The sequence below is a fragment of the Paenibacillus amylolyticus genome (assembly GCF_003719335.1).
In the GTDB taxonomy this organism is placed as follows: Bacteria; Bacillota; Bacilli; order Paenibacillales; family Paenibacillaceae; genus Paenibacillus; species Paenibacillus amylolyticus_D.
This window is the reverse complement of the sequence record NZ_RIAS01000008.1, coordinates 1-57,671: the sequence shown is the minus strand read 5'-3', so window position 1 is coordinate 57,671 and position 57,671 is coordinate 1. Positions and strand designations below refer to the sequence as shown.

The 57,671-nt window shown below is 45.6% G+C and carries 48 protein-coding genes (1 of these 48 running past the window's edge); 38 read left to right on the top strand and 10 right to left on the bottom strand.

Going from position 1 to position 57,671, the window contains the following annotated elements:
- The 3 genes from EC604_RS15410 to EC604_RS15400 form a co-directional block, all read left to right on the top strand.
- Positions 1 to 185, top strand: the end of a protein-coding gene (locus EC604_RS15410) for a LacI family DNA-binding transcriptional regulator (RefSeq protein ID WP_123065016.1). It extends 847 nt beyond the left edge of the window; the window shows 185 of its 1,032 coding nt (coding positions 848-1,032); its start codon lies off the left edge, out of view; it ends in the stop codon at positions 183 to 185.
- Positions 186 to 554: 369 nt separating this feature from the next.
- Positions 555 to 3,815, top strand: a complete 3,261-nt coding sequence (locus EC604_RS15405; protein ID WP_123065015.1) for an endo-1,4-beta-xylanase — start codon at positions 555 to 557, stop codon at positions 3,813 to 3,815.
- Positions 3,816 to 4,107: 292 nt separating this feature from the next.
- The gene (locus tag EC604_RS15400) at positions 4,108 to 6,591 is read left to right on the top strand and encodes a bifunctional diguanylate cyclase/phosphodiesterase (RefSeq protein WP_123065014.1); all 2,484 of its coding nucleotides are present in this window, start codon (positions 4,108 to 4,110) and stop codon (positions 6,589 to 6,591) included.
- 87 nt (positions 6,592 to 6,678) lie between these two features.
- Here the strand turns inward: EC604_RS15400 and EC604_RS15395 are convergent, their stop codons facing one another.
- Positions 6,679 to 8,115, bottom strand: a complete 1,437-nt coding sequence (locus EC604_RS15395; RefSeq protein ID WP_123065013.1) for a SpoVR family protein — start codon at positions 8,113 to 8,115, stop codon at positions 6,679 to 6,681.
- Complete coding sequence (gene yhbH / locus EC604_RS15390) at positions 8,112 to 9,278, bottom strand: sporulation protein YhbH (RefSeq protein ID WP_123065012.1); 1,167 nt, start codon at positions 9,276 to 9,278, stop codon at positions 8,112 to 8,114. Before yhbH ends, EC604_RS15395 begins: the two co-directional genes overlap by 4 nt.
- Positions 9,279 to 9,534: 256 nt before the next feature.
- On the opposite strand from yhbH, the gene EC604_RS15385 reads away from it, so the two are divergent.
- The 9 genes from EC604_RS15385 to EC604_RS15345 all read left to right on the top strand — a co-directional run bounded on the left by EC604_RS15385 (position 9,535) and on the right by EC604_RS15345 (position 19,492).
- Positions 9,535 to 10,875 (top strand): MFS transporter, encoded by a 1,341-nt coding sequence (locus EC604_RS15385; RefSeq protein WP_123065011.1) that lies wholly within the window; start codon positions 9,535 to 9,537, stop codon positions 10,873 to 10,875.
- Positions 10,876 to 11,233: 358 nt separating this feature from the next.
- Positions 11,234 to 12,502 carry a sulfotransferase family protein gene (locus EC604_RS15380; protein ID WP_123065010.1) on the top strand — a complete coding sequence of 423 codons (1,269 nt, stop codon included), beginning with the start codon at positions 11,234 to 11,236 and terminating at the stop codon, positions 12,500 to 12,502.
- Positions 12,499 to 14,430, top strand: a complete 1,932-nt coding sequence (locus tag EC604_RS15375; RefSeq protein WP_123065009.1) for an asparagine synthase-related protein — start codon at positions 12,499 to 12,501, stop codon at positions 14,428 to 14,430. Before EC604_RS15380 ends, EC604_RS15375 begins: the two co-directional genes overlap by 4 nt.
- A 41-nt stretch (positions 14,431 to 14,471) precedes the next feature.
- Entirely contained in the window at positions 14,472 to 14,609 is a 138-nt protein-coding gene (locus EC604_RS15370) for a paeninodin family lasso peptide (protein ID WP_123065008.1), read from the top strand.
- 141 nt (positions 14,610 to 14,750) lie between these two features.
- Positions 14,751 to 15,725, top strand: coding sequence for an aldolase (locus EC604_RS15365; protein ID WP_123065007.1), 975 nt, complete (start codon positions 14,751 to 14,753; stop codon positions 15,723 to 15,725).
- Positions 15,694 to 15,993 carry a lasso peptide biosynthesis PqqD family chaperone gene (locus EC604_RS15360; RefSeq protein ID WP_123065006.1) on the top strand — a complete coding sequence of 100 codons (300 nt, stop codon included), beginning with the start codon at positions 15,694 to 15,696 and terminating at the stop codon, positions 15,991 to 15,993. Before EC604_RS15365 ends, EC604_RS15360 begins: the two co-directional genes overlap by 32 nt.
- A 4-nt stretch (positions 15,994 to 15,997) precedes the next feature.
- Positions 15,998 to 16,480, top strand: coding sequence for a lasso peptide biosynthesis B2 protein (locus tag EC604_RS15355; RefSeq protein WP_123065005.1), 483 nt, complete (start codon positions 15,998 to 16,000; stop codon positions 16,478 to 16,480).
- Entirely contained in the window at positions 16,470 to 17,666 is a 1,197-nt protein-coding gene (locus EC604_RS15350) for a nucleotidyltransferase domain-containing protein (protein WP_123065004.1), read from the top strand. The genes EC604_RS15355 and EC604_RS15350 overlap by 11 nt, the downstream gene beginning before the upstream one ends.
- Positions 17,667 to 17,686: 20 nt before the next feature.
- Positions 17,687 to 19,492 carry an ABC transporter ATP-binding protein gene (locus EC604_RS15345; protein WP_240036915.1) on the top strand — a complete coding sequence of 602 codons (1,806 nt, stop codon included), beginning with the start codon at positions 17,687 to 17,689 and terminating at the stop codon, positions 19,490 to 19,492.
- Between the two features lie 111 nt (positions 19,493 to 19,603).
- On the opposite strand, the gene cysC is transcribed toward EC604_RS15345, so the two are convergent.
- Positions 19,604 to 20,242 (bottom strand): adenylyl-sulfate kinase, encoded by a 639-nt coding sequence (cysC, locus tag EC604_RS15340; RefSeq protein ID WP_123065002.1) that lies wholly within the window; start codon positions 20,240 to 20,242, stop codon positions 19,604 to 19,606.
- Positions 20,243 to 20,390: 148 nt separating this feature from the next.
- On the opposite strand from cysC, the gene EC604_RS15335 reads away from it, so the two are divergent.
- On the top strand, positions 20,391 to 20,798 hold the full coding sequence (locus EC604_RS15335; RefSeq protein ID WP_123065001.1) for a hypothetical protein: 408 nt from the start codon (positions 20,391 to 20,393) through the stop codon (positions 20,796 to 20,798).
- A gap of 100 nt (positions 20,799 to 20,898) precedes the next feature.
- Positions 20,899 to 21,678 carry a delta-lactam-biosynthetic de-N-acetylase gene (pdaA, locus tag EC604_RS15330; protein WP_123065000.1) on the top strand — a complete coding sequence of 260 codons (780 nt, stop codon included), beginning with the start codon at positions 20,899 to 20,901 and terminating at the stop codon, positions 21,676 to 21,678.
- 142 nt (positions 21,679 to 21,820) lie between these two features.
- On the opposite strand, the gene EC604_RS15325 is transcribed toward pdaA, so the two are convergent.
- Positions 21,821 to 22,669 carry a DegV family protein gene (locus tag EC604_RS15325; protein ID WP_123064999.1) on the bottom strand — a complete coding sequence of 283 codons (849 nt, stop codon included), beginning with the start codon at positions 22,667 to 22,669 and terminating at the stop codon, positions 21,821 to 21,823.
- A gap of 111 nt (positions 22,670 to 22,780) precedes the next feature.
- On the bottom strand, positions 22,781 to 23,257 hold the full coding sequence (locus EC604_RS15320) for a hypothetical protein (RefSeq protein ID WP_123064998.1): 477 nt from the start codon (positions 23,255 to 23,257) through the stop codon (positions 22,781 to 22,783).
- A gap of 184 nt (positions 23,258 to 23,441) precedes the next feature.
- Between EC604_RS15320 and EC604_RS15315 the strand changes: the two genes are divergently transcribed.
- Positions 23,442 to 23,828, top strand: a complete 387-nt coding sequence (locus EC604_RS15315; RefSeq protein ID WP_123064997.1) for a DUF423 domain-containing protein — start codon at positions 23,442 to 23,444, stop codon at positions 23,826 to 23,828.
- 153 nt (positions 23,829 to 23,981) lie between these two features.
- Here the strand turns inward: EC604_RS15315 and EC604_RS15310 are convergent, their stop codons facing one another.
- The gene (locus tag EC604_RS15310) at positions 23,982 to 24,581 is read right to left on the bottom strand and encodes a hypothetical protein (RefSeq protein ID WP_123064996.1); all 600 of its coding nucleotides are present in this window, start codon (positions 24,579 to 24,581) and stop codon (positions 23,982 to 23,984) included.
- A gap of 276 nt (positions 24,582 to 24,857) precedes the next feature.
- Between EC604_RS15310 and EC604_RS15305 the strand changes: the two genes are divergently transcribed.
- A complete protein-coding gene (locus EC604_RS15305) occupies positions 24,858 to 25,160 on the top strand; it encodes a YunC family protein (protein ID WP_123064995.1) in 303 nt (100 codons plus the stop codon).
- A gap of 228 nt (positions 25,161 to 25,388) precedes the next feature.
- Here EC604_RS15305 and mtnA read toward each other — a convergent pair whose 3' ends face one another.
- Together mtnA and mtnK are read right to left on the bottom strand one after the other, a co-directional pair.
- On the bottom strand, positions 25,389 to 26,453 hold the full coding sequence (gene mtnA / locus EC604_RS15300; protein ID WP_123064994.1) for an S-methyl-5-thioribose-1-phosphate isomerase: 1,065 nt from the start codon (positions 26,451 to 26,453) through the stop codon (positions 25,389 to 25,391).
- A 23-nt stretch (positions 26,454 to 26,476) separates the two neighbouring features.
- Positions 26,477 to 27,694: an S-methyl-5-thioribose kinase gene (gene mtnK / locus EC604_RS15295; RefSeq protein WP_123064993.1), complete on the bottom strand. Its 1,218-nt coding sequence runs from the start codon at positions 27,692 to 27,694 to the stop codon at positions 26,477 to 26,479.
- 298 nt (positions 27,695 to 27,992) lie between these two features.
- Here mtnK and EC604_RS15290 point away from each other — a divergent pair, with 298 nt between their 5' ends.
- The 10 genes from EC604_RS15290 (at position 27,993) to EC604_RS30170 (ending at position 37,555) form a co-directional block, all read left to right on the top strand.
- The gene (locus tag EC604_RS15290; RefSeq protein WP_090920097.1) at positions 27,993 to 28,454 is read left to right on the top strand and encodes a Dps family protein; all 462 of its coding nucleotides are present in this window, start codon (positions 27,993 to 27,995) and stop codon (positions 28,452 to 28,454) included.
- Positions 28,455 to 28,610: 156 nt separating this feature from the next.
- Positions 28,611 to 29,189 (top strand): DUF1802 family protein, encoded by a 579-nt coding sequence (locus tag EC604_RS15285; protein ID WP_123064992.1) that lies wholly within the window; start codon positions 28,611 to 28,613, stop codon positions 29,187 to 29,189.
- A 444-nt stretch (positions 29,190 to 29,633) separates the two neighbouring features.
- Complete coding sequence (gene sufC, locus EC604_RS15280) at positions 29,634 to 30,416, top strand: Fe-S cluster assembly ATPase SufC (protein WP_090920103.1); 783 nt, start codon at positions 29,634 to 29,636, stop codon at positions 30,414 to 30,416.
- Between the two features lie 24 nt (positions 30,417 to 30,440).
- Positions 30,441 to 31,745 carry a Fe-S cluster assembly protein SufD gene (gene sufD, locus EC604_RS15275; RefSeq protein ID WP_123064991.1) on the top strand — a complete coding sequence of 435 codons (1,305 nt, stop codon included), beginning with the start codon at positions 30,441 to 30,443 and terminating at the stop codon, positions 31,743 to 31,745.
- Positions 31,742 to 32,962, top strand: coding sequence for a cysteine desulfurase (locus tag EC604_RS15270; RefSeq protein ID WP_123064990.1), 1,221 nt, complete (start codon positions 31,742 to 31,744; stop codon positions 32,960 to 32,962). The genes sufD and EC604_RS15270 overlap by 4 nt, the downstream gene beginning before the upstream one ends.
- A complete protein-coding gene (gene sufU / locus EC604_RS15265; protein ID WP_090920111.1) occupies positions 32,952 to 33,383 on the top strand; it encodes a Fe-S cluster assembly sulfur transfer protein SufU in 432 nt (143 codons plus the stop codon). The genes EC604_RS15270 and sufU overlap by 11 nt, the downstream gene beginning before the upstream one ends.
- A 20-nt stretch (positions 33,384 to 33,403) precedes the next feature.
- Positions 33,404 to 34,801: a Fe-S cluster assembly protein SufB gene (gene sufB, locus EC604_RS15260; protein WP_090920114.1), complete on the top strand. Its 1,398-nt coding sequence runs from the start codon at positions 33,404 to 33,406 to the stop codon at positions 34,799 to 34,801.
- Between the two features lie 185 nt (positions 34,802 to 34,986).
- Positions 34,987 to 36,342: a jacalin-like lectin gene (locus EC604_RS15255; RefSeq protein ID WP_192895115.1), complete on the top strand. Its 1,356-nt coding sequence runs from the start codon at positions 34,987 to 34,989 to the stop codon at positions 36,340 to 36,342.
- A gap of 211 nt (positions 36,343 to 36,553) precedes the next feature.
- Positions 36,554 to 37,267, top strand: coding sequence for a M23 family metallopeptidase (locus tag EC604_RS15250; RefSeq protein ID WP_161556952.1), 714 nt, complete (start codon positions 36,554 to 36,556; stop codon positions 37,265 to 37,267).
- Positions 37,268 to 37,414: 147 nt separating this feature from the next.
- Positions 37,415 to 37,555 (top strand): hypothetical protein, encoded by a 141-nt coding sequence (locus tag EC604_RS30170; protein WP_167375722.1) that lies wholly within the window; start codon positions 37,415 to 37,417, stop codon positions 37,553 to 37,555.
- 86 nt (positions 37,556 to 37,641) lie between these two features.
- Here EC604_RS30170 and EC604_RS15245 read toward each other — a convergent pair whose 3' ends face one another.
- Complete coding sequence (locus EC604_RS15245) at positions 37,642 to 38,688, bottom strand: HD-GYP domain-containing protein (RefSeq protein WP_123064988.1); 1,047 nt, start codon at positions 38,686 to 38,688, stop codon at positions 37,642 to 37,644.
- Between the two features lie 126 nt (positions 38,689 to 38,814).
- A complete protein-coding gene (locus EC604_RS15240; RefSeq protein WP_123064987.1) occupies positions 38,815 to 39,555 on the bottom strand; it encodes a molybdenum cofactor biosynthesis protein in 741 nt (246 codons plus the stop codon).
- A 118-nt stretch (positions 39,556 to 39,673) separates the two neighbouring features.
- Here EC604_RS15240 and EC604_RS15235 point away from each other — a divergent pair, with 118 nt between their 5' ends.
- From EC604_RS15235 to EC604_RS15180, 12 genes are all read left to right on the top strand, one after another.
- Positions 39,674 to 41,104 carry a bifunctional metallophosphatase/5'-nucleotidase gene (locus EC604_RS15235; RefSeq protein ID WP_123064986.1) on the top strand — a complete coding sequence of 477 codons (1,431 nt, stop codon included), beginning with the start codon at positions 39,674 to 39,676 and terminating at the stop codon, positions 41,102 to 41,104.
- 76 nt (positions 41,105 to 41,180) lie between these two features.
- On the top strand, positions 41,181 to 42,302 hold the full coding sequence (locus tag EC604_RS15230) for an HD-GYP domain-containing protein (protein ID WP_123064985.1): 1,122 nt from the start codon (positions 41,181 to 41,183) through the stop codon (positions 42,300 to 42,302).
- Positions 42,303 to 42,530: 228 nt separating this feature from the next.
- A complete protein-coding gene (gene yfkAB, locus EC604_RS15225; protein ID WP_123064984.1) occupies positions 42,531 to 43,667 on the top strand; it encodes a radical SAM/CxCxxxxC motif protein YfkAB in 1,137 nt (378 codons plus the stop codon).
- Between the two features lie 46 nt (positions 43,668 to 43,713).
- On the top strand, positions 43,714 to 45,060 hold the full coding sequence (locus EC604_RS15220; protein WP_123064983.1) for a hemolysin family protein: 1,347 nt from the start codon (positions 43,714 to 43,716) through the stop codon (positions 45,058 to 45,060).
- Positions 45,061 to 45,330: 270 nt separating this feature from the next.
- The gene (locus EC604_RS15215) at positions 45,331 to 45,621 is read left to right on the top strand and encodes a spore coat associated protein CotJA (protein WP_090920510.1); all 291 of its coding nucleotides are present in this window, start codon (positions 45,331 to 45,333) and stop codon (positions 45,619 to 45,621) included.
- A complete protein-coding gene (locus EC604_RS15210; protein ID WP_123064982.1) occupies positions 45,593 to 45,868 on the top strand; it encodes a spore coat protein CotJB in 276 nt (91 codons plus the stop codon). Before EC604_RS15215 ends, EC604_RS15210 begins: the two co-directional genes overlap by 29 nt.
- 22 nt (positions 45,869 to 45,890) lie before the next feature.
- A complete protein-coding gene (locus EC604_RS15205; protein ID WP_123064981.1) occupies positions 45,891 to 46,460 on the top strand; it encodes a manganese catalase family protein in 570 nt (189 codons plus the stop codon).
- A gap of 314 nt (positions 46,461 to 46,774) precedes the next feature.
- A complete protein-coding gene (locus EC604_RS15200; RefSeq protein ID WP_123064980.1) occupies positions 46,775 to 48,946 on the top strand; it encodes a type I secretion system permease/ATPase in 2,172 nt (723 codons plus the stop codon).
- A gap of 2 nt (positions 48,947 to 48,948) precedes the next feature.
- Entirely contained in the window at positions 48,949 to 50,286 is a 1,338-nt protein-coding gene (locus EC604_RS15195) for an HlyD family type I secretion periplasmic adaptor subunit (RefSeq protein WP_123064979.1), read from the top strand.
- 18 nt (positions 50,287 to 50,304) lie between these two features.
- A complete protein-coding gene (locus EC604_RS15190; protein ID WP_123064978.1) occupies positions 50,305 to 53,160 on the top strand; it encodes a hypothetical protein in 2,856 nt (951 codons plus the stop codon).
- A 27-nt stretch (positions 53,161 to 53,187) separates the two neighbouring features.
- Positions 53,188 to 53,925, top strand: a complete 738-nt coding sequence (locus EC604_RS15185; protein ID WP_123064977.1) for a hypothetical protein — start codon at positions 53,188 to 53,190, stop codon at positions 53,923 to 53,925.
- A gap of 22 nt (positions 53,926 to 53,947) precedes the next feature.
- A partial coding sequence (locus EC604_RS15180; protein ID WP_275670040.1) for a calcium-binding protein occupies positions 53,948 to 57,671 on the top strand: 3,724 nt, incomplete at its 3' end.

The window sequence follows — 57,671 nt, the reverse complement described above, 5'->3', positions numbered from 1 at the left end:
CAGGATTAACAACGGTGAATCAGAATATCTACACCATAGGGATTCGAGCCATTGAATATCTGATTGCGATGATTGAAAATCCTTCCTATACACCTCCTGTCGTGACGGAACCATCAAATTTAATTGTTCGCCAGACGACAGCGCCAGTAAATGAAGTATATCCGGAATTCCCCGCACAGCCATAGGCTGTGCTTTTTTTGTTATTGAATAATACGTTAATATTGCAGTACGAAAGGCATGGACGGTGATCATAAGTATAAAAAGAGGGGGGTGGACACTAAATTTCCATATTTACAGTAAAAGGCACCATGACATAAATTTGATAATGTAACCGCTTACTTAGAAAGTAAAGCAGGTTCCCAAGGGCGTAATCAGGCTCACTTGAGGAGGTTAAGAACCGTGCATTGAAGTTCCTGATTCCATCCGTGCGACGTAATATGTTGCCAGTTGACAGACCAGCAGAGGAAGTCCATGCATGCAGAAGTGTGTTGTGAAATGCCCGATGTTTGACCGCGTTACAGGATGGATGACGAAATTCACAAGGAGGAATTGACGTGCGGGGAAAATGGTTGAGGTTATGCTTGGCAGCAACTCTGATCTTTAGTTTGTTGCCAGGGATCGGAGCAGGAGAACAGAAGGCAAGCGCAGCAAATGCAGGCGACATTTTGTTGTCGCATTCGTTCGAGGATGGCACGACTCAAGGCTGGACAGCACGGGGTGGAGTGACGGTTGACGTGACTGGAGATCAGGCTTACCAAGGTACACGTTCCCTGAAAACAACGGGACGTACGGAAGCCTGGAATGGACCTTCACTTTCATTGTCGGATGTGGTGAACAAGAATGCTGTCGTTGAAATATCTGGTTATGTGAAACTGGTTGCAGGTTCAGCACCGGCTAATCTGAAATTCACCGTGGAGCGCCGTGATGGCAACGGGGATGCACAATATGATCAGGTTAACGCAGCCGAGCAAGTAACCGATCAGAAATGGGTGAAGCTGCAAGGGCAATATAGTTATGAACAAGGCAGTGGCCCGCAACTGTATTTGGAGAGCACGGATGCAACAGCTGCTTATTTGTTAGACGAGTTCCAGATCCGGCTTGTTAAACCTGCTCCAGAGAATCCAGGTGAACCGGGAGAACCGGGCAAAGCTTTGTTTAACGCTGATTTTGAAGATGGGAATATCGGAAAATGGAAGCCTCGCGGTACTGAAAAGCTGGAGGTAGTCAGCGGCTTCGGACACAATAGTAACCGCAGTTTGAAAACCTCATCCCGAACGGAAACCTATCATGGACCGCTGGTAGAGGTGCTGCCTTACTTGCAAAAGGGAAGTACAGTTCATGTCTCCTTCTGGGCGATGTATGATGAAGGGCCTGCAACACAGGTGATCAACGGCTCATTGGAGAAGGAATTTAATGGTGACGCAACCAAGCTGGAATATGCGACATTTGCTTCCACCACGCTGAATAAAGGCCAGTGGAAGAAGATCGAAGCGGATATCATCGTGCCAGCAGAAAGCACGGGTGTAAGCGGATTGCGGATATACGCCGAGACACCGTGGAAGCAGTCTTCTGAAGTGACAGAGACAGACACGATTCCGTTCTACATTGATGATGTTCAGATTACAGCGACGGAAGCGATCGCAATTGAGAAGGATATCCCGGATTTGGCAAAAACGCTGGGTACATCTTATGCTCTTGGCGCAGCGATTGACCAAACGGCTTTAGATCCACAAGATCCGCACTCGGATCTGCTTAAGAAACATTTTAAAAGTATTACTGCGGGCAACTTCATGAAAATGGATGCCATGCAGCCGACGGAGGGCAATTTCGTCTGGTCTGAAGCAGACCGGCTCGTTAACTTTGCTGCAGCGAACAATATGGAGGTCAGAGGTCATACATTGCTCTGGCACAGTCAAGTGCCGGATTGGTTCTTTACCGATCCAAATGATCCATCAAAGCCGGCTACGCGTGAGCAACTTCTGAAACGTATGAAAACACATATTCAAACGATTGTGAGCCGTTACAAGGGCAAAGTGCATACGTGGGATGTTGTCAATGAAGTCATCTCGGATGGCGGTGGTCTGCGTGATCAGGCGAGCAATTCGAAATGGCGGGATATCATTGGCGATGTAGACGGCGACGGAGATGACAGTGATTATATTGAACTGGCTTTCCGTTATGCACGCGAGGCTGATCCTGACGCGGTACTGGTGATCAATGATTACGGTATTGAAGGCAGTGTCAGCAAAATGAACGACATGGTTAAACTTGTGGAGAAATTGCTTGCTAAAGGTACACCGATTGATGCCATCGGTTTTCAAATGCATGTGTCGATGTACGGACCGGATGTAAAACAAATTCGCGAAGCGTTCAACCGGGCGGTTGCTCTGGGGGTTCACATTCAAGTAACAGAGCTGGATATGTCGATCTATTCAGGGAACTCGGAGCAGGAGAAACCTGTAACGGATGAGATGATGCTGGAGCAGGCTTATCGTTACCGTGCGTTGTTTGATCTGTTCAAGGAGTTTGATGATCGTGGTGTTATGGACAGTGTGACGTTATGGGGACTTGCTGATGACGGCACATGGCTGGATGATTTCCCAGTCAAAGGCAGAAAGGATGCACCGCTGCTGTTTGACCGTAAATTGAAAGCCAAACCTGCTTACTGGGCGCTAGTTGACCCGGCCTCCTTGCCTGTATATCGAAATGAATGGACGGCCGCACAATCCAAAGTATCTTTGCCAGATGGTAAAGGGCAGGAAGATATTATCTGGGGAGCTGTTCAGGCCAAACCGGTTTCACATGTAATCGAAGGCACAGCAGGGACTACAGGTCAAGTGAAAACATTATGGGATGGGAAAAAACTGAACCTGCGCATTGAAGTCAAAGACGCCACACGTCTGAAAGGCGACCAGGTAGAGGTGTTTGTCAGCCCGGAAGATTTGGCAACGAGCAAGAAAAACCCGACACCGGAAGATGGACAATATGTCTTTCATCGGGATGGCGGCAAAGGCAAAGATCAGAAGCTGTACCAAGTGAAGGAGAATAAATCGGGATATGTTGTCTATGCATCACTGCCGTTCTCCGCAGCTGATCTAGCGGAAGGCAAGGTGTTATCTCTGGATTTCCGCATTACGGATAAACAGCCTAACCATAAAACTTCCGTTATTGTCTGGAACGATACGAATAATCAGCAACCGCAGAAAAAGGAAAGTCGGGGCAAACTTAAGTTAGGTCCTGCATTAAAACAAGTCAAAGTTTCATATGGAACTCCTGTTGTAGATGGTAAGGAAGATAAGCTATGGAAAAAAGCAGTGACCATCACAACGGATGTTAAGGTTGCAGGAGATGCCGGTGCTAAGGCCAAGGCGAAGTTGCTGTGGGATGAAAAGTATCTTTACGTACTTGCTGATGTCAAAGATCCTTTGCTCAGTAAAAAAAGTGCTAATGCACATGAACAAGATTCCATTGAGCTATTCATTGATCTGAATAAAAATCAAACGAGTAGTTATGAGGACGATGATGCCCAGTATCGAGTTAATTTCGATAATGAAACTTCGTTCGGGGGTAATGCCCGTAAAGAGTTGTTCAAATCAAGTGCACGTAAGACGAAGGATGGATATGTGGTGGAGGCAGCTATTCCGCTGGAGAATGTTAACGCTAAGCAAAATAAATGGATTGGATTCGATCTACAGGTGAATGATGACGGTGCTGGGGATGGGAAACGTAGCAGTGTCTTCATGTGGAGTGATCCTTCAGGCAATTCGTACCGCGATACGTCCGGATTCGGTAGTCTGCTACTGATGAAGAAGTAGAATTACTGATCAAGCTTTAGATCAGGATGTTTAATGAAGTGTAACAAATAAGTGACCAGGGTGAAATGCGCTGTGCTTCTGGAAATAAGTGTTGATTTTCAGAGCTGGGACGTTTAGACTATAAACATTCATCATTAGCGGGTTTCATTGTATGCCAATCGGTTTATGACTAAGTCGCTAGTCGCAAAGTCAAATGCTAAGGAGGGAGTGCCTGTCATCCAGGCAGCGCACTCGCTTCTTTTTTTACATTCAACATACATATGAGCATTACCCGGCTGAAAGGACAGAGTGAGTGGAGCACATACATGGCACGTACAATCTACAACTTGTTATTTTATCCTATTTCATTGCGTCGTTAGCCTCTTATGCAGCACTTGATCTTGCAGGCCGTGTATCTTTGACGAGCGGAAGGGCACGTCACTGGTGGGTTGCTTGTGGGGCGATCTCTATGGGACTGGGTATCTGGTCGATGCACTTTGTTGGCATGATCGCTTTTGTGCTGCCTATGCACGTTTCCTATTCCATGGATAAGGTGATCTTGTCCGTTTTGTTAGCTATTTCCGCGTCGGGGGTAGCATTGGAATTCGCAGGTCGCCCGTCCAACCGAATTAGCAAACTTGTTTTTGCCGGATTACTGATGACTGCAGGTATCACCTCTATGCATTATGTGGGGATGGCGGCAATGTCGGTTCCGATTACCTACGAGCCGACTCTTGTAGTGTTATCCGTTCTGATTGCGGCTCTTGCTTCCTATGCGGCGCTGTGGCTAATGTTTTATTTCAATCGTCCGGAATCTAAATATCACTGGATCTACAAAATAGGCAGCGGACTGATCATGGGATTGGCGATTGCAGGTATGCATTACACCGGAATGGCAGCAGCCCATTTTTATCAAGCTCAAGTAATACCTGAGAGTTTAAACAGGCAGGTGGAGTCAGAGGTTCTTGCTTACCTCATTGCAGCGGGAACGTTTGTGACAATTGGTCTCACATTATTCGGTAATTTCATCAATCAACGGATGATCCAGAAAGATCAACGTATTCGTGAAAATGAACAGTGGTATCATGCCCTGTATCATAATCATTCGGATGCCATCGTTTCCGTGGATCGCGAAGGTATCATTAAAGGCATTAACGCTGTAGTCACTACAATTACTGGATATCCTGAGAAAAGGGTGATTGACCGCCCAATTAATCAGATTATTGAGCAGATCAATGTACAGTGTTCGAGTAAGGATAACGCTCACACATGGGACAACCAGGAATTGCAACAGCGGCATTACATGGCGAAAATGAGAAATACACAAAATGAACTTCTTGATCTGAGTATTGCGGTCATTCCAGTCATCATTGATGACACCCATGTCGGGAGCCATATCTTGATTAAAGATATTACAGAAGAGACCCAGGCACAGCAAAATATTCGGCATCAAGCTCTGCATGATCCACTTACAGGGTTGCCTAATCGACGTAAGCTGGATGAAGTGCTGGCTTCTACGATACAAGTCTGTGAACAAAAACAGCATAAGTTTGCTGTACTGGTCATGGACATTGACCGGTTTAAGATGATTAATGACTCTCTGGGACATTCCATCGGGGATGTGTTTCTGAAAGAAGTGAGTAGCCGAATTGTAACCGTAATTGAAGCTTCTCATCCTCAGGCAAACTCTAATGTTACGCTAGCCCGAATGGGCGGGGATGAGTTTACAATGGTAGTCACTGGAGAACAAGCGGATGAGAAACAAGTGGTTCGACTTGCAGAAAAAATTGTGGAAGCGATTAAGCAACCTTATCGTTTGAAGGAAAATGATTTTTACGTTACAGCAAGTATCGGTATTGCCATGTACCCTGAACATGGGGCAGGAACAGATGCTTTGATTAAACATGCGGACTCCGCCATGTACGAAGTCAAGAAAAATGGCAAGAACGGTTACCAGTTCTATACGGCTCAGCTCGACTCTGAACTTTATGAACGGATTGAGCTCGAAGGTTATTTAAGGAAAGCACTGGAGCGTAATGAGATGGTACTGTACTATCAGCCGCAGATTCGTACGCTGGACAGCCGAATGATCGGGGTAGAGGCTCTGATTCGCTGGCAACATCCGCTTAAAGGGCTGCTTGCACCCGATGTATTTATCCCGCTGGCCGAAGAGACCGGCATGATCTATGATATTGGTAACTGGACGATTCGTGAAGCCTGCAGACAGATGAAGCTTTGGCACGCTAGCGGCGGGCCTCTGATCCCGGTGTCAGTGAACTTGTCCAGCCAGCAATTTCACCAGTCGAATCTGGTGGAGCAGGTGCAGAATGCTTTAACTGAGACAGGTCTGGAAGCCAAATATCTGGAACTGGAAATTACAGAGAGCATGATGATGGATGCAGCGGTGTCCACGGCGATTCTAAACGAGCTGTCCGCTTTAGGTGTGAAGATCAGTCTGGACGACTTTGGTACGGGATACAGCTCGTTGAGTTATCTGAAGCATTTCCCGATCCACAAACTCAAGATCGACCGCTCGTTTGTTACGGATATCACCGAAAGCCACAGCGATCAGGCGATCGTAGCCACAATTATCTCGATGGCCCAGAATCTTAAGATGGAAGTGATCGCAGAAGGTATTGAGACCAAAGGCCAGCTCGATATTTTGATGCAAAATGATTGTCGGGAGATTCAGGGTTACTATTTCAGCAGGCCCTTACCAGCCAATGAAGTGGAAAACAATTTCTTTGTACCCCTGCGTTTGCTGGGGGAACGTAACACGGTGTTTCATTCGGTATAAACGGCCAAGAGGCAAGTTCCTGAGTAGTATCTGGAACTTGCCTCTTTTTTCGTTTTTCATGATATATCCGAACTTCGTCACTCCCGCCTATAAAAACTTGCGATGGTGCTTTTTGCCGTCATAGGTGAACCAGATCGGTTTATCCTCCACACGGGTCTCCACGTGCACCGTACGTCCCCAGAGACGGTACAGATACGGGAGCGTGCGCTCCATGTATTTCAGATCCAGCTCGATGCCCTCATACTGATGCTTCAACACGAGTTCGCCAGTACGCAGGTAGTCTGCATCCTGTACGACCAAATACGGAGAGCCGCCGTTAATGCGGGAAAATACAAGCTGGTCGCGGATATTTTCCCAGGACTTGTCGGTGATTTTCCAGTCCGGGCCTTTTTTCTCGAACACGTAGAGGTCGAGATCCTCGGTTAACTTTTTGGTCATGTAGTTACGGATGAACGAGGTATCCGAGTCGAACTCGCGCACCTCGAACATTTTGGCCCGACCCTGCCCAGGCTGACGTCCCCATCGTTCCTGTTCCTCGCGCGTGGGGTGATCCCAGCGGCGTTCGATATCTTCAAAAATTTTCAGTCCCAGGTAATATGGGTTCAAACTTTGCTTGGACGGCTGCACGACGGAAGAATTCAGCTTGGCAAATTCGATGGTATCCTCACTACTCAGGTCGAGTTCGCGTATAATGCGTTGATGCCAATACGAAGCCCAGCCTTCGTTCATGATTTTCGTTTCCATCTGAGGCCAGAAATAGAGCATTTCCTCTCGCATCATACTCATAATATCCCTTTGCCAATCGGTAAGCACCTCGGAGAACTCTTGGATGAACCACATAATATCCTTCTCCGGCTCCGGTGGAAAATGATGTACCTGCAAACTATCCGTAGGTTTTTCTTCGGTCTGCAGATGATCGAGCGACCACAGGTCGTCATATTGACCTTCCGGTTTAGGCGCTTTTTCACCACGCTGTTCGCGGATCTTCATCTCCATATAACGTTGTTTGTCTAGATGCCGCGGTTTGATGAGCTGTGGGTCTACATGCTCCTGAATAGCGATCACTGCATCGATGAAGGCTTCAACCGCTTCAGTGCCATATTCCATCTCATAGTTACTGATCCGATCCGCCGTGGCGGCCATACTTTCGACCATATTGCGATTGGATTTGGAGAAGCGGGCATTGTTTTTGAAAAAGTCGCAGTGTGCGAGTACGTGAGCGACGATTAATTTGTTCTGAATCAGAGAGTTGCCGTCCAGCAGGAAGGCGTAGCAGGGGTTGGAGTTGATAACGAGTTCATAAATTTTGCTCAGGCCAAAATCATATTGCATTTTCATCTTGTGAAACGTTTTGCCAAAGCTCCAGTGGCTGAACCTTGTTGGCATGCCGTAAGCACCAAAGGTGTAGATGATATCCGACGGGCAGATCTCGTAGCGCATCGGGTAATAGTCGAGGCCGAATCCATCGGCAATCTCCATAATTTCAGCAATGGCGTATTCCAGTTCGCGGATCTCATCGGTCATCCCAGGCTGCCTCCTTCTCTTTTTTGAAAAAAGCTGCGGAGTGCTTTGTACACTTCGCCTTTTTCTTTGATGACGTAATACATAAACTGATCCATTTTAATATGGCGATAGGCGGACATGAGTGTGCTGCTGCGGTTGTACTGGTTCACCTCACCGTAACCAAACATGTTGCTGCGCTTCATCAATTCGCCGATCAGCTTCACACACCGCTCATTATCGGAGGTTAGGTTATCGCCATCCGAGAAATGGAACGGGTAGATGTTGTAGCTGGAAGGCGGATAACGCTTATCGATAATATCCAGTGCTTTCATATATACAGAGGAGCAGATCGTACCGCCGCTCTCGCCGCGAGTGAAAAACTCCTCTTCCGTTACTTCTTTGGCTTCCGTGTGGTGAGCCAGAAACACAATTTCGACTTTCTCGTACTGACGACGAAGGAAACGCGTCATCCAGAAGAAAAAGCTGCGGGCACAATATTTTTCAAATGATCCCATCGACCCGGATGTATCCATCATGGCGATAATGACCGCATTGGACTGTGGAATAATTTTGTCTTCCCACGTCTTGTAACGGAGATCATCCGGACTGATGTGATGAATGCCTGGATTGCCTGTTGTTGCGTTGCGGCGCAGGTTCTCCAGTATGGTTCGTTTCTTATCGATGTTGGACTGCATGCCTTTTTTGCGGATATCGTTGAAGACCACGGTATGTGTCTCAATTAAATCTTTGTCCTTTTGTTTCAGATCCGGCAATTCCAGTTCAGCGAAGAGAATATCTTCCAATTCCTCGATGCTGACCTCAGCCTCCACGATGTCATGACCCGGTTGATCGCCAGCTTTTTCGCCTTTGCCTGGCTTCTGTGATGCAGGATCACGGCCAATGACATCGCCAACTTGGCTGTCACCGTCCCCCTGACCGACATGCTTTTGCTTTTGGTAGTTATACACAAAGCGGTACTCATCCAGACTCCGGATGGGTACCTTGATGATTTGTTGTCCATCGGACATGATAATATTTTCTTCGGTGATCAGATCAGGCAGATTTTGCTTAATGACATCTTTCACCTTTTGCTGATGGCGCTGCTGGTCCTGGTACCCTTTGCGGTGAAGCGACCAATCTTCCCGGGATACGACGAACGAGTAAGGCTGGTGTGAATTTGACATGTAGGCACCCCCCATTGATTACGCGGCACAGTTTGGCCTGTCGGTAATTAAGTATATTCACGGGCGGGGACGATATGTGATGCGATCTCAACTAAAATGAATGAAATACGCTGCACTTGGCTTAGGAGAGGCCGAAGCAGGGTACATGTTTGGATTTTACAAAAATCATGAACATATGTGATATCTTTCCTTTACAATAGAAAAAAGGTCTGATTCTGAGCATCGAACCCTGATGCATGTAAAGGAAGGATTAAGTGTGGATAAACGTGCAGTAAAAGCCTGGATTATGTATGACTGGGCCAATTCAGCTTATGCAACAACCGTGCTTGCGGCGGTGCTTCCTGTATTCTATGCTTCTGTTGCTACGTCAACACTGGATAAGGATACGGCAGCTTCTTACCTTGCGTATACACACTCTATTGGAATGTTGTGTGTGGCGCTGTTAACCCCGTTGCTAGGAACACTGGCTGATCTATCGGGACGAAAAGGGGAATTCCTGCGAGTATTTGCAATCACAGGGATTGTGGCAACGCTCGGATTCAGCGTGATCGGAGAAGGAGACTGGTTGCTTGCGTCTACCCTGCTGGTGTTAACCACGATTGGCTTTGCCGGCGGAAATACGTTCTATGATGCAATGTTACCCGATTTAGTTCCTGCAGAACGAAGAGATACGGTATCCTCCAAAGGTTATGCCTACGGATATATCGGAGGGGGGTTACTGCTTGCAGTCAATCTGTTAATGATTCAGCAACCGGGATGGTTCGGCATGCCGAGTACACTTGCAGGTACGCGACTAGCATTTATTTCGGTTTCGCTGTGGTGGTTGCTGTTCTCCCTTCCCATCTTCCGCTATGCACCTAGAAGGCCAGCCTCGCCGGAGTTGCCTTCATCCGTGACAGGTTATGCAAAGGTTGGCGTACGCAGATTACGGCAAACCTTCGGGCAGATCCGGCGTTTTCCACAGTTGCTTCGGATGTTGGTGGCATTCTGGTTTTTCAATGACGGCATTAATACTATTATTCTGATGGCCACAATCTACGGGACAAGCATTGGCATTGGCACATCGGATTTGATGTTGGCGCTGCTAATTACGCAATTCATCGGTTTTCCATGTACACTGCTTCTGGGTGCGTGGGCGCAGCGATGGGGGGCAAAGCAGGTGTTACTGGTAAGTTTAAGTGTCTATATTTGTATCGTTATACTTGGTTACTTTATGACCCAAGCTCTTCACTTTTATCTGCTCGCAGGATTGGTTGGCGTTGTGCAGGGGATTAGCCAATCGACGGCGCGTTCCCTGTTTAGCAATCTGATGCCGGCTGCACGAACCGGTGAGTATTTTGGATTTGTAAACATTACAGGGAAATTCGCTTCGATCTTTGGGCCATTTGTATTTGGTTACGTGGGCCAGATTACAGGTTCGACCCGCTGGGGTATTCTGTCGCTGATTTTCTTTTTTGTAGCAGGCATTGCGGTATTATTAACCGTGAAGGTACAGAAAGGAATGCAAGATGCTCAGTCAGCCGACCAAGAAGAGTTGGAACGGTTGCAAGGCATTGGGGCGGCTGGAAATGGAAAGGATGTTACCTTTACCGGATGAGTTTAGTTAGATTTGTTTAGGTTAGAGTTGCTTAGGTTAGTTAGGTAAGATTTAGATTGGTATGGTATGTGTGTCGTATCTGTTATTGTTTTATCTCGGTCTCTGGATTCTGTTCATCTCATAACAGGATCTGGAGGCCTTTTTGCATGGTTACGTACTTAGATCATGGGCAAGCGAATAAAGTATGAAAAGGTGAAAATAAAAGATTGACATGATACATTTTGTATCATAGAGTAAAGGTATAAATACATATTGTATCTCAGAGTGTCGAAATCCCCTGTCATTTCCAAGGTAAATGATCATCCGGTCGATCCGATCCCACGGCATATTTTATAAATTTACAGAGGAGAGGCTGCCATTGATAGATACGCAAGGAAACGGACTTGTCTTTTTATTATGCATTCCCCGTAGTGGCAGTTCGTTATCTACTGTTATGCTACAAAATCATAGTCGTATATTTGCCACACAGGAGATGTGGTTTCTGATGAATCTCGTCGATTTGTCCAAAGCCGACTCTCGCGCTTACGGTGGCAGTTCCATCATCCGTCAATTTTATCAAGCGATGGTGTCCGAAGATGTTTTCGAAAAGGCGTGCAGAAGCTTTGCTCTTGAAATATATAATGGATTTCTGGAAGGGAGCGGAGCAGACTTCATCGTTGATAAATCTCCGCGTTATTATTATATGCTTGAATGGCTGGATCGGTTGTTTCCGCAGTCCAGACGCATTCATCTTCAGCGTAACCCCCTTTCTGTAGCGGCATCCTTTAAAAAAGTAAATCGCCATACCGGCGAAGGTTTTGATCTGATCCAGAGTCTGAATCATTCAAAACTCAATATGAAAGCCGTAGACCTGACACTTGGGCTAACGCGATTAAATGATTATTTTGCAGAGGCTCATCCTTTGGCCTACGAATTGAAGTATGAGCAACTTGTCATGAAACCACAGGAAGAACTGGAGAAGTTATGTGCTTTTCTAGGCATTACTTATGAACAAGGCATGGAGCGGTATGGTCAGTTTGTTGATAGTACGAAAGCTGACATGTTCTATAGTATGGGCGTCGGGGACCCCTTCCTTTCATCACATCAGGAGGCACATCAGGATTCTGTTAACAACTGGAAAAATATACTCGAACGGCGAGAAGTTGAACTGTATTGCCGTGTACTTGGTGCGAACCTGTTCCACCGGATGGGGTACAGCGAACAGCTGCAGGAAGCTGAAGATTGGACGGGAGTCCAGTTTCAGGCAGAGCCGGATGCGGAGATATTGGAGCGGCTCAAGCAACAGTTAGTACTGGCAACGGAGTGTCGTTGGCAACCGAATTACCGCATGGAAGCGCCGATGAATGGCGACAAAGATTGGTCTCCTGCGAGTAGCGGTAGTGAGGGACACGAAACCGCAAAGATGGACCCTGCACTAGCCGCTATGGCCACGATCAGACAGTTACAGGCAGCTCTTCGCGCAGCGGATCAGCGGCTGGAACGTGGGTATACGGAGCGGGAACGATTGAAGAAACAGCTGCACGCTGCCCACAGCAAATTGCAGCGAATTAAATCATGGATACCATTTGGTCATCGAATTAGCGCCTGGGCATCCCAGCGCAAAATCGTTCGGGGAGGAAAGTCATGAGCGCTATAGCTGGAATCGTACATAAAGAAGGTCAGCAAGCGCTATGGGAGGACAGCTGGCGACTCTATGCAAGTCTTGGGCATATCCCGGCAGATACAACGGGGGTATGGAAAGGGGATGAGGCGTTCCTCAGTTGCCATGCTCAGTGGATTACGCTGGAGTCCGTGAACGAGAAATTGCCTCTGTATGATGAAGAAAGTCAATTGACCATCACTTCAGATGCCATTTTGGATAACCGTGAGCAATTGGCCGATCAGTTGCAGATTTCACGAGCAGAGCTGGCTGGACTGGCGGACAGCGAACTGATTCTGCGCGCGTATCGGCGCTGGGGGGAAGATGTAGCCAGTTATCTACTAGGGGACTTTGTATTTGCGATCTGGGATGAACGCCGCCGCATGTTGTTTGCTGCCAGGGATATCACGGGCATGCGGGCATTTTATTACCGACATGACGGTTCACGATTTGCTTTCTGTACGTTGATGAAGCCATTGCTTGAACTGGGAGGGGTACAGAAGGCACTCGACGAAAACTGGTTATCCGAATTTTTGGCCATTCCTGACATGCATGATTCGGCTGATATTCATTCCACAGTGTATCGCGGAGTGAATCAGTTGCCCTCTGCGCATACGCTGACGTTTCGAAACGGGAAGATTGAACTCAGGCAATATCATCGCTGGGATGATGTAGAACCGCTTCGACTCAAATCGGATGATGAATATGTAGAAGCTTTTCGTGAGGTGTTTAGCCAAGCCGTAGGTTCGCGCTTACGGACGCATAGACAGGTTGCAGCGGCATTAAGTGGTGGACTGGATTCAGGGGCTGTTGCCGGTTTTGCTTCCGGAACGCTCCGGAGTCAGGGGAAGCAGCTTCAAGCTTACAGCTACGTGCCTGTTCCGGATTTTACGGACTACACGTCAAAAACGTTACTAGCAGACGAGCGACCATTTATTCGTTCCACCATTAATCACGTAGGCAATATCTCGGAAAACTATCTCGATTTTGAAGGACGTAGTCCTCTCAGTGAAGTGGATACGTGGCTGAACATGATGGAGATGCCTTATAAATACTTTGAAAATTCATTCTGGATCCGTGGATTTTATGAAAAAGCGAGTGAGCAGGATGCCGGCATTTTGCTGACAGGCGCACGTGGCAATTTTACGATCTCATGGGGACCTGCACTTGATTATTACGCTAGTCTACTGAAAAGTGGCCGATATTTCCGCTGGCTCCGTGAGATGCAACAGTACAGCGAACGAACAGGGATGGCATTCTCACGCATCGCCCGGATCACAGGCCGTAAAGCGTTCCCAGACTGGTTCAAAGGAAATAACAAGGGGACAGCTCAGCCTGCAGGAGCACAACTGATTCATCCAGATCTGGCCCGGAGAACAGGCGTGCTGGAGCGACTTAAATCCATCCTTGTACTCCAGGGCGGTGCCCGAGCCGATGCACTACAGGTGCGAGCCGACAAGTTCAACAATCTAGCGATCGCGAATAAAAATGGGGCCGTCGCCACCAAATGTTCCCTTCGTTACCGGGCATGGGAACGCGATCCCACAAGTGATCCAAGAGTGATCCGATTTTGTCTCTCCGTACCGATTGAGCAGTATGTAAGACAGGGAACGGATCGTTCACTCATTCGCCGAGCTACATCACCGGAATTGCCGGACAAAGTGAGGCTTAATCAGCGTGTACGGGGCGTACAGCCTGCGGACTGGCTACACCGTATTTTGCCTGACTGGCAGACGTTTACCTCGGAACTGCATACCTTGTGTTCTGACAGTCAGGTTGCCGGCATATTAAACACGGATCGGATTAAATCAGCTCTGGCTAATTTTCCAAGTCCCAGGCCCGAACTGGCATCCCATCCAGATTTGCGTTTGATGATGCACAGTTTAATTGTGTACCGCTTTATTCAGAAGTTTTGATCCAAGGCAAAGGTATATGCTCTTGAAAGGAGGTGAAAACGATGCAAAACGAAAAAAAGGAATGGCAAGCACCCGTTCTTGAAGTGTTGGACGTGAATGAAACGATGGCAGGGGTAGGATACAGACAAATCGACTGGATCACTGTCCACGATGCCGACATGTACGATCCAACGTCCTAATTTTGTAGTTTCCCCAGCTAGTTCATACTTAAAGGGCGGAAATGCAACCGATCAGCCTTTTCGCCTCCGCCCTAATATTGAGCTTATGAATATCAGGGCTTTTTTTCATATCTATAAAATGAATGAAGGAGGTACGCTTTCGTGTTGCCTGTGCACTATGAAGCTTATGGTTTACGCTGGTTGAGTCACATTCTGATGCCTGAGTTGCAACGTGCACCTATGGATGTCGAAACGAAGCAGGTTGTAGCTGATGTGCAGATCGAGTCTTTCGATCTGACAGCGTTGTGGGAGAGTTGGGAGGTTGGCAGCGACAATTTTGTAGCGCGGGACGGTTGTCTTTTTTTCAGAATCGAAGATACGGGTCTGTTTTTAATGGAGCATGGCAAGAGAATCGTTGTCTCCACAGTGTCTGGGGCCGATCCGAAAAAAGTCAGGCTGTTTATCCTCGGGACATGCATGTCCGTGATTATGATGCAGCGTGGTATTCTTCCTCTGCACGGAAGCGCAGTTGTTATTGATGGTTGGGCTTACGCGTTCGTTGGGCATTCTGGCGCAGGAAAGTCTACGTTGTCAGCAGCACTGGCCTCACGTGGGTATCCTCTCCTCACCGATGATGTGGTAGCCTTGACCTGGGACGCTGGAGGAAGAGCCATCGTATCGCCCGGGTATCCGCAGCAGAAGTTATGGCAGCCCAGTCTGGAGGGATTCGGCATGAAGCAGCAGGATTATGCAACGGTGCATGCTGAAATTACGAAATACGCCATACCGGTTCAGCACTACTTCCACGAGAGGGCTGTTCCACTTGGAGGAATCTACGAACTTGTACCTGAGCCGGACCAGGAATCTGGTTCTGTGCATTTGCAGGAGGTAAGTGGTCTGGAACGTCTGCACTTGCTCTGCTCTCATACCTTTCGAGGTGGACTGGTGAATCGCCAAGGACTCGCCCAATGGTTGTTTGAAACAGCATCAAGACTTTCAGCCAGTGTGGAGATTAACAGGATTAGCAGAACGGGGCACCATTTTACAGCATTTGAAATGGTGGATCGGATCATTAATCATATACGCAAAGGAGTGCATATAGAATATGACAGCAATTACACCTATCGATGCGAATGACGTCGTAACCCGGAAGGATGGCAACTTAGTCAGTGATATGGGTGGCGAAAAGGTGATGATGAGCATCAGTTCCGGGAAATATTACAATCTGGGAAGTACAGGCGGACGAATCTGGGAACTGATTGCAGAAGAGAGAACGCTGAATGACTTGATCGAGACGCTTGCTTCAGAATATGACATTCAGGCGGAACAATGCCGTGAACAGGTTGTGGCTTTTTTGGAGCATCTCTCACGTGAAGGTTTAATCCATATTTCCCGCGGAGTGTAAGAACATGTTTCGTAAAGTGAAGTCGTATTTCTCGCTTCCAGGTACGATAAGGCGTTTGGTATGGGAAGCTTATATCCTGCTGGCATGGGCGAGAATGCAAAAGGCAAGGCCGTTTGCTAAAATTGCTCCGGGGCTGGGTACACCTATGGTCGAAACACCTGTAACTGGATTGAATCGCACCCAAGTGACTGAAATAAGGAACATATCAAAAGCTATTTTGCTTGCCAGTAAGTATACGTTATGGGAAAGCCAATGTCTTGTCATGGCCATAGCTGCAATGAAAATGCTGGAACGACGTAATATCGCAAGTACGTTATATATGGGCACTGCACGGAATAAGCAAGGACAACTGATGGCACACGCCTGGCTGCGAAGTGGGAAGCTGATCGTGACTGGAGCAGATACGATGGATCAATATACGGTCGTCGGCGTGTTTGGCAAACGATGTCCTGAGAAGGGATCTGGGGAGATTGTCTATGACACATGAAACTGAACTGTATTCCACAGGGTTTCCGAAGGAGCTCAAGCTAATCTTGAGCCTGCTTAGAGATGATCTGGCAGATCTAACTTCCGAGGAGATCAGGGGCCGGCTGCACGAGATAGATTGGCCACTTTTTTTACAGCTTGTGGTCCATCATCGTCTGTATTCTGTCATTTATGTGAAATTAAAAATGCTGGATCTGCCGTCAATTCCCGAAGCGGTTGTAGAGAGCCTAAAACAGCAGTACACGATCAATACCTTCCGTATGTTACATTTAACAGCCGAGATGGAGCAAGTGTGCGGAGCATTTCGGGAGCGTGGAATTCGCACGATTACACTGAAAGGGCCTGCTCTGGCTCATGATTTGTACGGCGATGTGTCCATGCGGACTTCGAAAGACCTGGATATTTTGATTCCGGTTCAGAATGTGGAGGAAGCTGGGCGTATTCTTGTCGACCTTGGTTACCAGTGCAAAGAAGGGGAAAGGGCGCTTACCGTTCGTAGCTGGAAGTGGCGGGAGCACCATATCTGTTATGTTCATCCCGTCAAGCGCACTCAAGTGGAGATCCATTGGAGGCTTAATCCTGATTCTGGCCGGGAAACGGAGTTTGAACTGTTGTGGAAACGAAGCCGATTCAGTTCGTATACCCAGACACCTGTACGTATGCTGGAAAGAGAGGATTTATGGGTTTATTTAGTGACGCATGGTGCAAGACATGGCTGGTTCAGACTGCGGTGGTTACTGGATATCGATCAGATGATTCGTACGATGCCGCTCGATATGAAAAAGGTAGAACGTCGTTTGAAAGCAGAGGGGCGTTTATCCATCGGTTCCCAGACACTACATCTCGTTTCGGATCTGCTAAATACCCCACTGGGCGATCCGTATTTATCGATTATGGCTACGCGTGAGCGCACGGGAAAGCGACTGGCGAGAGAAGGCGCGATGTTTATGAACGAAATGTTAGGTAGTCCAGAAGAGCTGCACAAATATCCATCTTATTTATTCTCTCTTCGTAGTACGAGGCAAAAATGGTTTTTCTTTATTGAGCGGTTATATCCAAGTACTTGGGACGTGCATCAATTCCCGCTACCACGTTCTCTGTTTTTTCTGTATTTTCCGTTACGTCCATTTCTCTGGTTCTGGCGGCGCTTCAAAAAAAGCACGATGGCAGAGAGGGGAAAGGTATGATCTCCGAGTTAAACTATTTCATGCGAAAACTGCATCATATTTCTGGGCCTGTTTTATATTGGAATCTGCTAGCTATGATCTTGATTGGTTTAATGGAAGGAATCGGCATCTACATGCTTGTTCCTATGCTAAGTTTAATTGGTGTTTTTGAGATGGGCTCTTCTGGTATACATATCCCCTGGTTAACGGAGCTACTCCACCGATTCTCGGAAAATGGTCAATTGCTACTTGTTCTACTGGCTTTTGTATTTATCCTCTCGGGACAGGCATGGATGCAGCGTCTTCAGACGATTCGCAATACCCGTATTCAGCAGCAATTCATACGAACGCTGCGCCTGGAAACCTACAGTGCACTACTTCGGGCACGGTGGTCTTTTTTTCTCCAAAAACGAAAATCCGATTTCAACCATATATTAACCACAGAACTTGCCAGGGTAAGTCAGGGAACAAGTCTAGTCTTGCAGATGGCAGCCTCGCTGATTTTTACAGCGATTCAGATCGGGCTGGCTTTCTGGTTATCCGCAAAGCTCACATCGCTTGTACTTGTCAGTGGTTTGTTGTTATTTGTACTACTAAGAAAGTTTGTTAGGCGTGCCAAACAGATTGGAGATCAGACTTCCGAATTCTCCCAAAGCTATTATTATGGCATCACGGAGCATTTTAACGGGATCAAGGATATTAAAAGCAATATGCTGGAGAGCTCCCATATCCATTGGTTTGAACGCATATGCAGGCAGATTGAGCGTAATGTGGTGCAGTTTAGTCAGCTAAATACAGGTACACAGCTCATTCACCGGGTATCAGCGGCGATGATCATTGCTTCGTTTATTTACCTTTCTTTACAGGTGATGTCGGTGCCTCCAGCCAACCTGTTATTGATTATTTTGATTTTCTCACGATTATGGCCAAGGTTTACTGCGATTCAGTCTAATCTGGAGTACATCGGCTCGATGCTGCCCGCATTTCGGATGGTGAGAGAGTTGCAGGATCAGACGGAGAAAAACTGCGAGATCCGTGAACAAATCTCTTTGGTGCAAGAGACAAGTACATCTACTTCCCAGCCTATTGCTCCAATCGATTTGGTGGACGGCATCATGTGTGAGGGTGTGAATTATCGTTATGAGGGAAGTGACACGTATGCATTAAAGAACGTGCAAGCGTTTATTCCGGCTCAAGGTATGACTGCTATTGTTGGGAAATCGGGGGCGGGGAAAAGCACATTGATTGATCTGATCATGGGTCTGGTGAAGTCTGAGAGTGGTCGTATTCTGATAGACGGAATACCTTTGACTGAGGAACAGTTACTGAACTGGAGAAGTTCGATCGGGTATGTCTCACAAGATCCTTTTTTGTTCCATACCAGCATTCGTGAAAACTTACGTCTGGTTGATCCGGATGCAAGTGAAGAACAGATGTGGCGGGCACTTCAATTTTCTTCCTCCGCTTCATTCGTTCGCAAGCTTCCCCAAGGCCTGGACACCATTATAGGTGATCGCGGTATACGCCTGTCGGGTGGAGAGCGTCAGCGTCTTGTGCTGGCACGGACCATGCTTCGCAATCCCTCGGTACTGGTATTGGATGAAGCAACGAGTGCACTCGACAGTGAAAATGAACAGCAGATTCATGAAGCGCTCGAACGATTAAAAGGACATGTCACAATTATTGTCATTGCACATCGACTCTCTACGATCCGAACCGCAGACCGTGTCATTGTTTTGGAAGAAGGACGGGTCATCCAGGAAGGCGGCTATCAGCAATTATCTATGGATTCGTCAGGCACTTTCAGCAAACTGCTTCATATGCAAGCTGGCGCTGCCGGACAGTAAACGATAAGTTGTGTCCCTATAACGGATTATAGTGAAGCAAGCGCTACTAGAAAGGAATAGAATGCAAAAAAGGCGTGCCGCAAAGGGACGCCTTTCATCTTTATTATTTAATTAATAAGTCAGGGATGAGTTGGTCTGTACAGGAAGATGTAGGGCACCGATTCGCTGCAGATGCTGCACGATCTCTTGAACAGCTTCCTCAATGCTGCATTGTTCGGTATCAATGACGAATGAAGGAGAAGTTGGGATATCATAGGGAGCAGAGATGCCAGTAAAATGAGGGATTTCACCTTTGCGAGCTTTTTTGTAAAGTCCCTTTGGATCACGCCGCTCACATTCTTCAATAGAACAACGAACATAGACCTCAATGAAATCTTCCGGTTCAAACAGCTGCCTGACCATCTCCCGATCCTGTGCGTAGGGAGAAATAAATGCCGAAAGCACAAGCAGTCCCGCATCTACCATTAACTTGCTTACTTCCCCGATGCGACGCAGGTTTTCCTGCCGATCTGCTGCGGTGAAACCGAGATCCCGATTTAATCCATGCCTTACATTATCACCATCAAGCACATAACAGCGAACACCTTGTTCATGGAGGGTTCTCTCTAGTGCAAAGGCTATGGAGGATTTACCTGCCCCGGATAAACCTGTAAACCATATCGTGCGACTACGATGTCCGTTGTTATTCTCCCGATCCTGCCGATTTAAACTCGATGCTTGCCAAGTAATATGTCGATCTTCCTTCGACATGTTATCCCACCTCATTTCAACTGATCCTATGCATAATATTTTAACATATTTGCTAGATTATAGACCATGAAAATTATCTATCACAGAAGCGTGAACCGTCTGTATATCGGGTATAGATGTTATACACAGAGAGCAGGAGGACAAGATCATGAGTGACAACATTCAAAATATTCAGGTAGGGTTCGTATGCCCTGATTGCGGGCAGGAAGTGAACACCTATTTTATGCAACAACAAGTGAACACGGTTCGCTGCGAAGGTTGCAATCGGGCTTATACACTCATGAAACCGACGATCGGAGATGAAATTTTGCTGGATTGGGAGCAGGAGGCTCTATATCATAAATTGCGTGCAGAGCGCTCTGAAAAGGACAATCATAACATGTCCGCACTCATCATCAAAGTGATAGAACTTCTAACCTGGCGCGATCAGGGGGACGGTCAGACTCGTGCGATCCAGACAGTAAAGGAATGGCTGGCTACCAGCGGCAAACCTCAGACTTTGCTTGAGCTTTTCCATCAACCAACGCCGTCCTCACGCGAAAATAAACGGATATAGCGCTAATGATTACATAATATAGACGCTCTTGCGGCATATTACCTGAAGGTGTTTGTGGACCATTAAACAAACTGAAATTTCAGGGACAGGAGCGGATAACATGAAGCGAACGGTGCTATATCTGCTGCTCGGCTTGTTCACCATTAACATGCTGGCATCACAGGCAGAAGCATCTCCCATTAACGGAGCATACCACTTTGGCTTTAAGAAAAGTCAGAATGGCGAACTGCCTTCCATTGATCAGGAAGGGTTCAAGTCTATTTTGGAGCATAATCATGCCATTTTCTTGGGGGATACCAAACAAAAGGAACTGTATCTGACTTTTGATAATGGATATGAGAATGGGTTCACACCTGCAATACTGGATGTATTGCGAGCGAAGAAGGTTCCGGCAGCTTTCTTTGTTACTGGTCATTATTTGAAGGATCAGCCGGATCTTGTCAAACGTATGGCAGCCGAAGGGCACATTGTTGGGAACCATTCATGGAGCCATCCGGATATGACTCGAATTTCCAACACACAAATTAAAGAGGAACTGGAAAAAGTGAAATCTGAAGTGCACCGTCTCACGGGGCAACAGGCTACATTTTTGCGTCCACCTCGCGGTATTTTCAACAATCGTACACTTGCTGAGAGTTATGCTCAGGGATATGTCAATGTGTTTTGGTCTATAGCTTATAAGGATTGGGATACGAATGTACAGCGTGGCGCACAATATGCTCAACAACAAGTGCTGAAACAGCTTCATCCAGGGGCTGTCATCTTGCTGCATTCCGTGTCGAAAGACAATACGGAGGCGCTTGGAGCAATCATTGATGAGGCACGCAAGCAAGGTTACGCATTCAAAAGTCTGGATGATCTAAAAACCAGAACCTATTAATGAAGGAGTTGGGCAAGACGAGCATGGATTACGTTAGTTGAGTATCAAAGTAATAAAACTTGCTTAGTTGTCATCCGAAACAAATAAAGGGCATGCCTAGCGATCTGCTGAGCATGCCCTTAAATTATTGTTTCCATTCGTGCTAATGAATTGTGTTATAGATTATTCCGGTCGTTTTGGGCCCGCAATGACTGCAAATGACACAACCCGCCGTAGTTAATTCTACGCGCGCTCCGGTTTGCTCCTGCAGCGTCTTTTTCAGGTTTATCGCATCTTCCTCAGCCATGGTATGAACGACAATCATTAAATCCCGATCAATCTGATCTTTATTACTGAGCGTATTTTGCAACATTTGATCCAGCGCTTTTTCTCGTTTACCGCGTACTTTGTAGGCGGGTGACATTTTACCATCGGTTACCCGAATAACGGGACGGATTTTAAGTAAGCTGCCAATCAGATTTTGCATACCGGAGCAGCGTCCGCCTTTATACAAGTATTCGAGTGTATCAATAACAAACTCTGTACGCACCGTTGATTTCATGGCTTCAATCTGTTGAGTAATCTGGGCCAAAGTTTGTCCTTGTTCTGCTGCATGCACAGCTTTCATCACCATCAAGCCAATGCCTGAGGAGAGATTTTTGGAATCCACTACGGAGATGCGTCCCTCTGGAAATTCAGAACTGGCGAGCAGAGCGTTCTGATAGGTTGAAGAAAGCTCAGAAGATAAGGAGATGTAAAAAATATCGTCGCCTTGTTCTATGTAAGGTTGAAATGCGGTCATGAAATCAGCGGGTGAAGGTGCTGCAGTTTTGGGCAGAGAACCATGGCGACGTACACGTTCGTACAATTGCTCTGGTTTGATCTCTTCTCCGTCCTTCAGGGATTCTTCACCAAACACCACATACAAGGGAATGATGCCGATTTCGTACTGCTGGATCCACTCAGGAGCCAGATCGCTGGTGCTGTCCGCAAAAATTTTAATTCGTGGCATGTCAATCTCCTTTAGAGTTCAAATATTTGGTCTTTCATATGTTGAGTATAACGGGGCAAAGGTTAAGCGGCTTAGCTTAATTATAAAGAACCGGGACACTCAAGGAAAGCATTACGTCAAGTATATACCGCCAAGTACAAGCACTGTGAAAAACAAAATAAGTAGACCACTCAAAATCGTGCCAATGATGGCAAAGACTTTCCTACGATTTTTGAGCGCTAATCCAATAATTCCAAGAATAAGACCGATGAAATTAAGAATCAGGCAGACAAGGAAAGCGAAAGAACCTAGAACGAATGCCGGATGAATAGCGAGTTCTTCCCGGCTGATTGACGATCCCAGCAGTTCAATGGTGTTATTCAGTACAAGAGACATCAGCGCAAATGTCACGAGATGCCCTAGAAAACCAACCAATCCAACAACAAAACTCGCGATCCCCGGCCCTGAATGTTTAAGATGTGTTTCATTGATTTCTGCTGATTTTGGCGGGAGTGTATAGCCATCGGCACTTGTATTATAGGGATTCGAGTCGTTAGGATACGATGAGGTGTTATGGTTATCTGAGTTTGGTGAATTGTAATTATTCATTAGAACACGCTGCCCCCTTAAAAGATATCATAATTTATATAGAATACTGAATGTTTATTACCCTGTATAGTGTCCAGCGATTCCGGATTCGATATTCATAAGGCATTTCTTTTACTTTAGAGCTTGAATTCGCTACAATATATGGAGTCAAAGCGTTTGAAACGAATCAAGGGAGAGAGTGGATATGCAACGGAGATGGATGATGCTTGGAGCCATATTAACGATGCTGTCGGTGGCTATTGGTGCATTCGGTGCACATATGCTTAAGGACAAAATTGGTGCAAGTGCAATTGCTACATACGAAACAGGGGTACAATACCACATGATTCATGCGCTTGCTTTACTAATTGTCGGATTAACGGCTGGGCAGCTCGGAGCATCAACGAAGCTGAAATGGGCAGCGCGTTTGCTGTTCGCGGGTATCATCATTTTTTCAGGAAGCCTGTACGTACTTAGCATATCGGGTATCAAAATTTTAGGAGCGATCACACCGATCGGTGGCGTAGCTTTTATTGCTGGCTGGTTACTGTTTGCAATGGATGTCTGGCAACGGGGCAAGACCAGTTTGTAACAGTCCTTGTTACAAGAATGATCGTATAATAAAAGCAACCTGTGCCTGAATGTTTATCTCATTCCAGATCAGGTTGCTTTTTGGTTTGGACGTTGTGGGTGAAAATCTACTTTGAATTAAGTTTGTGCTAAGTATTTGCTTAAATCTTCAAGGTTATAACAAGAATTCATCAATTTCGTTTGTTCTAAATGTGTAGACTTGTTTTTCATCCACATGGTAAATGCTAACGACATTGTTATCCCGGTCAAAATTAAGTATTCGACAAGGAATGCTTTGATGTTTGCCATGTTTGTTGTTTACGACAATCCGGGTGAGGCGATTTTCTTTAATTAAGGATTCAATCCAGGCATCAAACGAATTCGAATCAGCGACATGGGAAGTGTCTGCAGTAGATTTTTTCTTGTCAGCTTTTGAATTTGATTCCTTGGCAACTGATTCTTGTGGTTGTGATTTGGACGAAACCGAATTAACGATCTGGTCTGACTTGATGGAGGTTAACTGTTCATTAGATGATATTGGTGACTCCAGGAAATTTTGATTAGAGTCAGTAGAATTTGTTCTATCCTGAGTCATAGCTTCAATGATTTGACCAAGCTCAATTCCGGAGTGAATCCGATAGTCCGCAATTTGTTCTTCTTTGTTTATGAACTCGATCAGGGACTGCAGTGCCAATGCATTTGAACGGCTCTTAATAAGTATATCGACATTAAATAGATAGCCGACGTCATCTTGATTGGATAAGGTTTGTTTCATTCATCCCAGCCCCGTTAAATAATGTATAAGCACGTATGTACTCTAATATACTATAGCACTAATATGATGGAAATCATAGTACCAAAGGCTCAGAAATCGGTTAATTTTAAAACTTAGAATTATCCTTTGCTCGTTCCTTTCCTACGTTCTGACGGAGAGCGTTACCCACATCTTGATTACCCACTTTTTGTTCATCACGGCAGGTGTCCACACGGCGATTCACCAAGAGGCATACAATTATCGTGATCTGTTGAAGAGGAGGTGGATCGTGAAATTATGGTGACGATGGAGCCGATTGTGGTGGGAGAACACGTGCTCGTTGGGGTAGAAGTGAAACTTCCCAAAACGACACTGTTAACGATTAATACATCCAAAGGGTATATCATGTGCGGTGCTCTTGATGTGGGGTTATTGAATGAGAAGCTGGGCGATCGCAAGATTGTGGCCGCACGGGCTGTAGGCGTGCGAACACTGGAGCAGCTGCTTCATGCACCAATGGAATCGGTGACGACCGAGGCAGAGGCTTTGGGGATTACAGTAGGTATGACAGGTGTAGAAGCATTGTTAAAGATGATCTGAAGCACGTGTCGGTTTTCATTTTGCACCATAGAAATAGAACAGAAAAAGGGGACGAAGACGGATGTATTCGTCTTGTCCCTTCTCTTTACAGACCCATAGCAATGGTTGCTATATGGTTGTCATATATATTTCCATTCTCAATTATTCCTCGAAGGTAGTTGATACAAAGACCTCAACAAAGTTCTGCATGTTCGAAATCTTCTCATGTTGCTACATGCTCACCATTTTTCATTCTGCAAATAAAGCCGCGAGGTTCTCCTGGAAAGGCGCACGAACAATACCTTTTTCCGTAATAATTGCGGTAACATATTCGTTCGGGGTTACGTCAAAGGCTGGATTAAACACCTTAACGCCCTGCGGTGCAGTACGCTTGCCAAATCCTTCGGTCACTTCCTCAGCAGCACGCTCTTCGATTGGAATCAGATCGCCGGACGTTGTGGACAAGTCAATGGTTGATAGTGGACTTGCTACATAAAAAGGAATATTATGCGCTTTGGCGAGCACTGCCAGGCTGTATGTACCAATTTTGTTGGCGACATCACCGTTTGCTGCGACCCGATCCGTACCCACAATGACAGCTTGTACCCACCCTTTGGACATGACCATACCCGCCATGTTGTCACAGAGTAACGTTACGTCAATTCCGGCCTGTTGTAGCTCAAATGCAGTTAAACGAGCGCCCTGCAGGACGGGACGTGTCTCGTCAGCAAATACTTTCAGATGAATGCCACGCTCTTGAGCTAGATACATCGGAGCGGTTGCTGTACCGTATTTCGCTGTCGCCAGACCTCCTGCGTTACAGTGTGTAAGTACACCCATTCCATCCTCAAATAAAGGCAGGGCATGTTCACCGATCATGCGGCATACTTCTTCGTCTTCCTTCTGAATCAACAATGCTTCTGCTTCAAGCGCATCTGTGCTTTCATCCAGACTTAGACCAGCTTCTACAACTTGGTTAGCCTTTTGCATCATGCGATCTAATGCCCAAAAAAGATTAACCGCTGTTGGACGTGATGTTGCCAAATGTGCACAGACGGATTTGACATGATCCAGCCAGCCTTGAATAGCGATGCCATCATAAGCTTTGGCTCCGAGCACTACGCCGAAGGCTGCTGCGATACCAATGGCAGGTGCACCGCGTACTTTCATGGAATGGATGGACTCCCATACTTCCTCGGGAGTGTACAGTTTCAGCATAAGAATCGTTTCGGGCAGCAGACGCTGATCGAGCATTTCAAGCTTGTCCTTTTTCCAGTTTAGCGAAGACAGAGGCTGATGTTCAGGGGTTGTCATGGATGTTCCTCCGTTCAATAATGTTAGACTTTAACCGTTGTGAGAGCAGAAGATACCAGATCTAGAATCTCACCGATTGTATTTACGTGACGATTGTTCTTAATCAAGGCTTTACCAACGGCCAGTGCCTTTCGCTGTGCATGTTCACGTTCAGCAGCATCCGTAATGGTGTCGATGTCAGCGACGTGGGCAAGTCCTACGATGCGACGTACCATTTTTGCTCCGGTGAAACCAATCGTATCTCTAAATAGCTGTTGTACATACAGGTTTTGATAACCTGGTGTTTTAGCCATCGGGTCCATGAGGTCGGAAGCCCAAAGTGCACGGAAACGAGTTTCGAATTCAGTCCAGACATCACGTACCATGTCCAGTAACTCTGTTTCACGTTCTTTCCGGGCAGAGTGCTCTGAAATTCGGCCTGACAGTGAAACATAATGAAGCAGCAGGTTCGCCAGCACGGCGCCTACGTCAAAACCCATCGGCCCATAGAAAGCAAACTCGGGATCAATGACTTTGGTCGACTCAGGTGTAACAAAAATACTGCCTGTATGCAAGTCACCATGAAGAAGTGCTTGTCCGTGGGTCAGGAATTTTTCCCTGAGCAAGGCAATCTCCAAATGCAGTGCTTCGTCTGTACGAAGCGCTTCGGCTTCATCGTCGATCGCTGCTTCATAGTTGTTATTTGGTGCAATCCGATACGGTTCATCAAAGATCAGGTCTTCTGTTATTTTACATTGGTCAGGGTTTACGAATCGTCCCTGCTGTTCTTTCTTCTGTTGTTGGTTCATGCCGAGGTCTGAAGTGAAGAAGAGGGTTCTCGCCATAAACTCCCCAATATGCTGGGCGAAAAGAGGGTAGGAAGCTCCGTCAATCAGACCCTTGCGCATAATAACATGGTCACTTAAATCCTCCATGACCGTTAATGCGAGATCATCGTCATAATGATACACTTCAGGCACCATTCCAGGGCACAGACGATATTCTTCCTGCAGAATTTCACGTTCAATGCGAGCACGTACAAGGGAAAGCGGCCAGGATTCGCCAACCACTTTCGCATAAGGAAGCGCCTGTTTGATAATGATACTTTTATCGGAGCTCTGATCCGTGATATGGAAAACGAGATTCAGGTTGCCGTCACCGATCTCATGACAATCCAGATTCGCATCTGCCGCAAATGGACCCGGTAAAGTTTTGGCTAATTCGATCGCTTCTTGTGGGGTTAAAGGATGATATTGAGTCAAAGGTGCCACCTCCATATATATGAAGAAACAGGAAAACCCACTTCTTTGCTTGGTTTATGACAGTATATCGGATAAAGCACGTTTTTTGAACTTTTTTTTGAGACAAGTCTGGGTTGTGGTGATTCGAAGATCAGGCTCACGGGTAAAAATGAATAGGCTGGACGGTTGAATAAAACTGCGCAGCATAATACTTCCGCGAACTTAACGGGCTCTGAACTTGAACCCTCTGTCTTGCATGCAGGGGAACCTGAGATGACTTGGACAGACTAAAATTTTAAATTAAAGGATGGGATTGAATATGGCTACAAAAAACAAAACAGATCAAGCAAAATCCGTTGAACAAGTACTTAACCGTCAGGTGGCTAACCTGAACGTGCTGTATGTCAAAATCCATAACTATCACTGGTATGTAAAAGGCCCGAACTTTTTCACACTGCATGTGAAGTTTGAAGAGTTCTATAACGAAATCACAGTACAAATGGATGAAATCGCCGAGCGTTTGCTTACACTGAAAGGCAGCCCGGCAGCAACGATGAAAGAGTATCTCGAGATGGCTTCGATCCAAGAAGCTTCCGGCAAAGAAGATGCGAACGCTATGGTACAGAACCTGATTGAAGACTTCGCTACACTTTCCAATGAGTATCAGGAAGGTATTGATCTGGCCGATGCGGCTGAAGATCAGCCGACTGCTGATATGCTGACAGGCTTCAAAGCAGATCTGGAGAAACATATGTGGATGCTTCGTGCATACCTGGGATAAACCGTTTTTCTAAGGCGGACACAGAGCCGTCTGTCTGTAACCCATTCGTGGCTGATAAGTTCATCCGTAAAGTGTTCGGTGTTGCCTGCTAAAGTTGTCAGATAAGTGCCTGAGCGTCTATACTGCTGTCAAGAGTGACAGGGGAGGGCGAGCACAATGGTAGACACAAGAGCGGTACCGGCGTTAAAAGAATGGGCTTCTGCAATCCAAGCGCTGGAAAACGGTCGCCAGATTATGGTGATGCGCAAAGGCGGGATTGTGGAGGAAACGAAACATTTTGAGTTGAAAAGTCCAGCGTTTTACCTGTATCCGACTTATGAGCATCAGCGTAAAGAACTGATCAAGTCCTCGGATCAATCCTATGTTGAAGAGTCGCTGGCCGAATGGGTGCCTGAAGCTTCAACCGTCCGTATTACATCGTATGCTGAAGTAACGCAGGATTTGGAGATTCGAGATCAGGAGATGCTGGATCGACTTCTGGAATATCATATGTGGACAGCTGATTTTGCCGAATCCCGTTTGAAGTGGAAAAAGAAAGATCCGCTCCACGTGTTGATTCTACGTGTGTACCGTTTGCAGGAACCGGTGGAGATTCCCGTTTTGCCCGAGTATAATGGCTGCCGTTCATGGATTTCCATTCCGAATGGTCTGGTGCCGCGCGAAATGACGCCGGTGCTGGACGTTGCGGATTTTGCAGACCAGGTACAGAAGATTAACGAGACACTCAGAATGTAATTGGTTTATCTGCGAAAACTTATTTTGATAAGGTGTAATTAAAGGACTTATCCAGAAATGGATAAGTTCTTTTTTATTCAGTATGGAAGCTGAATAAACTGTGAATTTTGTGATTTATATCACTGTCCTGCATGCGGGAAGTTGTTTTCTCATTTGATTCAAACAGTCATTTATTATAGAATCATAAGGAACGAAGTTTCCTGAGAAGGACAAGAATTGATAGGAAATGACTTGATAATCATTGAGAATCAGTTTAGAATTATTCTAAAGTGATTGTTGCTCTACAGCATGTGAAGAAAGTATGTGGAGAGTGGCAAGAAGAAATTGCTTTACAGATGTAGGATGAAACAGAGAAAGTCAGGGGAAGCCCTGTTCAGATACAATAGGCGCTTTTTCGTTTTCGACAGCAAACATCAATTTAATCAATGGAGGGAAACAATACACATGACTACGAATTTCGTCATTGAAGGTCTGAAAGCGACCATTGAAGGTAAAGAAATCCTGAAAGGCATCAACCTGGAAATGAAAGGTGGAGAAATCCACGCGATCATGGGACCGAACGGAACAGGTAAATCCACGTTGGCTTCTGCTCTGATGGGACACCCTAAATATGAAGTAACAGATGGTACAGTCACTCTCGATGGTGAAGATGTACTGGATATGGCTGTAGATGAGCGTGCACGTGCTGGTCTGTTCCTGGCTATGCAATACCCGAGCGAAATTGCGGGTGTTACGAACTCCGATTTCTTGCGTAGTGCCATCAACGCTCGTCGCGGTGAAGGTAACGAGATTTCCCTGATCAAGTTCATCCGTCAAATGGAAGGTAAAATGAAAGAACTCGATATGAACCCTGAGTTTGCACATCGTTACCTGAATGAAGGTTTCTCCGGTGGTGAGAAAAAACGGAATGAAATTCTGCAAATGATGCTGCTGGATCCTAAAATCGTCGTACTTGACGAGATCGACTCCGGTCTGGACATCGACGCTCTGAAAATTGTCGCAGAAGGTGTAAATGCAATGAAAAGCGAAGATCGCGGCTTCTTAATCATCACGCACTATCAACGCCTGCTTAACTACATCACTCCAGACTATGTACACGTAATGATGCAAGGCCGCATCGTGAAATCTGGCGGACCTGAACTGGCTCAGCGTCTTGAAGCTGAAGGTTATGACTGGGTAAAAGCGGAACTGGGAATTACAGACGAAACTGTAGGTCAAGAAGCGTAAAGACAAAACGGAGGAGGATAATAAATGACTACACAAACAATTCTTCCGGTTGAATCTGAAGCGCTTCGCGCCTTGTCGGAAAGTAACAATGAACCCGGCTGGTTGACTGAGCAGCGGCTCGAAGCTTTGAAGCTTGCGGGCGAGCTGGCGCTTCCCAAACTGGAAAAACAAAAAATTGAACGCTGGAATATCAGCGAGTACGGAACATACAAAGCAGGTGCAGCGATTTCTTCCCTGGATGAAGTTCCTGCATCAATCAAAGAACTGGTTCAGGATCAAGCTGAAGGCAGCCTCGTAATCCAGCGCAACTCTGGAGCAGTATATTCCAAGTTGTCTGCTGATCTGGCAGCGCAAGGTGTTATCTTCACGGATCTGGCAACAGCTGTTCGTGAACATGCTGATCTGGTCAAGCCTTACCTGAACACAGCAGTCAAAGCCGATGAACATTCCATTGCCGCATTGCATGCAGCGTTGTGGAATGGCGGGGTGTTCCTGTACGTTCCGAAAAATGTGAACATTGAGGTTCCACTGCAAGCGGTGTTGCTTACAGACGATGCATCTGCAACTTTTGCGCCTCACGTACTCGTTGTGGCTGAAGCAAACAGCTCGGTTACTTACGTTGACAACTATGTGTCTGGTGAGCTTTCTGCACCGGTATTCCATAACGGAGTTGTGGAAGTATTCGTAAAAGCGGGTGCTAAAGTACGCTTCGCAACCGTTCACCAACTGAACGTTAACGTAACGGATGTATCCTTCCGCCGTGCTGTTCTGGAAAATGACGGTTCCATTGAATGGATCGTTGGTGAAATGAACAATGGTGATACGGCAAGCAACACGATGAGTGTCTTGAAAGGCAATGGGTCCACTTCGGATTCCAAAGTGATTGCGGTTGGTTCCGGTTCACAGAAGATCAACTATACAACTGAAGCACGTCACTTCGGTAAAAATACACCAAGCCAAATGATCACACGTGCGGTTATGCGTGAAGAGGCTTCGGCAATCATCAACGGTATTACGAAAATCGAGAAAGGCGCTACAAGAGCGGATGGACAGCAAACCGAGAAAGTATTGATGCTTAGTCCTAAAGCACGCGGAGACGCCAACCCGATCCTTCTGATTGATGAGGATGATGTAACAGCAGGTCACGCGGCTTCTGTAGGTCAAGTGAACGCAGAGCAAATCCATTACTTGATGTCTCGCGGGATTAACCGTACGGATGCGGAGCGCCTGATCATTTATGGCTTCCTTGCACCGGTGGTGGCGGATATTCCTTTGGAAGCACTGCGTACCCAATTGCAGTCCCTGATTGAGAAGAAGCTGGGACAATGAACCCATCCATTCGCGAGCAGTTCCCGATCCTCCACCAGGAAATCAATGGACACCCGCTCGTATATCTAGACAGTGCCGCGACTTCGCAAAAGCCTCGTGCTGTGATTGACGCGGTTAAACATTATTATGAATATGAAAACTCCAATGTGCATCGCGGTGTGCATACACTCGGAAGCCGGGCAACGGACGCTTATGAAGGCGCTCGTGAGAAGGTTGCCAAATTTATCAATGCTCGTCGCACACAAGAGATCATCTTTACACGCGGCACAACGACGGCCCTGAATTTGGTGGCTTCGTCCTATGCTCGCGCCAACTGTAAAGAAGGCGATGAAATTGTCCTTACACAGATGGAGCATCATAGTAACCTGATCCCTTGGCAGCAAGTGGCCAAGGAGACAGGCGCCACATTGAAATACATTCCGCTACAACCAGACGGCCATATTGAGTTGTCTGATGTGGAGCAAACAATCACGAACAAAACTAAAGTTGTCGCGATTGCTTATGTATCCAATGTAATGGGACTCGTACATCCCGTTAAACAGATCGCTGAAATAGCCCATCGCAATGGTGCAGTTATCGTTGTGGATGGTGCACAGAGCACGCCTCATATGAAGGTAGACGTGCAGGATCTGGACTGTGATTTCTACGCACTGTCCGGTCACAAAATGTGCGGGCCAACCGGTATCGGTGCACTCTACGGCAAAAAGGCGCTGCTGGAGTCCATGGAACCGATTGAATTTGGCGGTGAGATGATTAATGACGTAGGACTGTACGACTCCAACTGGAAAGAACTGCCGTGGAAATTTGAAGGTGGTACCCCGATTATTGCGGGAGCAGTAGGTTTGGGTGCTGCCATTGATTTTCTTGAACAGATTGGTATGGATGAGATTGCTCACCATGAAGGTGTACTCGCTGCTTATGCCACAGAACGTCTCGCTGAGATTGATGGCCTAACGATCTATGGTCCGGCTAAACGTCACGTTGGTGTAGTGACCTTTAACTTGGGAGATGTTCATCCCCATGATGTAGCAACTGTGCTGGATGCGAGCGGTATAGCGATTCGTGCAGGACACCACTGCTGTCAGCCGCTGATGCGCTGGCTTGAAGTAAGCTCAACGGCTCGTGCGAGCTTTTATCTATACAATAACGAACAAGATGTAGATCGGCTTGTCAGCGCCTTAATCCAGACAAAGGAGTATTTCGGCGATGCAACTTGATGATCTGTACCGACGTGTTATAATGGACCATTACAAAAACCCGCGTAACCGCGGAACGTTTGACAATGACGTCGTCACGGTGAATTTAAACAATCCAACGTGCGGCGACCGGATTTCACTACAGCTGATGCTGAATGACGGAATCGTTCAGGAGGCCAAGTATACGGGAGAAGGTTGTTCGATCAGCATGTCTTCGGCATCGATGATGACCGAGGCTGTCAAAGGCAAGACGATTGAGCAGGCGCTCGATTTGGCTAACCGTTTCTCCTCATTGATGCAAGGGGAAGAAGTCGATTTCGACGATTATGAAGATCTCGAAGCCCTATCCGGTGTGAACAAGTTCCCTGCACGCATCAAATGTGCCACTCTGGCCTGGAATGCATTACGCAAAGGAATTGACGAAGAGGACAATGTACAATAACGATAGGGAGGTCGAGCAAGATGGCTAAAAAAGCACCAGAAATGGAAGAGTATAAATATGGTTTTCGCGATGAGCATAAATCCATCTTTCAAACCGGCAAAGGTCTGACAGCGGAAGTTGTAACGGAAATTTCTAAAATCAAGAACGAACCGGAGTGGATGCTGGAATTCCGTTTGAAATCCTTGAAACAGTTCGAGAAGATGGCTATGCCTAAATGGGGCGGCGATCTGGATGGACTTGACTTTAACGATATTCAATACTATGTTCGTCCTTCGGAAAAGCAAGGGAAAACATGGGAAGAAGTTCCTTCCGAAATCAAAGAAACGTTTGATAAACTGGGAATTCCAGAAGCGGAGCAAAAATTCCTCGCAGGGGTATCGGCTCAGTATGAGTCCGAGGTTGTATACCACAATATGCAAAAGGAACTGGAAGACCAAGGCGTAATCTTCATGGATACCGATACGGCACTGAGAGAGCACCCGGAAATCCTGCGTGAATATTTCGCTACCGTTATTCCGCCAGCAGATAACAAATTTGCTGCCTTGAACAGTGCGGTATGGTCTGGAGGAAGCTTCATCTACGTACCAAAAGGCGTAAAATGTGAAGTGCCTCTGCAAGCATATTTCCGGATTAACTCCGAAAATATGGGTCAATTCGAGCGTACATTGATTATTGCAGACGAAGACAGCTTCGTTCACTATGTAGAGGGCTGTACTGCTCCAATTTACAGCACAAATTCCCTGCACAGTGCGGTAGTTGAGATCATCTGTAAGAAAAATGCCCGCGTTCGTTACACAACGATTCAAAACTGGGCACCAAACATCTACAACCTCGTTACCAAACGTGCGGTTGCTGAAGAGAATGCAACGATGGAATGGGTCGATGGTAACATCGGTTCCAAACTGACGATGAAATATCCTGCGGTTGTACTGAAAGGCCGTGGAGCTAAAGGTTCCGTTCTGTCCATCGCTGTTGCAGGTAAAAACCAGCACCAGGATGCAGGCGCGAAAATGATTCACTTGGCTCCCGATACAACGTCAACAATTGTATCTAAGTCGATCAGTAAACACGGTGGTAAAGTAACGTACCGTGGTTTGGCTTCCTTTGGACGCCAAGCTGAAGGCGCGAAATCCAACATCAAATGTGATACTCTCATTCTCGATAATGAGTCCACATCGGATACAATTCCTTACAACGAAATCATGAATGATAACATCATGCTGGAGCATGAAGCAACGGTATCCAAAGTGTCTGAGGATCAACTCTTCTACCTGATGAGTCGTGGTCTGACCGAAGCTGAAGCAACGCAGATGATCATCATGGGCTTCATTGAGCCGTTCACGAAAGAATTGCCAATGGAGTACGCGGTTGAAATGAATAGATTGATCAAATTCGAAATGGAAGGCAGCATAGGTTAAACACTGCAGCCTTCTACGATCAGCTGAACACTGTAGCAGAAGCTCTGTGACAGACCCAGCTTTGTGACTAAAACACCTCTTAGAACAGACTGTATAACAATGTCTGTCTACGAGGTGTTTTTTTATACTCATCTAACAAAAGTCACACTAAATACAAAGTGATTTGAATAGAAGGAGTGAGATGATTGAAAAGGAATTGGGTAAAACGGGGAGCAGCCCTGCTTTTAACTGCTGCTGTAATCTTGACGGGTTTTCAGGCAGCATCACCAAAGGTACAGGCAGAGGAAAGTGGAGTAGCAACGGGTTCATTCAAGGTACTGAGTTATAATGTGGGCGGTCTCCCGAGCCTTGTATCCAGTTCCAAACCTCAAGAGTACACCGTTCAGATTTCTCCCAAACTCAATAACTATGACATTATTAATGTGCAGGAAGATTTTAATTATCATAATGAACTGATCTCGCAGGTATCGCTGCCCTACTTGACCCAAAGCAGTGGGCCAGCAGGTTTTGGAAGCGGACTCAATAGTTTATCCCGGTATTCCTTCCGTGATTTGAAACGTGTGACCTGGAATAAGCGTTCGGGTTTCTTCGATAATGGTAATGATGAATTGACGCCAAAGGGTTTTACAGCTTCAGTGTACGAGATTGCACCAGGCGTAAAAGTAGATGTATACAACCTTCATGCAGATGCTGGCGGTGATGCTAATTCGCTTGAGGCAAGACGTGATAACATCCGGCAGCTCTCCAACTACATCAAAGAGCATTCGGACGGTAATGCGGTCATCGTTATGGGTGACACAAATACAAGGTACACCCGTGCTTCCGACAATATTGAGCTGCTTATGTCTGAAAATGGATTGAGAGATCCATGGATTGATCTTATTCGTGGGGGTAATATCCCTGTTGACGGAGACGCTCTTATGGATGGTACGAATAAAAACGGTCCGAATTATGAGGTTGTAGATAAAATCTTGTATCGCGGAAGCAGGGCACTTTCCCTTCAGGCTCAGAGCTATCGTCTGGAAGACCAGGTCTTTGTTGATTCTAAAGGAAATCAGTTATCGGATCACTATCCGATTACAGCAACATTGGTATACAGCATATCTTCACAATATCAGCTAAGTTCGTCTGTAGGCGGGTCTGGGGGAATAGGTTTTAACGATCTAAATCAGATTCCTGATGCTGAGCCTAGTTCCATCGTAATCAATACAGGTAACCGTGTGGACGGTATCACAGCGATATATAGAGACGGAACAGCTTTGAGCCACGGAGGCAGTGCCAGTGCGACTACCTTGAACCTGGCCGAAGGGGAGTACCTGACACACATGACGATTGCTCAGGGGACGCGAAATGGAGACAAACGTATCTTCTATGTAGAGTTAACGACCAGCCTTGGTCAACAAATTGCAGGTGGTCAGAGGACGTCAGATCAGATTCAACTGGAAGCGCCCGTGGGCTGGTACATTGCCGGTTTTTACGGAAGAGCAGAACAGGAATTAGATCAGCTTGGTGTCGTGTATAAGCCAATCCGTGCAAAGTAAGTAGGAAATGTAGTTTCCCGTATTTTCATTCTATACTTTTCAGATAGAGCATAAATCATATCATCAGCCGCACCGCTTGAAACGATTATTGAAACCGAAAGGTTATCGTACGATCGTATTCCGAGCAGTGCTCTTTTTGCTCCAATCAGACGAAACGCACAGGCCAATTCATAGAGTTAAGCATTTAATGATAGAAAAAGGATGTGATGCTATGAATGCAAACCCTTTCGAAGGGTATCGGATTACAAGTTCATTCGGTTATCGAATTCATCCTATACATGGAGGCCAGACGTTTCATCGAGGGGTAGATCTGGTCACTGAACCTTGGAATGGGCCTGTATCTGCTTTTCTAGAAGGGACGGTACGTTTTGCAGCTGAAGGACGCACAGGCTCCGGTTTTGGAGGATACGGGCTTACTGTGGCGCTTGAGGATCATCGTGGATACTTACATTGTTACGGTCATCTCTCACGCATTGCCGTTAATGTTGGTCAGCGAGTGAGGAAAGGGCAGCTAATCGGTTATCAAGGGAGTACAGGACAGAGCACGGGTCCCCATGTCCATTATGAGATTCGAAAAACAAGCTCGCCTTCGTACGGATATACGGCAAGTGAAGATGGCGTTGTTGAGCCAACAGCGTATTTGTTAAACGAATACGGAACGATCTCTCAGGAAGAGGAGGGCCCGCCAATGACAAGTCAGGAAAAGCAATTGTTCACGCTTATGCAGAAGCAATTGGAGCTTCAAGGTGGCTGGATTCAAGAACAGAAGCGATTATCCAACATGAGCTGCCCTGACTGGGCGCAGGAGGCATTAGCTTATTATCATCCCTATATTCAAGATGACACAGGAAGTTATGACTTTTGGAGAATACTTGTAATTATGTATCGGAAGGAAATGGGAATACAGGTACCAAAAAAGGATTGAAGCCTTAAGAGCAAAGGGCAGTATAAGAGAAAACCACTTATCTCCTATGGGCTATGAACCAAATTGCGAAGAATGCCGTTTCGCCCAGTTCCTCCAACGGGGGAGCGTCATATGTTAGGGTATACCTGATAAAGAGGAGGCAATCACATGAGCGAAGTAGGTTATGGCTGTAAAGGCAACGTTGGTGGTGTAGGCGGTGTAGGTGGATACAATCCATGTACGTCGGTCGGCGCGATCTTGGTACTGTTCATCCTGTTGGTTATCATCACAAAAGCATTCTGTGTGTAACTCCTTCGACTGAATAGAAGCAAAAGGGATCAAAGGGAAGCTCAATCGGGCTTCCTTTTGATCCCTCTTTTCTCTGCAAGCGTGATTTATTGGACGTAAATTTCAACAATGGCAATATCTCTTTCTTTCGCTAAATCGATAAAGGCCGTAGAGGTCTGAACAAGTGGGCGGAAGTAATCAGCTGGATTGTTCATGACAATGACACCAGTTTGTCCTGTGGTGAGCAGTACTTTTTTACCAATAAAATTCGGAAGCATATGTTTGATCAGCTCTTGGGTTGCTTCGCCATTCAACTGACCAAAACTGAGGCTGTACAACTCGCACAGAACAGAAATTAACTCTTGTTTGGTTTGATACACCCGATTCGTTGTCATTGCGCTGTAGACGTCGGCTACAGCAGTGATACGAGCATAGGGATGAATCTCATCTCCTCGCAAACCATGCGGATAACCACTGCCATCCTCACGCTCATGATGTTGAAGAGCGACCATGGCGATGACTTCGTCCTCTGTTGAAGCTTTGATAATATCGTAACCGTAAAAGGTATGTTTTTTCATTTCTGCGAATTCTTCTGTTGTTAGTTTGCCTGGTTTATGTAATATTTCAGAAGGAATTTTGGACTTGCCAATATCATGAAGATATCCTGCTTTGGCTACTGTAAGACATTCCTCTGGGCTATAACCCATCCAGCCAGCAATATAAAAAGCAAGCATGCCAACCTGCAAGGAATGGTTGTAGGTGTAGTCAATGTCTCCATCTAGCATAAGCAGCAGGGAGACAACATCTTTTTGTTTTTCGAGCTGTCCTGTTAAGGTGCTTACAATCTCGTCAACCTGTGATTCATCAATAAAGCCTTTTTCTAGGGCTTCTTGGAACAGAGATTCTGTGCCTTTGATCGTGTCGTTAAACAGATTGGTTAACAGACGGGTCTGATCGGAAGGCAAGTTTTGTTCATTAGAGTGAAGGTTGGATGATTGTTCTACATCTGCGAAATCAATTCCATGCTGCAACAGCTTAGATATATCATCTTCGCTGAGAACGGAACCTTTCATCAGCATGTGGAGACCTGAAGTATTGTAGATATCATTTTTTAGCAGGTCGCCGGGTTTAAGATCTGTAACATGCACTCTCACGTATAAACCACCTTTTCCTCGACTAATATCGACACATATCATTATAATAACAAGAAAAAAATGGGTTGACAACGACTTATTTACTGTTCAAACACCTCTGTAAACAGCGAATAGACTCATTTTTTTCTAGTCCATGGGGTTCCAGGGTCCTAGTTGATGGCCTTTCCACTCGGAACCGTCCTCCCAGATTTCTTTTTTCCAAATCGGTACCGTTTGTTTCAGTCTTTCAATGGCGTAACGGCTTGCATCGTAACAGTCGCTGCGATGAGGCGAGGATACCGCGATAACGACACTGATTTCGGCAACGTCAACTTTGCCAATTCGATGACTGATCGCACAGCGCACACCTGGCCAGCGTTCTGCTATCTCCGTGCCGATCGCCGCCATATGGGACAGCGCCATAGGTACGTATGCTTCGTATTCCAGATAAACAGTGCGTTGTTCACCAGTCATTTCCCGTGTCGTTCCTACAAAAGTTAATGCAGCACCATGATTGGCGGTAATGACCAAGTCGGTCGTTGCCTCAACGGACAAGGGAGCAGTAGTAATTAGAAACATACCATCTTCTGTGCGATGCTCTTGTGTATGAGGGTGATCCATACTCTGGTTCGCCGTACCGTCGCCTCCGGATACAGGAGGGATCAAAGCCAGTTCATCATTCGCCTTAAGTATTGTATCGGCAGGAGCATATCTCTGGTTTACTGCTAAAAATGATGAACGAATCTGTGAGGCAGCTTCAGGGTAAGTTTGACTTAACTGTTCTTTAAGCATAGTAGCTGTAAGCATCTCACCGTCATATTCAAATTCAAGTTGGGATGTATTTAAACGTTCTGCAATACCTGCAAATAGTTGAATTGTAAATTTCATGGAATAACTCGCTCCTTTTTGATCTCTAAACCCTATAAATATATCATAACGACGTAGAAAATGTTATGCTTATCCATTAGAAGAATGTACGTTTAATGAACGCAGGGGAGGCAGTGTAATGCGCAGCAGCGAGAAGCAAACATTAACCATTCTGCACACTAATGATATACACAGTCATTTCGGCTCCATGAGTGCGATCGCTGCTATGATCAATGAGGAACGTGCCCAAGGTGGACATCTGCTTGTCCTTGATATTGGCGACCATATGGATCGAATGGCTGTTGAAACGGAAGGCACACTCGGAATGGCCAACGTAGATGTGCTTAATCTGACAGGTTATGATGCTATTACGATAGGAAATAATGAGGGGCTAACCTTTACGCCAGAGCAACTCGCTCAGTCTTATACGGGGCTCCTTTGTCCGATTGTGTGCGGCAATGTGATAGAACAGGGTACAGGACATCCTCCAGCCTGGATGAAACCTTCGGTTATTGTCGAAAAGGGACCATTTCGCATTGGTCTGCTAGGAGCAACAGCCCCGTTTAACACCTTCTATGAACTGCTGGGCTGGCAAGTGACGGACCCTGTACAAACCTTAAGAGATCAGGTTAAGGTACTGCGTGAACAAGTGGACGTGATCGTTGTTTTATCTCATCTGGGTCTTTCAACGGACAAAAGACTGGCGGAACAGGTTGAGGGCATTGATGTTGTCCTAGGCGGACACACTCATCATGTACTGGAGGAACCGTTGCTGATTGGCAATACCGTTCTGGGGGCGGCGGGTAAATTCGGACAATGGATCGGGAGAGTTGTGCTGGAAAGAGCAGGCCAAGCAGAGCCTGTGCAACTGGTGAGCAGCGGTTGTGTGCCAGTGCAGAGCGGCATGCTGGAAGAACAGGTGTCTCTGGCAATTGCTACGAACCGTACGGAAGCTGAACGATTGCTGGATCAGACGGCCGTGATCACGGATCAAACCTTGCCCGTGTATTATGAGCGGGAATCGCCTTTTGCTATTTTACTTGCACAAGCTGTGCGGCACTTTACAAAAGCAGAAATATCGCTTGTAAATGCGGGCCAGTTACTCGGAAACCTACCACAAGGGAACATTACGAAAGGAATGTTACATTCCCTATGTCCATCTCCAATAAATGCTTGTACAATATGTTTGAAAGGTGATCAAATTCGTGAAGCGCTTGAACAGTCACTGTTGGAGGAATTCTTCTCTAAACCTATCGTGGGATATGGCTTTCGGGGACGTATTCTCGGCATTTTATGCGTGGATGGAATGGAAATTCGTTACGATCCTAATGCGCCAGCCTATGATAAGATCCAATTCATTCATGTGAACGGTATACCTATGGATGGGAAGCGTGAATATGTGGTTGGAACGCTTGATATGTTTACGTTTAATGTGGGGTATCCTTCTTTGGCTCAAGGAAGTAATGTACAATATTATCTTCCGGAATTTATAAGGGATTTGCTGGAAGAGGAATTAAAACGACCAGGGGGGCTGGAGGAGAGTTTGCGTCATCGCTGGTACCAAAGTTAGAAGCTGGAACAAGACTGCCTTCTGCTGATGCGGCGGCTAGTGTTCATTACATCTAAGGAGCGGGAGAGGATAGGCTGTGCGTTTAGTACATATAAACTTATTGCAGCCTGGCATGAAGCTGGGGAAACGAATTTTTAGTGAGGAAGGTCTGGTTTTACTCAGTGAGGACGTAGAACTGACGAGCCGGTTAATCGGACGGTTGAAAGATCTCGGGATTGGATATGTGTACATTCAGGATGCTGCGACAGAAGATATTATCGTGCCTGATATGTTACAGGAAGAGACCAAGCGAAGAGCACTTGTGGAGATCAAACAGCAATTTCAACATATGTCCGGCTTCAAAAGTAAAAATCAGATCACACATTTTGGTAAAGCGCTTAGTGGTGTAATGAACAGCATTCTGGAGGATATCGGTGGTCAAAAGGAAGCGATGATCATGTTAATGGACATGAACTCCAGCGATTTTGACCTATATACTCACTCATTGAATGTTTGTGTGTATACTCTGGTGCTTGGTGTGGCATCAGGTTATACACGTCAGCAACTTATGGAGATTGGTCTAGGTGCTCTGCTTCATGATATTGGAAAAACGCAGATTTCCTCCGATATTTTACATAAACCTTCACGTCTGAGTGATGAGGAATACAAGATTATTCAACAGCATACGACGTATGGACATCGCATTCTCAAGGATGAACCCGGCATCCCTCTTCTTGCAGCACACTGTGCACTGCAGCATCATGAGCGAATTGATGGCAGTGGCTACCCTCTAGGTTTGAAAGGCAATGAAATCCATGAATATGCGAAATGGATTGCTCTTGCCGATTCGTATGATGCCATGACGACCAATCGGGTCTATCGTCAAGCTTTATTGCCGCATCAAGCCGTAGAAGTACTATATACAGGTTCTGGAACGCTTTATGAACAGTGGATGCTTGAAAAATTTAGGGATTGTGTAGCGATCTATCCCGTAGGAATTTCCGTTAAACTGAGTACTGGAGAAGTTGGCGTAGTCGCTGCAATTCAACCTCGCGTGCCACAGCGGCCATTGATTCGTGTGATCAAGGATGCAGAAGGGCAGGTCCTTAGTGCACCCTACGAAATAAATCTTGCTACGCAGCTTTCAGTCATGATTACAGGGGTGGAGGGTGCGGAAGATACTGCTATACTTCCGAAGCAGGAACAGTTGCATAGTTGAGCTAAGGAAGTATAGAGCAAGCAGAGCAGGCGCTCAGGTGGTCATATCGGGAACGTGAAGCGAGTTCCCTATGATTCATGAGCGTTTTTTGTCATGTAATGGTCAGGGTTTGGCTGTGCAGGAAGGTTCGTGATTGTGCTATGATAAAAGATAACTCCCAAAAAAGTATTCTCGGATATGATGTAAATAAAACTTTTTAGGTTAATAAAAGGAATAAGGTGAAGAACAATGACCATGCTAAACTCAGGATCGGTACAACCGATGCCATTATCCCCAACGAATGATCCGTGGGATCCAATTGGGTCTCTGCGTACATATGGCCGGCATGTGCTGACCAGTGTAGAAATGACAGTGACACATCTGTGCAATATGCGATGTGAACATTGTGCCGTAGGGGATATGCTTACGATGCAAGAGGCACCTGCGCTACCACTCTCATTAATGTTGAAACGACTGGATGAGGTGGAGCATCTGCAGACGATCAGTCTGACAGGCGGTGAACCCAGCTTTAGCCAAAAGACAGTAGATGAGATGATCATTCCACTGCTTAAATATGCCAAAGAACGCGGGATTCGCTCCCAGATTAATTCCAATTTGACGCTGGATATCAGCCGTTATGAAAAGCTACTCCCCTACTTGGATGTGATGCACATCTCATTTAATTATTTGAATGCAGATGATTTCCATCAGGTGGGATTCGCCAACAGCGGTAGACAGGTAAAACGTGAAGTCGCCGTGAAAATGTATGAAAAGATGATTGAAAACTCTCGCAAGCTCAGTGAGGCCGGTATGTTTATCTCTGCAGAATCGATGATTAATTATCGAACGCATGATAAGCTGGAGGGCATTCACCAGTTGATTCGGGAAATGGGCTGTGTACGGCACGAAGTGCATCCGATGTACAACTCTAATTTTGCATCTTCTCTTCCAGTGTTATCACTGGATCACATGAGAGCGGCCATTCATCGGTTGCTTGATGTCCGTGATAAAGACATGTGGATGCTTTTCGGAACACTGCCGTTCTTCGCATGCAGTGCAGCCGAGCAGGATCGTGAACTGATTAATCGCTTGTACAGCGAACCTAATGTAACGGTTCGTAATGATCCGGACGGGCGCAACCGTGTTAACGTCAACATGTTTACCGGCAACGTATACGTGACTGATTTCGCGGATATCCCTGCATTTGGCAACATCCATGACCGAAAGCTGGATGACGTATTCCACGAATGGTCTGCGGAGCATCCGCTCAATCAGACGGTAAACTGCCATTGTGATGCTGCATCCTGTTGCGGGCCAAATCTGCTCGTGGCTGATATGTATTATAAAGGCATGGACTTCAAATCTAGAAAAGCTATTTTACGTTAATATTCCAGGTGCATTCCTGAAATAGACAGAGAAGGGGAGTTACATCTTGGACATTCACACCGAATTTCATCTTGGACAGCTGGTATTTAATTTGGTCTGTGTCTTTTTGCTCGTATTTTTGAATGGCGTATTTGTCGCAGCGGAGTTTTCTCTCGTCAAAGTAAGACAGACACGCCTGACACAATTGCAGAGTGAGGGAAACCGTCTGGCTGGTTATGCGTTGAAGGTGAACGGTAAACTGGATGCCTATCTGTCGGCAACACAGTTCGGAATTACACTGACATCTCTTGGACTCGGATGGTTAGGAGAACCTGCAATCTCCAAACTGCTCGTGGAACCGCTAATGTTTAAGCTGGGCGTTTCCGATACGGGCCTGATTACGACGGTATCGGTCGTTATCGGTTTTTGTATCATTACGTTCTTGCATATCGTACTTGGTGAGCTGGCACCCAAATCATTGGCGATTCAAAAAACAGATGGAGTGGCGTTGCTTTTATCCGCACCATTACTATTATTTTATAAAATTTTCTTCCCGTTCATCTGGGTTCTTAATGCATCAGCGAATGCTTTATTACGTTTGGCTGGTATTGAACCCGCGAGTGAAAGTGAGGCCCATTCCGAAGATGAGCTTCGCATCCTGATGAAACAGAGCGCCAAAAGCGGGGTCATCGATAAGGATGAGATCAAGCTGATGGATAATATCTTTGATTTCTCAGACATGCTGGCTCGTGAGGTTATGTTGCCTCGTACAGATATGGACTGTCTGTATACCCATCTGTCGCTGGAGGAAAATCTAAAGATCATCAACGCAACGAAGCATTCCCGTTACCCGGTTGCCGTAGAGGATAAGGACGAGATTATCGGATTTATCCATATCACGGACCTGTTGCTGGCGGAACCGGAGCAACAACAGGATCTGGCTTCAATGGTGCGTCCGATTCTGAACGTTCCCGAGTCGATGGAGATCAGCCATGTGTTACGTTTAATGCAGAAAAAGCACTCCCAGATGACGCTTGTAGTCGACGAATATGGGGGGACTGCAGGATTGCTGACGGCTGAAGAGATTTTGGAAGAAATCGTTGGGGATCTGTATGATGAGTTCGAGGATGAGCGGCCACATATGGAACGAATCGGTGAAGCCTTTTCGATCGATGGACGTTCGTTGATCGAGGAAGTGCATGAATGGACCGGAGCGATCATTGAGGATGAAGAGGTAGATACCATTGGCGGCTGGCTATTCAAAGAACTGGAAGGCAGTCCGGCCAAGGGGAAAACACGTGAGCGGAACGGTTATATCTTCGAAGTCGAAGAGTCTACACGTCTACGTATTAACCGGGTCAAAGTGTACAAGCAAGTAAAAGAACAAGATGAAATCTCGGAAGATGAGCAGTGATCTTCTGTTGTCTCAAGATGATGATCGATGTGAACAATAGCGGATAAGCAAGACCTTTAAGTAAGACCTTTGAAGTGGTGTTCTGGCACCCTTTGAAGGTTTTTTTTGCGTGGTAGGAATAAGTAAGCTTGCTCTGCAATGGCAAGATCCTTCTTATAGTTTCTGTAAAAAGTGATTATCTTGATCATCTCGACATATTGTTATAAGGACAGGAAATGATGGGAATGTACTGTATGCCTTGTGAAGCAATGCCGGAATGCATGTAATTGCATGATAAAGGAGGCGTTTCGATTGAAAGATCCTCTGAAAGATCCTCAGGTTCGGGCATATGTTCCTTTTGTGGGTCCATTTGATCCGTGTAAACCTCTAGGTATTCGTACGTATCTGGTTCCACCGCAATTATTTATTCCTTTTCAGCCGATGGGCTGGCCGCAATACAGTCCGGCAGAAGCTTTAAGGCTCGGCACATTGTGGCCAGCGCTGTACAGTCCGTATACCTCGAAAAAAACGAAGGAAAGGGCGGTGGTGAACGATGGAGAAGGAACAGCCGAAAGCCTGTGACGCCCAATATTACGAACTGCTGGAGGAACTACAGGCGCTGGATTTTGTCCTGGTTGAGCTGAATTTGTATTTGGATACACATCCGGGAGATTTTCAAAGTATCGAACAGTATAACAAGTTCAGCCAGGAACGGATGCGCGTTGCGCATGAGTTTCAGCAGTTATATGGTCCGCTGACGAATTTTGGTCATGCCTTTTCCAAATATCCGTGGGAGTGGTCCCAGACCCCTTGGCCTTGGCAAGTATAAAATCGAAGGAGGCGTCCTGTGCATGTGGGTATATGAGAAAAAATTGCAATATCCAGTTCGGGTGAGTAAATGTGATCCGCATATGGCGAAGCTGTTGATGGAACAATATGGCGGTGCAGACGGAGAGCTCGCAGCAGCCTTACGCTATCTGAATCAACGTTATACCATTCCCGACAAAATTATCGGTCTATTGAACGACATTGCGACTGAGGAATTTTCCCACTTAGAGATGATTGCAACGATGATCTACAAACTCACCAAGGATGCTACGATGGAGCAACTGGAGCTGGCCGGGTTGGATGCTCATTATGCGGCACATGATCGCGCTCTCTTTTATAACAACGCTGCGGGAGTACCCTTCACGGCCACCTATATTCAAGCTAAGGGTGATCCGATCGCGGATTTGTACGAAGATATCGCAGCCGAAGAGAAGGCCCGGGCTACATATCAATGGTTAATTGATTTGACCGACGATGTCGATTTGCAGGACAGCCTGAAATTTTTACGGGAACGCGAGATTGTGCACTCTCTGCGGTTCCGGGAGGCCGTTGAAATTCTGAAGGATGATCGGGAAACGAAAAAAATATTTTGACGAACAAAAGGGAATGAGTAGTGAAAATAGCCATGTAATTTAGCACTAAAACTATCCCATCGACATTTTTCTGTCGGTGGGTTTATGTATGTTATATAGATTAAAAATAGCTCGAGTAAGAAGTTTTAAAGAAAATTTGTACATATTTTAAATTAATAATCTGATAAATTTAAAATGGGAAAAATTGTTTTTTGTTATCTTTTAGACCTGTTATAATTATTTTTATTTGTTAGTTCTATATTTAATTTTAAATTCCATATATTAATTCCAAAAAATTCAAATTTGGATTTAAGTACAGGATAAAGGGGCAACCGATGAAGGCTGAAGTGGTCTACGAGGAAGAAAATATTCACCAGCAAAATGAAAAGGAAAGGAAGCGAAAAACCGATACAGGGCTGAGCTGTTTAATTTTGGTGGCCAACTATCATAACATCTCAGCGGATTATGAGCAGATTAAACACTCTTTTGCTATCGGTGATGATGGGACGAACACGTTGCAAATGCTCAAAGCATCGAGGGACCTGGGGTTAAAATCCAAAAAGGCAAGGATTCCACTAAAACGTTTGTATAAGCTGCCGCTACCTTCGGTGTTGATTACCAAAGAGGGAGAGTACTTAGTTCTCGCCAAAACAAACGATGATCAGTTTCTTATCTTCGATCCGCTCGTAGGCAAACCGTCTTCGATTTCCGTTAAAGAAATGGAAGAAATATGGAGCAACGAGGTCATTTTATTTTCTCCTAAAGTTAAAACTGCGCATTCGGAAGCCTTTGGTCTCAAGTGGTTTCTACCCGCATTGTGGAGGCACAAAAAGATACTAGCTGAAGTGTTGCTGGCGTCCTTGTTTATTCAATTATTTGGCCTGGTATCTCCGCTCATTACACAAGTAATTATTGACAAGGTTCTTGTGCACCACGGACTCTCCACTCTAAATGTGCTCGCGATCGGTCTGTTGATTATTATCATATTTGAGTTGATTCTTGGAATCAGCCGTACATACGTTTTTACCCATACGACCAGCCGAGTTGACATTACCCTGAGCACAAAGCTGTTCAGTCATTTGTTTCGTCTTCCCTTATCCTATTTTGAGAATCGGAGAACAGGCGCAACTATTGCTCGCGTAAGGGAATTGGAGAATATTCGTCAGTTCCTAACAGGGTCTCCTTTTACGGCAGTACTTGATCTGTTATTCATCGTTGTATACATAGCTGTTATGTTTGCGTTCAGTTCTAATTTAACATTTATTGCGTTAGGCACGTTGCCTTTATACGCCCTGCTATCGTTAATCTTTACTCCTTTATTGCGAAATAGGCTGGAGGAGCGGTTTCAACGCGGCTCAGAGTCCCAATCCTATCTGGTTGAGGCAGTATCCGGTATTCAGACGATCAAATCATTCGCACTTGAGCCGATTTCTCAGAAGAAGTGGGAAGGACTGCTCTCCAATTATACAAGAGCTACGTTTAAAGTGCTCCTGTTATCCGGTACGGCAGGCTCGCTTGCGCAGTTTATCCAGAAAATATCAAATCTCGTTATTTTGTTCTACGGTACACATCTGGTATTGGCGGGGACAATATCGGTCGGACAATTGATTGCTTTCCAGATGCTGGCCTCACGCGTCAGCGATCCAGTGTTACGGCTGGTACAGATGTGGCAGGATTTCCAGCAGACTGGTATTTCCATTAACAAACTAAAAGATATTTTCGAGGTTAAGCCGGAACCGGCAGTCTCAGTATCCAAAACGAGATTGCCGCGGATTCAAGGGAAGATTGGCTTTGAGTCCGTCACCTTCCGCTATAAAGTAGATGGTCCGGAAATTATAAGGGATCTCTCGTTTGCGATCCAGCCAGGAACGGTTGTTGGAATCGTGGGCCGCAGTGGTTCCGGTAAAAGCACGGTTTCCAAGCTGATTCAGAGGCTCTACGTGCCTGAGTCCGGTAAAATTCTAATCGACGGAGTGGACATTTCCTTGGCCGACCCATCGTGGTTGCGTCGACAGATTGGTGTCGTGCTGCAGGAGAACTATCTGTTCAGTGGAACGATCCGGGAGAATATCGCATTGAATAACCCCTCTGCCCGGATTGAGGATATTGTTCGGGTGGCTCATTTGGCGGGAGCGCATGATTTTATTATTGGGCTGGCAGAAGGGTATGACACGATGGTCGGTGAACGGGGTGAGGGATTATCTGGCGGACAACGGCAGAGAATAGCGATTGCCCGGGCGCTCCTATCGAATCCTCGCATCCTGATCTTCGACGAAGCGACCTCAGCGCTTGATTATGAATCGGAACGAATCATTCAGAATAATCTGCAAAAAATCTGTGCAGGTCGTACCGTAATCATCATTGCCCACCGGCTATCTACACTCAGAACAGCCAGTAAGATTATCGTGCTGGATAAAGGACATCTAGTTGAAGCTGGATCACATCAAAGCTTGCTGGCAAACAAAGGGCTATACCATTATCTCTATAACCAGCAGGAGAGGGAATAGACATGTTTGGATTAAAATCGGATCGTTTGGAATATGAATTTTTACCGGCAGCCATAGAAATTGAAGAGACCCCACCAGCACCGCTCGGACGCTGGCTGATTTGGACAATCATTATTCTTTTTGTCATTGTGGTGGCCTGGTCTTATCTGGGTAAGGTTGATGAAGTCGCAGTGGCTCGTGGGAAAGTCATTCCAGATGGTCGAACCAAGGTCCTACAGCCGCTCGAAGGGGGAACCATCAAGGAAGTGCTGGTAACCGAAGGGGAGCATGTACAAAAGGGGCAACTGCTGATTGAACTCGATTCGACGACCTCTGAGGCAGACATTCAAGAGATGGCCAAGCAGTTGTACGTAGCCAAACTGCAAAAAGCGATGCTTGAAGCTGAACTTGAGGGCAACGCTTTTGAGGGGCTGGCAACGGGAGAAGTTCCACCTGCCGGTTCTGCCATTGATACAGAAAATGTTCTGCAAGTACAAATGCAACTGCGCGAGGCTCGGGATGAGGAGTTCAAGAGTAGAATCAAAGCCGCCGAACTCGTCGTCTCCCAGACCCGACAGGAGCTTAATATGGAACGTGCAGCATTGGAATTGTCCAACAAAGACTATGCGCTCGCCCTAATGAAATCACAAAACGGTGGGGATGAAAACTTCACAGACAGTGCGGATCTGCTTCAGGCGGATAATGATTTGAATAAATCGTTACTGGCTATAGATGCACAGGAAAAAAGGATCGCAAAGGCGGAAGATGCACTGGCTGAAGCCGAAGAAAATGTCATCTCAATTAAGAAACAACGTAGCAGAACAGTATTGGACGAACTTGTTGAGAATGAGAAGACTCTTTACACTCTGGAATCCGAATTAACCAAAGCAGAGAAACGGTTTGAACTGCAGCAATTAACTTCACCAGTAGATGGAACAGTGCATGGGTTGTCCTCTTTTACTATAGGGGGAGTGGTGACTTCGGCTGAGGATGTCATTTCTATCGTGCCGGATGATACGCCCCTCATTGTAGAGGCTACCATTGCTAATCAGGATATTGGTTTTATTAAGAAGGGACAGGCTGCCAACGTGAAGGTGGATACCTTTCCTTTTCAGAAATACGGTTACCTGCAAGGCGAAATTATCTACGTAAGCCCGGATGCCTTTGAAGATGAGAAGCTCGGACCGGTCTTTAAGGCTAAGTTGAAGGTGTTGTCCACGGAGACATCCAGTGGCAGTCGGATTAAATTAACCCCGGGTATGTCGGTGTCCGTTGAGGCAAAAACAGGGCAAAGACGGATTATTGACTTCTTCCTGTCACCGCTCAAAAAGGCTGCCGAAGAGAGTTTCACGCTAAGATAAACATAAAGGGGAAGAAAGATGAAGAAAGTAATTGCAATTTGCATGACTATAGGTCTATGTATTCTATTTATTTCTGCTCCTGGACAACTCTTCGCCCAAGGCAAAAATGTAGCAACAAAGACGGTGGGAAAGGTGTTTGTGAGCAAGAACAGTTATATCGAAATCATTGAGCCATATTTAGTGCAGTGGGGAAAAGATAACGTGCTGTCGTTCAAGGTTCGCCTATTTAACGGAGGTCAGGCTCCGTTGGACCTATTAAGGTATGGCATCACGGTAAAGACGAACGCAGGTGATCCAGGAAATGCGCTGCGAGTGAAGGATGCACAGCAGAAAACGAAAGTCTTGCCACGGTCAAGCAGAGAGTTCACTTATTATGCAACAGTTCCCAATCAGACTCAGCTTGCCAGCGTAGAGTTTGATGTAAAGGAATGGAACATTAATTATGCTGGATTCAGCAAGTCCATTGGCAGGATCAAGATGCCGGGAAATTATTCGAATACGGTAGCTGCTGGAGATAATAAAATCACACATCTGCAAAACAATCAAATTCAGATGTCATTAGGGGAATTCTTCAGTTATCAAGCATCTAATGAACGAGTGTATACTCTGGTATTCCAAGTGGAAAACCGGGGGACGGAGCCGGTAAAACTTCCTGCCTATAGTTATTGGCTGCAGGCGGATTCTGGTGAACTATATCCATTTCAGACTGAAGGGGATACCAGTAACACGCTGAACTCCAAACAACGGCTTACGATGGATCTACATGCCGCTGTTCCCAAAGCTTCCAAAGCCAAATCATTCAAGCTGCTGTTGGCTACGGATGAAAACAGTGTGAATCTTACAGTTCATTGTTTTAAGCTTCCAGAAGCCCGTGACTGGACCAAACTCCCTGTAGATAAAGCAAAAGCACATTATATTAGACCTGGGAAAGACCAGTTCTTGTTTCAGGTGGACCCGCTATACATATCGGCCAGTGATTTGCCGCAGATGGATGTAGGAACAACGATTACACTTAAAAATAATAATAAACATGCTGTCGTTAACCCGAGCCTCGCTTATTTTGTTGAAGCAAACAAGATCACCTATTTATTGGCTCAAAGCGATACTACAGCGGAGAAAACACTGGATGCACTTGAGCAACTGAAGATGTCTCTTTCTGCGGATATTCCCAAATCTTTAAGAAACTACAACATGAATCTGATCGTTGCAAAAGCATTAAGCGGTGGTGAGGAGCCGGTGTATAAACCTCTGTTGAAGATACCACTGAACAAATCGGCGGAGGTAGAGCAAGCCAAACCAGACACGCTTACCCAAACCGCGCTAAAAGATGGGTCACCTTATTCCCTTATTGTGAGCAATGTGATGGGACGCTTGGATGGGAAATATAGAATAGTAGAAGGCACGCTCACTATTGTAAATGATGGTGAACAAAAGATACGGTTACCCGAATTTAAGGTTCGAGGTTCTGTAGGTCAGAAGTATAGCTACGAAGGGTCTCTAACAGATGCTCAAGCGGAAAATGTACTAAGACCGCAAGATCGAGAGAGCCTGACCTTTCAATTACAACTTCCCGAGAATGTGGGATTACAGGATTTTAAACTGATCTTGGAAGAACCCTTTCAGCAGGGAAATGATAAATTGTACCGGCCAGTAGCAGCGTTTAGTCTGCCTGATTTACAGAATACTCAGATGGTGTCGGGAGATTGGGTATATTTCTCAACGGAAAAGGGAGACTTCAAAATCAAAAGAGTTTCTACATACCGTTTACCCGTTGATGGGGAAGATGCGGTTGTGAGTGAATTTGAATTGTACAGTAGTTCCTATCAAAGTGGCGCTTTACCGGAGTTCAAAGCAGCTTATGCAGTGGATCGTATTTCCGTGGAGGCCCGGCCGGTTGTGTTGGACAAAGTAATCAGTGCCACATTAGATACACCAATCTCCTTGCAGGTGATCGGGAAAATCCCGTATTCAATGCCTACAGGTGAGGTGAATATGCTTCTCCAGGTAGATGAAAAGGGAGCAAGCCGGAGCATCGGCCAATTTCGGATTGATGCCCTGGATACAGCGCCACAACATGAATCTGGTGATACCTATTCGCTAAATATAGCTGGCCGTGAATCAGAAACGCAAATGTACAAAGTTCTGGTGTATCCCGGAACGACTGAAGACCTGGTGGAAGTACAGATGATCCAGCGGAATAAGAATAAACGGACGCAAGTGCTTAATCCCATGTATGGTTACTTTCAGAGTAAAGATGGAATGTATTATCCACTTGAATATGAAACGAATGCTGAACAAAGTGTGAAGTATGGCAATGTGGCTATTCATTCCTTAGCCGGAAGAGTGCCAAAAGGAACGGAATTGGCGGATTTGAAGCTGCTGTTTGGCCTGGCCATCCATGACAAAATGATCGCAGATACCGGCGGCAATGCAGATGCCTTTGTCAAACCTGCTTTGTTTACATTGATGGAGGATAAAGGGACTGCGGGCACCGGACTTGCTCAGATGAATGCTGGTCCTTACAGTCTGGATATCTCCTATCCACAGACCAAGCTGGTCTCAGGTTACAACGGAACCCTGGAGTTTACAGCCGGATTAACGAAGCAAGTGTCTTTTGATTCGTTTGATGCGAACCACAAGATCATCATTCAACTGGAGAACGCCGGTGAGCTCATCACACAGAAGGAGTTTGGATTAAATACGGCGGAAGATACAAGCAACTTTACTTTGGTTACCAGAAAATTCAAGATAGATGGTATCTCAACAAGCCTCACCACGCCCTCTCTGCAAGTGAAGGTGTACCTTAGTTTCAAGGGGGAAAAGAAACTGATTGGGGAGCAGGCGGTAGAGGTGAACTTTGTGAAGCAGTATTAATTTAAAAGCGATGGAAAGGAACTTGTGATGAAATTTCGGAAAATACCATTTTGGATTATAGCATTAATTCTCGTACCCTTGATCTATCTTGTTGTTGTAAATCCCCTCTTTTTGATCAAACTATTCTCTGCTATCGGCTCTCCCAGTTCGGGGGAAATAAAGAATGAGACACGTAAATTCATGGAAGAGAGATACGATAGGCCATTCCGGATCTTAACTCTGAAGGAAACGAATTTGAGTGGATATTATGAGGGACGTGGGGTATCGGTCGAGGAAGATCTAACTTTTAGTTTCGCCAAAAGTCCAGGCAGAGATCCGCAAACGGATTATCGGCTTAATGTGTGGGCCAAATCTTTAATTACCCCCTTCGTAGACAACAATGAAGTTAAGTATGAAGTGGACTATCAATCGCCGTCTCTGTCCTTTAATGACAACATGGGGCTTGATTATTGGGATAACAATTTCTTGATCAAACCAGAAGAGGTTTCTATAAAAATCTCCTTTATGTACACCCATAAAATGAGCAGGGAACAAATCTTTTCTATCATAAAAAAAATGAAGGTTCAAGGAATAGGTAATCTAAGCATATTGTTATACCCTACGGTAGATTCCCCGGACCTGCCTTTGTTGGCTGAGCTGGGATTTTCAGAATATTATGAAAAAAACACAAACGAATTCATTGGGAAATGTGAAATCCTCAATCAAGAACATCTGAATGACATTAATGATTTTGAAGTAGGCAATTCATGTTTGAGGGATAAATAATGTTAAAGGGGCGTATTATTACATGATAACCGATTATGAATTTTTGCGACTAAGTCAGGAGATCTACAAAAAACAAACTACAGGTCCAAATCTACTTGAAATTCCTCTTCCACAAAAATACTCCTTTTCGGAAAGCAAATGGAGAGTGTTATCTGTAGAGGATCAAAATTCACGGAACGGATTTTATGGAGCGTCGTTTGCACGTGTGGTGAATGGTCAGACGACTGGTGAGGTTGTTTTTGCTTTTAGAGGATCGGAAGGGCAAATTCCTTTTAATTTGGATTGGTATAACGAGAACGTTACATTAGACTGGTATTCACAACAATTTTTAATGGGTGCAGTCAAATTATTCAAGAACACTAAGAATTTAGTGTCATATAACGAGTTCAAAAATGTTAAATATAGTTTTACAGGCCATTCATTGGGAGGGAAACTGGCTCAACAACTGCTATACGAATGTGTAGAGAGTAAAATCAGTCCGTATATTAACGTGAATCGAGAACAAGTTGGCAAAGCAGTTATCTTCAATGCAGCCCGAACACACGATAAATACTATCCTGGCAGTAATCTGCCACCTTCGGACTACCGTCCAAAAAATTCTATCGCATTAGACCAATATCCGGTAACGAACTATATCCTTGAAGGTGAAGTTCTAAATACATATGTCAAAATAGGTACTCATCTAGGGAAACAGGTAGAATTGCCTTTCAGTTATAAAACTAGTGATGCAACCGGAGCCGCTGCCAGACATAATGCGTTCAGTTCGTTTGAATATTATATGAATAACAAGGGATACTTTGATAAGGAAAGTATTATAGGTACAGAAAGTTCAGACGTATTATATGGACGTGATTCTGCTGATGTAATTGTAGGCGGTAAAGGAAATGATACGATATATGGACAAGCCGGATCAGACACCTATAAATTTTTCAAAGGTCATGGTCAAGATATAATCAGAGAAACACGCGATAGTAATAGCAAGCAGGATGAACTAATTATTTACGGTCACTCATATGAGAATACAAAAATTATCTTTCCATCTAGCATAAGAAGATCCTCGACGAATAGATTAGTTAAAATGGTCTTCAAAGGATCAACGGATAGTATTTTATTACAATATAGTTACAGTTCTAAGGACTCTGTTGGAAGTGTTGAGAAAGTATCTTTTGCAGATATAAATACAAACCAGATTATAAAAACTATAAATATGAAGGAAGTCATTACAAATATCATTAAAAACTATGTTCCAAAATTGGGTGTCAGTAATGACTTAGACAGATTAGTAGATCCTAATAAGGCTTATATTGATCCTGTAATATTGGATTTTGACAACAACAGCAGCAACAATACAATTGGCATTAATGATAGCGCTGTTTACTTTGATTATAATGCGGATGGATTCGCTGAGAAAACAGGATGGGTGAATTCTAAAGATGGTATGTTGGTGCGGGATATTAACAAGGACGGAAAGATAAATAACGGATCTGAGTTGTTTGGTCAATATACGACGCTAAGAGATGGGACTTTGGCGGAAAGCGGTTTTGAGGCTTTGCTGGATTTGGATGATAACGGAGATCGAATTATTAACCAGTTAGATGCTGGGTTCCAGCAATTGCAAGTCTGGCAGGATTCGAATTCAGATGGAATAACGGATGCGGATGAATTAATGACGATTAGAGATCTTGGTATTACGGAGTTTATATTAAAGGATCACGGAAATCTGAAATGGCCGGATGGATCTACAGGTAATAGTGAAACTGGACAAGCTACTTACGGAACTAATGATGGGAAATTTCACCCCATGATCGAGTATAGCTTGAAAACTGCACCTTACGATACGGTGGCTGATGAATGGATGGAAGAACCGGAGGCTATTCAGTTATTGCCGGATGTAGCCGGAAGTGGACTTTTATTCAGTTTCCATCAAGCGATAATGAGGGATGCCAGTGGACAACTTAAGCAGTGGGTACAGCAATTCCAGACGGAAACAGACTTAGCGGTTCGTAATGACCTGATTGATCGAATGGTGTATAAATGGACAGGCGCAGATCAGGTAGAGCCTGACAGCCGTGGAGGTATTGTTGACGCACAGAAGTTGGTTGTAATCGAGAAATATTACGGTGTTAGTCAACCGGGATATATTCCGCCTTCTGATACTGCCGATATGATTCAAGAATTCTATAATGACATTAAGGAAAATATATATGCCGAGCTAATGGCACAGACACATTTGGCTTTTCTTTATAATGAAGTATCTATTGTATGGAGTACAGACAAGTTTGTCGTGGATTTAACCGGAGTTCAGAATAAACTACAATCCAATTTAGCAGGCGGAAGCAGTATGGCTAAGATACAATTGGGTGAGTTTTTCCGTACTGCCAAACAACTATATCAAACAGACTCAATTGGATTGAATAAGTTAGGAAACTTTTTTTCAAGTCAAAATATTGAATGGGCATGGATCGTAGAGTCGAATTTGAAGAACAGTATTAGTGGAACTTCCGAGGGGGAACTACTGACAGGCACTGCAGGAGATGACGCGATCTTAGGTGGCAATGGCAACGATATTCTCAATGGGAATAAAGGCAACGATGCCTTATTCGGTGGTGCAGGTAATGATACCTATGTGTTTGGAAAAGATAGTGGGACTGTCCAAATTTATGAAGATGATGCTACAGCAGGAAATTCAGATAGTATCCAGCTTGGTGAAGGCATCTTACCGGATCATGTGAAGCTGAGCAGAGATCAATATGACCTGCTGGTTTCTATCGGTGACAGTGCCAACAAGATCAATGTCCGTAATTTTTTTAAGAGTGAGAATCAGAGAGTGGAAAGCATTGTTTTTGCCAACGGAAGTATTTGGGATGTTGAATACATATTAAGTCATGCGCTCACGGAAATAAGCGGAACAGATCAACTGGATACCTTCTATGGTACGGAGTTTGGGGATAGGTATAGAGCAGGTGATGGTGATGATACTGCTTTCGGGGGAGCAGGTTACGATATCCTGATGGGTGAAGCGGGAAATGATCATTTGGCCGGGCAATCGGGGAATGATACCTTGGATGGTGGTACAGGCAATGATTACCTTGATGGCGGAGTTGGCAACGACACCTATATATTTGGGAAAGGATATGGTAGTGACACGATTATAGACAGCGACTCTACTGCAGGAAATTATGATCGAGTGCTATTTAATGCTGGGTTATTGCCCAATGAAGTGACTATCGTACGCAACGGAAGTGATTTAGAACTGGTAGTTAAGGGAACCGACGATAAGTTGAAAATTGTTAATTATTTTGGAAGTATTAGTAATGTTGTTGAAGCCATAAGCTTCTCAGATGGGACGCTATGGGATTATAACTTTGTCTTGAATCATGCTACTGCTCCTGTAGTGGGTACCGCGGGGGTTACGTTAATAGGAACGAATGGTAATGATGTTTTGCAGGGGGGGATTGGAAATGACACGCTGTATGCGGGAAGCGGAGACGATGTGCTGGACGGCGGCAGTGGGGATGACAAACTGTACGGGGATCGACTTAGCGGGGGCTCAGGCTCGAGTTCTAACGGAAATGACACATATGTCTTCGGGAAGGGGTATGGACAAGATACGGTCTATGACTGGGATGGTAAAACAAACAATATAGACACCATTCAAATGCTCGTTGGTCCAGAGGAAGTGGATGTGATGCAAGACAACATGGATCTGATGATTCGCATCAAAGAGACGGGAGAAAAGATCCGGG

Bases quoted from the DNA above. Each gene is read 5' to 3' on its own strand.
- EC604_RS15250 (WP_161556952.1), top strand. From the start codon at position 36,554: ATGAATGCAAACCCTTTCGAAGGGTATCGGATTACAAGTTCATTCGGT.
- EC604_RS15360 (WP_123065006.1), top strand. From the start codon at position 15,694: ATGACAGCAATTACACCTATCGATGCGAATGACGTCGTAACCCGGAAG.
- yfkAB (WP_123064984.1), top strand. From the start codon at position 42,531: ATGACCATGCTAAACTCAGGATCGGTACAACCGATGCCATTATCCCCA.
- EC604_RS15320 (WP_123064998.1), bottom strand. From the start codon at position 23,257: ATGAATAATTACAATTCACCAAACTCAGATAACCATAACACCTCATCG.
- EC604_RS15370 (WP_123065008.1), top strand. From the start codon at position 14,472: ATGCAAAACGAAAAAAAGGAATGGCAAGCACCCGTTCTTGAAGTGTTG.
- EC604_RS15290 (WP_090920097.1), top strand. From the start codon at position 27,993: ATGGCTACAAAAAACAAAACAGATCAAGCAAAATCCGTTGAACAAGTA.
- yhbH (WP_123065012.1), bottom strand. From the start codon at position 9,278: ATGTCAAATTCACACCAGCCTTACTCGTTCGTCGTATCCCGGGAAGAT.
- EC604_RS15325 (WP_123064999.1), bottom strand. From the start codon at position 22,669: ATGCCACGAATTAAAATTTTTGCGGACAGCACCAGCGATCTGGCTCCT.
- EC604_RS15335 (WP_123065001.1), top strand. From the start codon at position 20,391: ATGAGTGACAACATTCAAAATATTCAGGTAGGGTTCGTATGCCCTGAT.
- EC604_RS15215 (WP_090920510.1), top strand. From the start codon at position 45,331: ATGATAAAGGAGGCGTTTCGATTGAAAGATCCTCTGAAAGATCCTCAG.
- EC604_RS15350 (WP_123065004.1), top strand. From the start codon at position 16,470: ATGACACATGAAACTGAACTGTATTCCACAGGGTTTCCGAAGGAGCTC.
- pdaA (WP_123065000.1), top strand. From the start codon at position 20,899: ATGAAGCGAACGGTGCTATATCTGCTGCTCGGCTTGTTCACCATTAAC.
- sufD (WP_123064991.1), top strand. From the start codon at position 30,441: ATGACTACACAAACAATTCTTCCGGTTGAATCTGAAGCGCTTCGCGCC.
- EC604_RS15345 (WP_240036915.1), top strand. From the start codon at position 17,687: ATGCGAAAACTGCATCATATTTCTGGGCCTGTTTTATATTGGAATCTG.
- EC604_RS15200 (WP_123064980.1), top strand. From the start codon at position 46,775: ATGAAGGCTGAAGTGGTCTACGAGGAAGAAAATATTCACCAGCAAAAT.
- EC604_RS15305 (WP_123064995.1), top strand. From the start codon at position 24,858: ATGGTGACGATGGAGCCGATTGTGGTGGGAGAACACGTGCTCGTTGGG.
- EC604_RS15195 (WP_123064979.1), top strand. From the start codon at position 48,949: ATGTTTGGATTAAAATCGGATCGTTTGGAATATGAATTTTTACCGGCA.
- EC604_RS15315 (WP_123064997.1), top strand. From the start codon at position 23,442: ATGCAACGGAGATGGATGATGCTTGGAGCCATATTAACGATGCTGTCG.
- EC604_RS15235 (WP_123064986.1), top strand. From the start codon at position 39,674: ATGCGCAGCAGCGAGAAGCAAACATTAACCATTCTGCACACTAATGAT.
- sufB (WP_090920114.1), top strand. From the start codon at position 33,404: ATGGCTAAAAAAGCACCAGAAATGGAAGAGTATAAATATGGTTTTCGC.
- EC604_RS15375 (WP_123065009.1), top strand. From the start codon at position 12,499: ATGAGCGCTATAGCTGGAATCGTACATAAAGAAGGTCAGCAAGCGCTA.
- mtnA (WP_123064994.1), bottom strand. From the start codon at position 26,453: ATGACAACCCCTGAACATCAGCCTCTGTCTTCGCTAAACTGGAAAAAG.
- EC604_RS30170 (WP_167375722.1), top strand. From the start codon at position 37,415: ATGAGCGAAGTAGGTTATGGCTGTAAAGGCAACGTTGGTGGTGTAGGC.
- EC604_RS15190 (WP_123064978.1), top strand. From the start codon at position 50,305: ATGAAGAAAGTAATTGCAATTTGCATGACTATAGGTCTATGTATTCTA.
- EC604_RS15240 (WP_123064987.1), bottom strand. From the start codon at position 39,555: ATGAAATTTACAATTCAACTATTTGCAGGTATTGCAGAACGTTTAAAT.
- EC604_RS15210 (WP_123064982.1), top strand. From the start codon at position 45,593: ATGGAGAAGGAACAGCCGAAAGCCTGTGACGCCCAATATTACGAACTG.
- EC604_RS15270 (WP_123064990.1), top strand. From the start codon at position 31,742: ATGAACCCATCCATTCGCGAGCAGTTCCCGATCCTCCACCAGGAAATC.
- sufU (WP_090920111.1), top strand. From the start codon at position 32,952: ATGCAACTTGATGATCTGTACCGACGTGTTATAATGGACCATTACAAA.
- EC604_RS15310 (WP_123064996.1), bottom strand. From the start codon at position 24,581: ATGAAACAAACCTTATCCAATCAAGATGACGTCGGCTATCTATTTAAT.
- EC604_RS15395 (WP_123065013.1), bottom strand. From the start codon at position 8,115: ATGACCGATGAGATCCGCGAACTGGAATACGCCATTGCTGAAATTATG.
- sufC (WP_090920103.1), top strand. From the start codon at position 29,634: ATGACTACGAATTTCGTCATTGAAGGTCTGAAAGCGACCATTGAAGGT.
- EC604_RS15355 (WP_123065005.1), top strand. From the start codon at position 15,998: ATGTTTCGTAAAGTGAAGTCGTATTTCTCGCTTCCAGGTACGATAAGG.
- cysC (WP_123065002.1), bottom strand. From the start codon at position 20,242: ATGTCGAAGGAAGATCGACATATTACTTGGCAAGCATCGAGTTTAAAT.
- EC604_RS15185 (WP_123064977.1), top strand. From the start codon at position 53,188: ATGAAATTTCGGAAAATACCATTTTGGATTATAGCATTAATTCTCGTA.
- EC604_RS15205 (WP_123064981.1), top strand. From the start codon at position 45,891: ATGTGGGTATATGAGAAAAAATTGCAATATCCAGTTCGGGTGAGTAAA.
- EC604_RS15285 (WP_123064992.1), top strand. From the start codon at position 28,611: ATGGTAGACACAAGAGCGGTACCGGCGTTAAAAGAATGGGCTTCTGCA.